Origin of the sequence: Arthrobacter silvisoli, from assembly GCF_003369445.1 — a bacterium.
GTDB classification, from domain to species: Bacteria; Actinomycetota; Actinomycetes; order Actinomycetales; family Micrococcaceae; genus Arthrobacter; species Arthrobacter silvisoli.
Genome location: NZ_QRCU01000059.1, coordinates 112,850 through 167,303 on the forward strand (window position 1 = coordinate 112,850; position 54,454 = coordinate 167,303).

The 54,454-nt window shown below is 68.4% G+C and carries 56 protein-coding genes, 1 tRNA gene and 1 riboswitch (1 of these 58 only partly in view); of the genes, 31 read left to right on the plus strand and 26 right to left on the minus strand.

Going from position 1 to position 54,454, the window contains the following annotated elements; all coding sequences use genetic code 11:
• Nucleotides 1–123 precede the first annotated feature (123 nt).
• Nucleotides 124–429, plus strand: a complete 306-nt coding sequence (locus DWV11_RS13885; protein WP_115789506.1) for a hypothetical protein — start codon at nucleotides 124–126, stop codon at nucleotides 427–429.
• 15 nt (nucleotides 430–444) lie between these two features.
• Nucleotides 445–1,557 (plus strand): alanine racemase, encoded by a 1,113-nt coding sequence (locus DWV11_RS13890; protein WP_115789507.1) that lies wholly within the window; start codon nucleotides 445–447, stop codon nucleotides 1,555–1,557.
• Nucleotides 1,558–1,636: 79 nt separating this feature from the next.
• On the opposite strand, the gene DWV11_RS13895 is transcribed toward DWV11_RS13890, so the two are convergent.
• A complete protein-coding gene (locus DWV11_RS13895) occupies nucleotides 1,637–2,293 on the minus strand; it encodes a DedA family protein (protein ID WP_115789508.1) in 657 nt (218 codons plus the stop codon).
• Between the two features lie 50 nt (nucleotides 2,294–2,343).
• On the opposite strand from DWV11_RS13895, the gene DWV11_RS13900 reads away from it, so the two are divergent.
• Nucleotides 2,344–2,868: an O-acetyl-ADP-ribose deacetylase gene (locus tag DWV11_RS13900; RefSeq protein WP_115789509.1), complete on the plus strand. Its 525-nt coding sequence runs from the start codon at nucleotides 2,344–2,346 to the stop codon at nucleotides 2,866–2,868.
• 116 nt (nucleotides 2,869–2,984) lie between these two features.
• Nucleotides 2,985–3,476 (plus strand): class I SAM-dependent methyltransferase, encoded by a 492-nt coding sequence (locus DWV11_RS13905; RefSeq protein WP_342767748.1) that lies wholly within the window; start codon nucleotides 2,985–2,987, stop codon nucleotides 3,474–3,476.
• Nucleotides 3,477–3,482: 6 nt separating this feature from the next.
• On the opposite strand, the gene DWV11_RS13910 is transcribed toward DWV11_RS13905, so the two are convergent.
• Together DWV11_RS13910 and DWV11_RS13915 are read right to left on the minus strand one after the other, a co-directional pair.
• A complete protein-coding gene (locus tag DWV11_RS13910; RefSeq protein WP_115789511.1) occupies nucleotides 3,483–4,154 on the minus strand; it encodes a hypothetical protein in 672 nt (223 codons plus the stop codon).
• Between the two features lie 106 nt (nucleotides 4,155–4,260).
• Nucleotides 4,261–5,190 (minus strand): RluA family pseudouridine synthase, encoded by a 930-nt coding sequence (locus DWV11_RS13915; RefSeq protein ID WP_115789512.1) that lies wholly within the window; start codon nucleotides 5,188–5,190, stop codon nucleotides 4,261–4,263.
• A gap of 75 nt (nucleotides 5,191–5,265) precedes the next feature.
• Between DWV11_RS13915 and DWV11_RS13920 the strand changes: the two genes are divergently transcribed.
• The 3 genes from DWV11_RS13920 (at nucleotide 5,266) to DWV11_RS13930 (ending at nucleotide 7,147) form a co-directional block, all read left to right on the plus strand.
• The gene (locus DWV11_RS13920; RefSeq protein ID WP_115789513.1) at nucleotides 5,266–5,700 is read left to right on the plus strand and encodes a VOC family protein; all 435 of its coding nucleotides are present in this window, start codon (nucleotides 5,266–5,268) and stop codon (nucleotides 5,698–5,700) included.
• A gap of 114 nt (nucleotides 5,701–5,814) precedes the next feature.
• Nucleotides 5,815–6,462: an ArsR/SmtB family transcription factor gene (locus DWV11_RS13925; protein ID WP_115789514.1), complete on the plus strand. Its 648-nt coding sequence runs from the start codon at nucleotides 5,815–5,817 to the stop codon at nucleotides 6,460–6,462.
• Nucleotides 6,455–7,147, plus strand: coding sequence for an SRPBCC family protein (locus DWV11_RS13930; protein ID WP_115789515.1), 693 nt, complete (start codon nucleotides 6,455–6,457; stop codon nucleotides 7,145–7,147). The genes DWV11_RS13925 and DWV11_RS13930 overlap by 8 nt, the downstream gene beginning before the upstream one ends.
• Nucleotides 7,148–7,225: 78 nt before the next feature.
• On the opposite strand, the gene yczR is transcribed toward DWV11_RS13930, so the two are convergent.
• A complete protein-coding gene (gene yczR, locus DWV11_RS13935) occupies nucleotides 7,226–8,743 on the minus strand; it encodes a MocR-like transcription factor YczR (protein WP_115789516.1) in 1,518 nt (505 codons plus the stop codon).
• A gap of 60 nt (nucleotides 8,744–8,803) precedes the next feature.
• Here yczR and yczE point away from each other — a divergent pair, with 60 nt between their 5' ends.
• Nucleotides 8,804–9,490, plus strand: coding sequence for a membrane protein YczE (gene yczE, locus DWV11_RS13940; protein WP_115789517.1), 687 nt, complete (start codon nucleotides 8,804–8,806; stop codon nucleotides 9,488–9,490).
• A gap of 8 nt (nucleotides 9,491–9,498) precedes the next feature.
• On the opposite strand, the gene DWV11_RS13945 is transcribed toward yczE, so the two are convergent.
• From DWV11_RS13945 to DWV11_RS13975, 7 genes are all read right to left on the minus strand, one after another.
• On the minus strand, nucleotides 9,499–10,308 hold the full coding sequence (locus DWV11_RS13945) for an Fpg/Nei family DNA glycosylase (protein WP_115789518.1): 810 nt from the start codon (nucleotides 10,306–10,308) through the stop codon (nucleotides 9,499–9,501).
• A complete protein-coding gene (locus tag DWV11_RS13950) occupies nucleotides 10,301–15,244 on the minus strand; it encodes an ATP-dependent helicase (RefSeq protein ID WP_210725754.1) in 4,944 nt (1,647 codons plus the stop codon). Before DWV11_RS13950 ends, DWV11_RS13945 begins: the two co-directional genes overlap by 8 nt.
• A 57-nt stretch (nucleotides 15,245–15,301) precedes the next feature.
• On the minus strand, nucleotides 15,302–15,931 hold the full coding sequence (locus DWV11_RS13955; protein ID WP_115789520.1) for a DUF4232 domain-containing protein: 630 nt from the start codon (nucleotides 15,929–15,931) through the stop codon (nucleotides 15,302–15,304).
• A 226-nt stretch (nucleotides 15,932–16,157) separates the two neighbouring features.
• Complete coding sequence (locus DWV11_RS13960) at nucleotides 16,158–17,306, minus strand: cation:proton antiporter (protein WP_115789521.1); 1,149 nt, start codon at nucleotides 17,304–17,306, stop codon at nucleotides 16,158–16,160.
• Nucleotides 17,307–17,343: 37 nt separating this feature from the next.
• A complete protein-coding gene (locus DWV11_RS13965; RefSeq protein WP_115789522.1) occupies nucleotides 17,344–17,757 on the minus strand; it encodes a hypothetical protein in 414 nt (137 codons plus the stop codon).
• A complete protein-coding gene (locus DWV11_RS13970) occupies nucleotides 17,750–18,328 on the minus strand; it encodes an SRPBCC family protein (RefSeq protein ID WP_245953642.1) in 579 nt (192 codons plus the stop codon). The genes DWV11_RS13965 and DWV11_RS13970 overlap by 8 nt, the downstream gene beginning before the upstream one ends.
• A 4-nt stretch (nucleotides 18,329–18,332) precedes the next feature.
• A complete protein-coding gene (locus DWV11_RS13975; protein ID WP_115789523.1) occupies nucleotides 18,333–19,472 on the minus strand; it encodes a sulfite oxidase in 1,140 nt (379 codons plus the stop codon).
• 86 nt (nucleotides 19,473–19,558) lie between these two features.
• On the opposite strand from DWV11_RS13975, the gene DWV11_RS13980 reads away from it, so the two are divergent.
• From DWV11_RS13980 to DWV11_RS14005, 7 genes are all read left to right on the plus strand, one after another.
• The gene (locus DWV11_RS13980) at nucleotides 19,559–20,167 is read left to right on the plus strand and encodes a TetR/AcrR family transcriptional regulator (protein ID WP_115789524.1); all 609 of its coding nucleotides are present in this window, start codon (nucleotides 19,559–19,561) and stop codon (nucleotides 20,165–20,167) included.
• A gap of 157 nt (nucleotides 20,168–20,324) precedes the next feature.
• Entirely contained in the window at nucleotides 20,325–21,617 is a 1,293-nt protein-coding gene (locus DWV11_RS13985; protein WP_210725755.1) for an MFS transporter, read from the plus strand.
• Between the two features lie 30 nt (nucleotides 21,618–21,647).
• Nucleotides 21,648–23,288 (plus strand): amidohydrolase, encoded by a 1,641-nt coding sequence (locus DWV11_RS13990; protein ID WP_210725756.1) that lies wholly within the window; start codon nucleotides 21,648–21,650, stop codon nucleotides 23,286–23,288.
• 185 nt (nucleotides 23,289–23,473) lie between these two features.
• Nucleotides 23,474–24,121, plus strand: a complete 648-nt coding sequence (locus tag DWV11_RS20255; protein WP_210725757.1) for a sunset domain-containing protein — start codon at nucleotides 23,474–23,476, stop codon at nucleotides 24,119–24,121.
• A 15-nt stretch (nucleotides 24,122–24,136) separates the two neighbouring features.
• Nucleotides 24,137–24,313 (plus strand): hypothetical protein, encoded by a 177-nt coding sequence (locus DWV11_RS20155; RefSeq protein ID WP_168404707.1) that lies wholly within the window; start codon nucleotides 24,137–24,139, stop codon nucleotides 24,311–24,313.
• A gap of 426 nt (nucleotides 24,314–24,739) precedes the next feature.
• On the plus strand, nucleotides 24,740–25,789 hold the full coding sequence (locus DWV11_RS14000) for a lipase family alpha/beta hydrolase (RefSeq protein ID WP_210725758.1): 1,050 nt from the start codon (nucleotides 24,740–24,742) through the stop codon (nucleotides 25,787–25,789).
• Nucleotides 25,790–25,947: 158 nt separating this feature from the next.
• Complete coding sequence (locus tag DWV11_RS14005; protein ID WP_115789525.1) at nucleotides 25,948–26,499, plus strand: hypothetical protein; 552 nt, start codon at nucleotides 25,948–25,950, stop codon at nucleotides 26,497–26,499.
• A 15-nt stretch (nucleotides 26,500–26,514) separates the two neighbouring features.
• Here DWV11_RS14005 and DWV11_RS14010 read toward each other — a convergent pair whose 3' ends face one another.
• Both DWV11_RS14010 and DWV11_RS14015 read right to left on the minus strand, forming a co-directional pair.
• Complete coding sequence (locus DWV11_RS14010; protein WP_115789526.1) at nucleotides 26,515–26,934, minus strand: hypothetical protein; 420 nt, start codon at nucleotides 26,932–26,934, stop codon at nucleotides 26,515–26,517.
• Nucleotides 26,935–27,034: 100 nt separating this feature from the next.
• On the minus strand, nucleotides 27,035–27,334 hold the full coding sequence (locus DWV11_RS14015; RefSeq protein ID WP_115789527.1) for a DUF4193 domain-containing protein: 300 nt from the start codon (nucleotides 27,332–27,334) through the stop codon (nucleotides 27,035–27,037).
• A gap of 205 nt (nucleotides 27,335–27,539) precedes the next feature.
• Here DWV11_RS14015 and DWV11_RS14020 point away from each other — a divergent pair, with 205 nt between their 5' ends.
• Together DWV11_RS14020 and DWV11_RS14025 are read left to right on the plus strand one after the other, a co-directional pair.
• Nucleotides 27,540–27,740 (plus strand): hypothetical protein, encoded by a 201-nt coding sequence (locus DWV11_RS14020; RefSeq protein ID WP_136017909.1) that lies wholly within the window; start codon nucleotides 27,540–27,542, stop codon nucleotides 27,738–27,740.
• A 103-nt stretch (nucleotides 27,741–27,843) separates the two neighbouring features.
• A complete protein-coding gene (locus tag DWV11_RS14025) occupies nucleotides 27,844–28,149 on the plus strand; it encodes a hypothetical protein (RefSeq protein WP_136017910.1) in 306 nt (101 codons plus the stop codon).
• A gap of 584 nt (nucleotides 28,150–28,733) precedes the next feature.
• On the opposite strand, the gene DWV11_RS14030 is transcribed toward DWV11_RS14025, so the two are convergent.
• Nucleotides 28,734–28,823: transfer RNA gene (locus tag DWV11_RS14030), tRNA-Ser, on the minus strand.
• Nucleotides 28,824–28,908: 85 nt separating this feature from the next.
• On the opposite strand from DWV11_RS14030, the gene DWV11_RS14035 reads away from it, so the two are divergent.
• The 3 genes from DWV11_RS14035 to DWV11_RS14045 are packed head-to-tail and all read left to right on the plus strand — an operon-like array spanning nucleotide 28,909 to nucleotide 31,352.
• A complete protein-coding gene (locus DWV11_RS14035; protein ID WP_115789601.1) occupies nucleotides 28,909–29,937 on the plus strand; it encodes a zinc-dependent alcohol dehydrogenase in 1,029 nt (342 codons plus the stop codon).
• A 3-nt stretch (nucleotides 29,938–29,940) separates the two neighbouring features.
• Nucleotides 29,941–30,345 carry a 6-pyruvoyl trahydropterin synthase family protein gene (locus tag DWV11_RS14040; protein ID WP_115789530.1) on the plus strand — a complete coding sequence of 135 codons (405 nt, stop codon included), beginning with the start codon at nucleotides 29,941–29,943 and terminating at the stop codon, nucleotides 30,343–30,345.
• Nucleotides 30,342–31,352, plus strand: a complete 1,011-nt coding sequence (locus DWV11_RS14045) for a glycosyltransferase family 4 protein (RefSeq protein ID WP_115789531.1) — start codon at nucleotides 30,342–30,344, stop codon at nucleotides 31,350–31,352. The genes DWV11_RS14040 and DWV11_RS14045 overlap by 4 nt, the downstream gene beginning before the upstream one ends.
• 11 nt (nucleotides 31,353–31,363) lie before the next feature.
• Here the strand turns inward: DWV11_RS14045 and DWV11_RS14050 are convergent, their stop codons facing one another.
• The 5 genes from DWV11_RS14050 to DWV11_RS14065 all read right to left on the minus strand — a co-directional run bounded on the left by DWV11_RS14050 (nucleotide 31,364) and on the right by DWV11_RS14065 (nucleotide 34,707).
• The gene (locus tag DWV11_RS14050) at nucleotides 31,364–31,645 is read right to left on the minus strand and encodes an acylphosphatase (RefSeq protein WP_115789532.1); all 282 of its coding nucleotides are present in this window, start codon (nucleotides 31,643–31,645) and stop codon (nucleotides 31,364–31,366) included.
• Nucleotides 31,642–32,028: a VOC family protein gene (locus tag DWV11_RS14055; RefSeq protein ID WP_115789533.1), complete on the minus strand. Its 387-nt coding sequence runs from the start codon at nucleotides 32,026–32,028 to the stop codon at nucleotides 31,642–31,644. Before DWV11_RS14055 ends, DWV11_RS14050 begins: the two co-directional genes overlap by 4 nt.
• A 52-nt stretch (nucleotides 32,029–32,080) precedes the next feature.
• A complete protein-coding gene (locus DWV11_RS20160) occupies nucleotides 32,081–32,239 on the minus strand; it encodes a hypothetical protein (protein WP_168404711.1) in 159 nt (52 codons plus the stop codon).
• 237 nt (nucleotides 32,240–32,476) lie between these two features.
• Entirely contained in the window at nucleotides 32,477–33,742 is a 1,266-nt protein-coding gene (locus DWV11_RS14060; protein WP_245953644.1) for an MFS transporter, read from the minus strand.
• Entirely contained in the window at nucleotides 33,739–34,707 is a 969-nt protein-coding gene (locus DWV11_RS14065) for a LysR family transcriptional regulator (RefSeq protein WP_115789534.1), read from the minus strand. The genes DWV11_RS14060 and DWV11_RS14065 overlap by 4 nt, the downstream gene beginning before the upstream one ends.
• Nucleotides 34,708–34,827: 120 nt before the next feature.
• Between DWV11_RS14065 and DWV11_RS14070 the strand changes: the two genes are divergently transcribed.
• The 4 genes from DWV11_RS14070 (at nucleotide 34,828) to DWV11_RS14085 (ending at nucleotide 41,065) form a co-directional block, all read left to right on the plus strand.
• Nucleotides 34,828–36,018 (plus strand): TDT family transporter, encoded by a 1,191-nt coding sequence (locus DWV11_RS14070; protein ID WP_245953646.1) that lies wholly within the window; start codon nucleotides 34,828–34,830, stop codon nucleotides 36,016–36,018.
• A gap of 262 nt (nucleotides 36,019–36,280) precedes the next feature.
• Nucleotides 36,281–37,822: an MDR family MFS transporter gene (locus DWV11_RS14075; RefSeq protein ID WP_210725759.1), complete on the plus strand. Its 1,542-nt coding sequence runs from the start codon at nucleotides 36,281–36,283 to the stop codon at nucleotides 37,820–37,822.
• A complete protein-coding gene (locus DWV11_RS14080) occupies nucleotides 37,815–40,445 on the plus strand; it encodes a PEP/pyruvate-binding domain-containing protein (RefSeq protein WP_115789535.1) in 2,631 nt (876 codons plus the stop codon). Before DWV11_RS14075 ends, DWV11_RS14080 begins: the two co-directional genes overlap by 8 nt.
• A complete protein-coding gene (locus tag DWV11_RS14085; RefSeq protein ID WP_115789536.1) occupies nucleotides 40,442–41,065 on the plus strand; it encodes a TetR/AcrR family transcriptional regulator in 624 nt (207 codons plus the stop codon). Before DWV11_RS14080 ends, DWV11_RS14085 begins: the two co-directional genes overlap by 4 nt.
• A 23-nt stretch (nucleotides 41,066–41,088) precedes the next feature.
• Here DWV11_RS14085 and DWV11_RS14090 read toward each other — a convergent pair whose 3' ends face one another.
• Complete coding sequence (locus tag DWV11_RS14090; protein ID WP_115789537.1) at nucleotides 41,089–41,598, minus strand: nucleoside deaminase; 510 nt, start codon at nucleotides 41,596–41,598, stop codon at nucleotides 41,089–41,091.
• A 24-nt stretch (nucleotides 41,599–41,622) separates the two neighbouring features.
• On the opposite strand from DWV11_RS14090, the gene upp reads away from it, so the two are divergent.
• The 3 genes from upp (at nucleotide 41,623) to DWV11_RS14105 (ending at nucleotide 43,666) form a co-directional block, all read left to right on the plus strand.
• Nucleotides 41,623–42,258, plus strand: coding sequence for a uracil phosphoribosyltransferase (upp, locus tag DWV11_RS14095; RefSeq protein WP_115789538.1), 636 nt, complete (start codon nucleotides 41,623–41,625; stop codon nucleotides 42,256–42,258).
• Between the two features lie 253 nt (nucleotides 42,259–42,511).
• Nucleotides 42,512–42,889, plus strand: coding sequence for a VOC family protein (locus DWV11_RS14100; protein ID WP_115789539.1), 378 nt, complete (start codon nucleotides 42,512–42,514; stop codon nucleotides 42,887–42,889).
• Nucleotides 42,890–42,958: 69 nt separating this feature from the next.
• Nucleotides 42,959–43,666, plus strand: a complete 708-nt coding sequence (locus DWV11_RS14105; protein ID WP_115789540.1) for an HAD-IA family hydrolase — start codon at nucleotides 42,959–42,961, stop codon at nucleotides 43,664–43,666.
• Between the two features lie 37 nt (nucleotides 43,667–43,703).
• Here DWV11_RS14105 and DWV11_RS14110 read toward each other — a convergent pair whose 3' ends face one another.
• Both DWV11_RS14110 and DWV11_RS14115 read right to left on the minus strand, forming a co-directional pair.
• On the minus strand, nucleotides 43,704–45,650 hold the full coding sequence (locus DWV11_RS14110; protein ID WP_115789541.1) for an ArnT family glycosyltransferase: 1,947 nt from the start codon (nucleotides 45,648–45,650) through the stop codon (nucleotides 43,704–43,706).
• The gene (locus tag DWV11_RS14115) at nucleotides 45,647–47,086 is read right to left on the minus strand and encodes a glycosyltransferase (RefSeq protein ID WP_115789542.1); all 1,440 of its coding nucleotides are present in this window, start codon (nucleotides 47,084–47,086) and stop codon (nucleotides 45,647–45,649) included. Before DWV11_RS14115 ends, DWV11_RS14110 begins: the two co-directional genes overlap by 4 nt.
• Before the next feature lie 172 nt (nucleotides 47,087–47,258).
• Here DWV11_RS14115 and DWV11_RS14120 point away from each other — a divergent pair, with 172 nt between their 5' ends.
• The gene (locus tag DWV11_RS14120) at nucleotides 47,259–47,600 is read left to right on the plus strand and encodes a DUF5655 domain-containing protein (RefSeq protein ID WP_136017911.1); all 342 of its coding nucleotides are present in this window, start codon (nucleotides 47,259–47,261) and stop codon (nucleotides 47,598–47,600) included.
• A gap of 16 nt (nucleotides 47,601–47,616) precedes the next feature.
• On the opposite strand, the gene DWV11_RS14125 is transcribed toward DWV11_RS14120, so the two are convergent.
• From DWV11_RS14125 to DWV11_RS14135, 3 genes are all read right to left on the minus strand, one after another.
• Nucleotides 47,617–48,324 carry an aggregation-promoting factor C-terminal-like domain-containing protein gene (locus DWV11_RS14125; RefSeq protein ID WP_115789544.1) on the minus strand — a complete coding sequence of 236 codons (708 nt, stop codon included), beginning with the start codon at nucleotides 48,322–48,324 and terminating at the stop codon, nucleotides 47,617–47,619.
• A 5-nt stretch (nucleotides 48,325–48,329) separates the two neighbouring features.
• A riboswitch (cyclic di-AMP (ydaO/yuaA leader) is annotated at nucleotides 48,330–48,502 on the minus strand.
• A 160-nt stretch (nucleotides 48,503–48,662) separates the two neighbouring features.
• On the minus strand, nucleotides 48,663–50,138 hold the full coding sequence (locus DWV11_RS14130; protein ID WP_115789545.1) for a sensor histidine kinase: 1,476 nt from the start codon (nucleotides 50,136–50,138) through the stop codon (nucleotides 48,663–48,665).
• An 8-nt stretch (nucleotides 50,139–50,146) separates the two neighbouring features.
• A complete protein-coding gene (locus DWV11_RS14135) occupies nucleotides 50,147–50,884 on the minus strand; it encodes a response regulator transcription factor (protein ID WP_115789546.1) in 738 nt (245 codons plus the stop codon).
• A gap of 281 nt (nucleotides 50,885–51,165) precedes the next feature.
• Here DWV11_RS14135 and DWV11_RS14140 point away from each other — a divergent pair, with 281 nt between their 5' ends.
• The 3 genes from DWV11_RS14140 to DWV11_RS14150 all read left to right on the plus strand — a co-directional run bounded on the left by DWV11_RS14140 (nucleotide 51,166) and on the right by DWV11_RS14150 (nucleotide 54,367).
• Nucleotides 51,166–52,065, plus strand: coding sequence for a hypothetical protein (locus DWV11_RS14140; protein ID WP_115789547.1), 900 nt, complete (start codon nucleotides 51,166–51,168; stop codon nucleotides 52,063–52,065).
• Nucleotides 52,066–52,753: 688 nt separating this feature from the next.
• Nucleotides 52,754–53,623, plus strand: coding sequence for a winged helix-turn-helix domain-containing protein (locus DWV11_RS14145; protein ID WP_115789548.1), 870 nt, complete (start codon nucleotides 52,754–52,756; stop codon nucleotides 53,621–53,623).
• Between the two features lie 216 nt (nucleotides 53,624–53,839).
• The gene (locus DWV11_RS14150) at nucleotides 53,840–54,367 is read left to right on the plus strand and encodes a SixA phosphatase family protein (protein ID WP_115789549.1); all 528 of its coding nucleotides are present in this window, start codon (nucleotides 53,840–53,842) and stop codon (nucleotides 54,365–54,367) included.
• On the opposite strand, the gene DWV11_RS14155 is transcribed toward DWV11_RS14150, so the two are convergent.
• Nucleotides 54,336–54,454: the end of a phosphatase PAP2 family protein gene (locus DWV11_RS14155; RefSeq protein WP_115789550.1), read on the minus strand. Its footprint extends 634 nt past the window's final position; 119 of the gene's 753 nt are visible here — the last part of the coding sequence; its start codon lies beyond the right edge, outside the window; the stop codon is at nucleotides 54,336–54,338. The two genes, DWV11_RS14150 and DWV11_RS14155, sit on opposite strands and share 32 nt — an antisense overlap.

Genomic DNA, 54,454 nt, shown 5'->3' on the forward strand with positions numbered 1-54,454 from the left:
TGCGCTCCCCGGGAAGAGCCGCGCCCGGCCTGTGCAGGTTGAGGCCCGCGGCCCGTCTCGTGCATCAACCCGGTTTGGGTGCGGCCCGTCTTGGGGTCGCTCGCCTTTCTGTAGGGTTGTTGGGTGCCGTCTTTCCAAGCCAAGTTGAAGATCACCGGGTTGCGGCCCGGAAATGAGCCTGAGTCCGTCATCGCCTCGGCCGTCGAGGCCCTGGAGACGCGGCACCATGTGGAATCGGACCAGCTGGGCATCGTGGGCGGGGTTCCGCAGATCGTGCTGCGCTTCCTCGTGGAGGCGCGCGACTACCAAGGCGAGAACAGCGAAGCCCGCCTCTCGGCTGAGATGATGCGCGACGCCGTCGAACGCGTTGCGCTGACCGGTTCCCTGTCCGTGCTGCGCCGCAGCCGCGGCAAGTGGATGCCCGTCTGAGAAAGAGCGAACGCCATGACTGCCCTTGACCCTGCCCTCGTGCTGGACACCCTGCCGCAGATGCTCCTGGATGTGGGTGCGATCGAGCGCAACATTGCCATCAAGGAGGCGTGGACCCGGGACCACGGCATGGTGCTGGCCCCGCACATCAAGACCACGATGACCGAGGAGATCGTCCGGCGGCAGCTGCCCGGGTGCTGGGGCGTCACCGTGGCCACCACCGCCCAGGCCGCGAAGGCCGTGGAATGGGGTGCCACCCGGATCCTGGTCGCCAACGAGGTGCTGTTCCGCGCGCATCTCGAACAGCTGCGCTCGATGCTCGCCACCTCGGAGCTGGAGATTTACGCGCTGGTGGACTCGGCGGCGGGCGTCGCCGCGGCGGCGGAGGTCTTCGAGGGGGCCGACCGCCCACTCCGGGTGCTGATCGACGTCGGGATTTCCGGCGGCCGCACCGGCATTCGCGCGCCGGGGGAGGCCGGGCCGTTGGCGGCGCTGGTTGTGGCGGCCGAGGGGCTGCTGCTGGCCGGCGTCAGCGCCTATGAGGGCGTGGCCCCGAACGTGCGCACGGAGGAGAACCTGGCCGCTGTCGACTCCCACTGCCGCCTGGCCCGCGACATCTTCGAGTCCCTTGAGTATGACGTGGCGGAACCGGTGTTTACCGTGGGCGGGTCCGCGTTCCAGGATCGCGCCGCGATGTTCCTGCCGGCCGGCGCCGTGAACGTGCTGCGTTCGGGCTGCTATGTGGTGCACGACCACGGCACCTATGCCGGCGTCTCCCCGGTGCCCGGCCTCGAAGCCGCCGCGGTGGTCCGTGCCCTGGTGGTGTCCGCGCCCGAGCCGGGCCGCGTGATCCTGAATGCCGGCAAGCGCGAACTCGCGTACGACGCCGGGCTGCCGGTGATCGTCGGACATTACCGGGGCGCTGAGGTGCTTTCCGGCGGGTCGGCTTCGGCCGCTACGCTCACCAAGCTGTTCGACCACCACGCGATCGTGGACGGCGCCGTGGGCTTCGAGGTCGGTGACACCGTGGACCTCGGCATCTCGCACCCGTGCTCGGTGTTCGACCGCTGGCGCGAGGTCATCGCGGTGGGGGCGGACGGCGTCGAGGTCTGGGAGCCGGCTTTCTAGAGCCTGCGGCAAAATACCCGACGAACCGTGGGTTACCGGACGAAATTTGAGCCTGTTTTCTTCATTTCAGCGGGCGGTTTCACGAGGTCTCCGGTTCTGGACCGTCCTGCCTGGGTTCCTGGAGCATGTCCAGCGGCTCGTCCACGGGGGAGCGGTTGCCGCGCTTGCGGGTGACGATTACGCCGACCACGACGCCGATCAGCAGGCCCACGCCGACCCCGATCAGCGAACTCGCCCAGAACGGCAGCTTCGTGGTGGAACCGGCGAAGTAGCCAAGGCCCGTCTGCCAGGCGGCCCAGAGCATGCCGCCCAGCGCGGCGCAAAGGCTGAACCCGCGGGCGGAGACGTCGGCAATCCCGGCGGCGGCCGACGTCGCGAGCCGTCCTCCCGGGATGAAGCGGGCGCCGATGATCGCCCCGTAGGTGGAAGAACGGCCGGCCTTGGCGATCGCTTCGTGGATACCGCGGTGTACCCGGCGGCCCCACTTCCAGCGGTCCAGCACGTGGCTGAGGCGGCGCTTGAACAGCTGGAACACCATGATGTCGCCCAGCCAGGACGCCGCCGCAGCCAACAGTGCGACCAGCCAGGGGTTCACGGTGCCTTCGGCGGCCAGCGCTCCGCCGGTGATGACGGCCATTTCCGACGGCACGGGCGGGAAGACGGCGTCGCCAAGGACCATCGGGATGATCCAGAGGTAGATCGCCCCTCCCCAGCCCTCCGCCGTGCTCAAGTCCATGCGCACAAATTACCGCACTCCAAGGGCGCCGGCAGTGGAAGACTGGGCATATGCGGATCGAACTGGTTCAAGGGGACATCACCACGCGTGCCGTTGACGCGATCGTCAACGCGGCCAACTCCTCCCTGCTCGGCGGCGGGGGAGTGGACGGCGCCATCCACCGGGCCGCCGGCCCCGAGCTGATGGCAGCCTGCAGGGAACTGCGGCGCACGGAACTGCCGGGCGGGCTGCCGGTAGGTGCCGCCGTCGCGACCCCCGGCTTCCGGCTCCCCGCCCGCTGGGTCATCCACACCGTGGGCCCGAACCGGCATGCCGGGCAGACCGACCCTGCGCTGCTGGCGTCGTGCTTCCGGGAAAGCCTGAAGCTTGCCGGGTCCCTTGGCGCGGGGTCTGTGGCGTTCCCCGCGGTGAGCGCCGGCATCTACGGCTGGGACGCGGACGAGGTTGCCGAAACAGCGTTCGACGCCGTCAGCGGCTTTGCTGCCTCCCAGCCGGAAAGCGGCATTGAGCTGGTGGAATTCGTGCTGTTCAGCCAGGAAATGGTGGCGGTTTTCCGGGAAGCGCGTGAAGGGTGATCGAGGCGGACGCGGGGGTGCGGAGCGCCTACACGGCGCGGGCGGATGAGTACACCGGACTCTTCGGGTCGATCGAGGCAGCGCATCCGGAGGACAGACACCTCGTCGCAGAATGGGTGCGCACGTTGACGGGGCCGGTTCTTGATGCAGGTTGCGGTCCGGGGCAGTGGACGGGCTTCATGGCGGACAACGGGGCCGACGTTGCGGGGATTGACCTCGTGCCTGACTTCATCGCGCACGCCCGCATCCGGTTTCCCTCGGTGCCGTTCAATGTCGGATCGCTGCGCAGCCTCGGGGTTCCGCAGGGCCATTTGGCCGGTGTGCTCGCCTGGTATTCCCTGATCCACCTCGCTCCGGAGAACGTGGCACCGGTGCTGCGGGAGTTTGCCCGTGCCATCGCTCCCGGGGGCGGGCTGCTCCTTGGCTTCTTCGAATCAGGGGAGTTGCGGCGCTTCCCCCACGCGGTGACGGATGCATACTCCTGGCCCGTGGATAGATTCTCAGGGCTCCTTGAAACGGCCGGGTTCTCCATTGTCGAAACGCATACGAGGTCCGATGCCGGGCACCGGCCGCACGCGGCAATCATCGCCCGGCTGACTTCGGAGTAGCGTGCTTCACCCCGCCTGCGGTGCCGCGTGTCCTGCCGCCGTCGCATGCGCGTGGCTGAGGGCGCGGCCCGCACGGAAGTACCAGTAGGGCCACAGCACCCAGCCGACGGCACCGAGCGCCGCGCCAATCCCGGTGACGGTCCAGCGGAGCGCGTCCGGGCCGGGCAACGCGTAGCCCAGGCCCGCGATGGGCAGGCCGATCAACAGTGCCGCGCCAATGAACCTGCCGAGCCGGGCAAGGTCCCGCGGAAAGTCGTCCTGCTTCAGGAGTTTCCGGTGGGCCAGGAAGAACCATGCCGCTTGGATCGTCATGGCGGTGACCGATGCAATGGTGGACGGGACGAACTCCAGCACCCGGAAGACCAACAGGAAGGAACTGGCCGAACCAGCCACGCTCGCGCCCACCACCACCCACTTCAGACTCTCGTTGGCCGTGCTGCCCGGCAGCCGCCGGTGGACCTGCAAGATGACCGGGATGACAAGGAGGTTGAAGACGCCGCCGATTGCATCGTTCGTAGTTCCGAAAATGTACGGCCCGCCTCTGGGCACTTCGAACGCGTACATGGCCGCCAGTGTGGCCACCCCGGCCACGCCCGCGGCAGATGCGGTGTAGGCGAACGCGGATGCGGTCCGGTCGCCCGGAAGTTCAGGGAGCCGGGTGCTGCTGTGGTGCTTCACGGATCCTCCTGGAAGCCAATGCGGCGCTGGCCGCAAAGCGAAGAGTTGACCCAGCAGTCCCATGGTATTCCTGCCGCTCAGCCAGGGGCAGGGGGCGGGGCAGGGGCTACCGCGCCTCGCTCAACTCCAGCTCGCTGCGGTACTCCACCGGCTGCTTGCTGATCGGATCCACGAAACGGATCCCGCGGGCCAGGAGCTGCAGCGGCTTCGCGTAGTTGTCGGGCGCCTTATCCAGCAGCTCCGGGTAGAAGGCATCGTTGACGATCCCCAGTCCCAGCGACGCCATGTGCACGCGTAACTGGTGGGTCTTGCCGGTGTGCGGCTCCAAACGGTACAGGGCGCGGCGTCCGTGCGCTCCGGCGTCGAACGTCCTCAGCTGCTCGATGCGCGTCTCGGTGTTCGGTTCACCCTCGACCACCTCGGCAAGCAGGTAGTCGCGCGACTTCACCATCCGGTTGCGTACCAGCGCGGGGAAGTCGACGGCGGGATGGCCCTGTGCAGGCTCAGCGGCGGAGACGCACTCGTATTCTTTCTGCACCTGGCGCTTCTCGAACAGCACCTGGTACTTGCCGCGGGTTTCCGGGTTGGTGGAGAGCAGCAGCACTCCGGCGGTCATGCGGTCCAGACGGTGCATGGGGATGAGGTCCGGCAGGCCGAGCTGGTTCCGCAGCCGCACCAGCGCGGTTTCCTGGATGTAGGTGCCGCCCGGGGTGGTGGGCAGGAAGTGTGGCTTGTCCACCACCAGCAGGTGCTCGTCCTGGTGCAGGATGTTGATCTCCACCGGCAGCCGGGTCTCCTGCGGAAGCGTGCGGTAGTACCAAATGAAGGTGTGGTGGTCCAGGGGAGTGTGCCGGCTGAGCGGTACGCCGCCCTCGCCCACGATCTCACCGGCGTCGAAGCGGTCCTCGATGCCCTGCGGATCGATGTGGCCCCAGCGGTGCATCATGTAATCCATTGCGGTGTCCCACGGCCCCTCGTCCGGGAGGCGCAAGCGGGTGGCGTTCACGCCGTCGCGCACGGGAAGGGGGGATTGCATCACCGGACAATTCTACGTTGGCCGTTGCGGGAGCCGTGCTGCATCCCGCGGACTGCCCGGGCGTAGTCTGGCCGCATGACTGATTTCCGAATGGATCACGTGGGTGCCACCGTGCAGGATCTCGGCAAGGCCCTGGACTTCTTCCGGGCCCTGGGCTTCGAAGTGGAGGGGCGGTCGGAGGTCGGCGGGCCCTGGGCGGACCGGGTCAACGGCCTCGACGGGACCCGCGTCGACATGGCGATGGTGAGTTCGCCGGGCGGCGGCGGCACAAAGCTGGAGCTCACACGGTTCATCTCGCCGGAGCCCGTGGGGGAGAAGGACCGGCCGGTGAATTCCTTCGGCTTCACCCACGTCTGCTACCAGGTGCAGGACGTCGACGCCGTTGTCGCCCGGGCGCGCGACGCCGGCTACGGACTGGTCCGGGAGCTCGTGAACTATGAGGACGTCTACCGGCTGGCGTACATCCGTGGGCCGGAGGGCTTGATCGTCGAGGTGGCGCAGGCGCTCTGACCGGGTGGGGCCGTTTGGTCCCTTACATGCGCCCACCTCTACTCCGGAGCCCACCCAGCGCCGACGGAAAAAAAGTTCTTGACAAAAAAAGTTGTCGGCAGGCATGATGGACGCATGTTGGACATCGAAGTGATCGAGGACCCTGCCGCCGCGGAAGCGTCGCTGGATCCGATTCGCACCCGCATCCTCCAGGAGCTGGCCGAGCCGGCCTCGGCCACGCAGCTCGCCGCCAAGGTGGGCCTGCCCAGGCAGAAGGTCAACTACCACCTCAAGGCGCTCGAAGGCCACGGGTTGGTGGAACTTGTGGAGGAGCGGAAGAAGGGCAACGTCACCGAACGCATCCTGCGGGCGACGGCGGCCTCCTACCTGATCTCGCCGGTCGCCCTGGCCTCGGTGGCGCCGGATCCCCGGCGCTTCGCCGACCGCTTCTCCGCGTTCTGGCTCCTGGCGCTGGCCGGCCGCACCGTCCAGGAGATGGGCAAGCTCATCGCCGGCGCCGCAGCGGCGAAGAAGAAGCTTGCGAGCTTCGCTATCGACGGCGAAATCACCTTCCACACGGCCGCGGATCGCGCGGCTTTTGCCGAGGAGCTCGGCGTCGCGGTCACCCGGCTCGTGGACAAATACCACGACGACGGCACAGGTAACCCAAGCGGCACGGCAGCCGGCGGGCGCAAGCACCGGCTCGTCGTCGTACTCCATCCCGCACTCAAGGCACCCAAAGAAAGCACAGAACTCAAGGAAAAGGACCAAAGCAATGACTGACAAGCGCGAATTCGAAATCGTCTTCGACGGCGAAATCCCCGGCACTCCTGAGCGGGTCTGGGAAGCCGTCACGAACGGCACGGCGGCCTGGATGTTCCCCACGGACGGGTGGCCCTCGGTCAACACTGTGGAGGAATACCCGAACCACCTCGTCAACCGCATGGACGGACCCGATGGCTGGTTCAACCAGCTCGAGCACGTCATCGAACCGCTCGACGGCGGCCGCGCGAAGCTCCACTACGTGCACAGCGGCATCTTCCAGGACAACTGGGACGAGCAGTACGACGGCGCCAGCAAGCACACCGCCTTCTACCTGCACACCCTGGGCCAGTACCTGCAGCACTTCGACGGCAAACCCGTGGTCTTCACGGACATCCAGGCTCCGGCGGCGTCGCAGACCCCGGACGGCTTTGTCCGGCTCAAGAAGGCCCTCGGCGTCGACGGCGTGGCGCAGGGTTCGCCGGTCGCGGTGGAGGTTGACGGCGTCGGGCGGCTGAGCGGGGAGCTCGACTTCTCCAACGAGCACTTCCTGGGCCTGCGCACCGGCGACGCCCTGTACCGCTTCTTCGGCCGCAACTCCTTCGGCGCCACCGTGGGCATGACCGTGCACGACTTCAGCGGCAGCGGCGATTCCGAAGCCACCGCCAAGGCCTGGGGCGCGTTCCTGGCGAAGGTGTACGCCTAGAAAACAAGAATGCGGGGTCCGCTCCACGTCCTTTCGAAGAGCCAAGGGACATAGAGCGGGCCTCACAACGCGCGGACCTTAGGCGATCGCCGCGGCCTGCGGTTCCTTCAGGGTCCGGCGCAGCTGGGGCGCGGCGTCCAAACGGTCCTGCGCGGCGCGCAGGGCGAGGACCGCCGTCGTTAGCTGCTCGGGCGGGAGGGTGAATGGCACCCGCAGGAAATGTTCGAAGGAACCGCCGACGCCGAAACGCGGCCCAGCGGCCAGCCGCAGCCCGAACTCGGGAGCCAGGACCGCCAGCGCCGTGCTCGACGCGGCCGGCAGCCTGCACCAGACGGTCAGGCCGCCACGCGGGCGTTCGAAGCTCCATTCCGGAAGGTGTTCGCCCAGCAGGCGAAGCAGGGTTTCGCGGTTGCCCCGCAGGGCCTCGAGCCGCTCGCCGAGCGGTTCGGCGAAGTCGCGCACCAGCCGGGCGGCGGCGAGTTGCTCCACGACGGGACCGCCGAGGTCCATGGTGGTCCGGGCCGCCACGAAACGTGCCAAGAGCCCTTCCTCCGCGCGGATCCACCCCGTCCGCAGCCCTGCCCAATGCGATTTGCTGAGCGAGCCGATGGAGACCACCGCGGGACTGAAGGCGGCGAGCGGGGTGGTGCGGACGCCGTCGAGGTCCAGGGCGCGCAGGGTCTCGTCCACCACCAGGACCGTACCCGTCCCGGCCGCCTCCCGGACCAGGCGGCGGCGCTGCAGGTCCGACATCACGCGCCCGGTGGGGTTGTGGAAGTCGGGCAGGAGGTAGGCCATGGCGGGGCGCTGCTGCCGCATGGCGGTGACCATGGCGTCGATGTCCCAGCCCGCCCCGCCGCTTCCCGGGGTGCCGTTTCCCGGGGTGCCGTTTCCCGGGATGCCGGGAACAGCAGCGGGCAGCGGCACCGGAACCGTCCGCGATCCCGAGGCCCGGATCGCGTCCAGGGCGTTCGGGTACGTCGGGTGGTCCACCAGGACCTTCTGCTGCCGGCCGGCGAGCGTGCGCAGGATGATGTTCAGCGCGTGCTGCGCGCCGGAAGTCACCAGGATCTGGGATGCCGACGTCGGGACGCCCGTCTGCGTGTAATGCGCGGCGATCGCTTCGCGCAGCACCGGGATGCCGAGGGGGTCGTAACCGAAGCCCGGCAGAAGCGCCGGCAATTCAGTCAGGGCGTCCGCGAAGGCCCGGTGCACCATCTCGCCGGTGGCCGGCAGCGATGCGTAGGCAAGGTCAAGGACGCCGTCCGGAGCGACGAGGCCCGGAGCGTGGACCGGGGTCACGCGGTGCGGGAGCCGGGTGCGCGCCCGGCTTCCCTGGCCGCTGCTCAGGAAGCCCTGCTCGCGCAACCCTGCGTAGGCGGCGGTGACGGTGGTGCGGCTGACGCCGAGCGTTTCGGCGAGGGCGCGCTCGCTGGGCAGTGCTACATCCAGGGCGATCCGGCCGTCCAGTACCAGCAGGCGCACGACGTCGGCCAGCTCGCGGTAGGCCGCCGAGCCGCCGGTGTTCCAAGCGCCAAGGAGGCGGGCCAGCGCTGCGGGGCTCAGGGAGCCTGAGGGGTTCGTTGGGGAAGGCACCAGACCAGTATTTCAAACTGGCTATGGAAAGCAATGCCAGTTTTCTTGAATCATGGAGCCATGATGACCCGCAGAATCACCCAGCTCCTGATCGGCCTCGCGATGTACGGAATCTCCCTGGCCATGTTCATCAGGGCAAGCCTCGGCCTGGATCCTTGGGACGTGTTCCACCAGGGGCTCGCCGGGAAGCTTGGCTGGAGCATCGGCACCGTGGTGGTGGTGGTCAGCTTCCTCGTGCTGCTGCTGTGGATCCCGCTGCGGCAGATGCCCGGCTTCGGCACCCTCGCCAACGCCGTGCTTGTGGGTATCTTCGCCGACCTGGGCCTGGCGCTGCTCCCGGCTTTCTCGCACCTGGGCGGTCAGATCGCCATGCTCGCCGGGGCGGTGCTGCTCAATGCCATCGCCTCTGCCTGCTACATCGGGGCACGGCTCGGCCCCGGCGCCCGTGACGGCCTCATGACCGGCCTGGCGCGCCGCACTGGCTGGTCCGTGCGCCTGTCCCGCACCCTGATCGAAGTGGTGGTGCTGGGATCCGGCTGGCTGCTGGGCGGCTCGGTGGGCGTGGGCACCGTGGTCTACGCCCTGGCGATCGGGCCACTGGTCCAGCTGCTGCTTCCGCTGTTCGCGGTTCCGGAGAAGGGCGTTCCGGAGGTGCGCGTGCCGGAGAACAGCGGGGCGGAGAACAGCGCGACGGAAGAGTCCGTGACGGAAAAGTCTGTGCCGCAAGCCCAGGTAGCTGGCAGTTAATGTCGTTCTCAGGGCACCGGCTGGCAGTTCGGACAGAAGTAGATGGTCCGTTCTTCCAAGCCGGGTGATTTCCCGAGGGTTCCGCGCCGGATGGGCGTGCGGCAGCGCAGGCACGGCTGGTGTTCGCGCCCGTACACCCAGTAGCCCGGGCGGAGGGCCCGCGGACCCAGCGTGGAGCGGGGCCCGGCCCCGAGGTTGGCCTCCAGGAGCCGTTTGGCGTCGGCCAGGATCGCGGCCGGGTCGGGTACCGAAGCCACGGGAAGGGCCGGATGCACCCGCGAGAGGAAGCACGACTCGCAGCGGTAGATGTTCCCGATCCCTGCCACATTGGACTGGTCCAGCAGGGCCAGCCCGATGGGCGTCTCCGGTGACGCCACCAGCCGCCGCAGCGCCTCGTCCGCGTCCCAACCGGGACCCAGCAGGTCCGGACCCAGATGCCCCAGGACCCGGTCTTCTTCCCCGGTCGGGATGACTTCCAGGATGCCCAGAGAGAAGCCGACGACGTCGGCCGAGGCCGTGCGCAGCACGCATCTGGCGGTGTGGCCGGGTTTCCGCCACCGGCCTCCCGGGGCATAGACCTGCCAGCTGCCCTCCATCTTCAGGTGCGAATGGATGGTCAGGGTGCGCCCGGAGCCGGCGGACTCCCGAACCCGCATCAGCAGGTGCTTGCCCCGTGGCACCACCTCCTCCACCGTCCAGCCCGACAAGTCCAGGGTGGCAAAGCGCGGCACCCTGAAATCCGAGGACACCAGGACTTTCCCGGCCAGGGCCTGGTGCAGCTCCTTGGCTGCGCGCCAGACCGAATCTCCCTCAGGCACGGATCCTCAGGCCCTTCGGAGTGGAGTAGGCTCCGGCCGCGGCAAGGGCCTCGGCGATCGGCGTGCCCAGCAGGTCCTGGCCATTGGCCTTTTCCATGAAGAGCCTGTCCACGGCTCCGCGGCGCACCACGTCCACCAGCGCGGCAGCGGCAGCGGCCAGCAAGCCGTCGTCCTGGCTGAAAGTGAGCAGGGTCTTGCCGCCGCGCTCCACGTACAGGGCCAGGGCGCCGTCGACCATCACCACCAGCGCGCCCGCCTTCCGGCCTGGACGGTGCCCGGACGCGGCATCGGCGGACAGAGCGGGCCAGGGCAGCGCTGCGCCGTAGGGGTTGGCGGGGTCGGTGGCGGCGAGGGCCAAAGCGGAAGGTTCCGTTTTCTCCGCGCGGGCGTCCTCGGCGAAGGAACGCAGCCGGTCCACAGTGGCGGGAACAGCGAACTGTGCGGCCCCGAGGTGTTCAATGAAATACCCGCGGCGGCAGCGGCCCGCTTCCTCCAACCGGGCCAGCACTTTGTACATCAGCCCGAAGCCGCCCAGGATGTTCTCGGCGATCACCGAGCCGCGGGTGACCACGCCGTAGCGGTCCAGCAGGAGCTCAGCGGTGCCGCGGGCGTGCAGGGTGGGGTCGAGCTCCGGCACGGGGAGGGCGGACCAGCGACCAACCGCCATGGGCGGCGTCGCCGCGCCGCCGCCGGAAAGGGACCCGTAGCGGCCACCGGTCAGACCCGGCGAACCGAAGCCCCCGCCCGTGCCGATCCCGCCCGTACCGATCCCGTGCGCGCGGCCGATCCGGCCCAGCCGCAGCGAACGGGCCCGCGGCGGCCGGGCAATCTGCCGGTGGGCTGTCTTGCCGCCGGCAATCAGCGCCCGCACCGGTGCGAAAGTGTCGCCGGTGACCCGCCCGGCCCACACGAGATCCCAGAGCGCGGCCACCACGGCGTCGTCGCTGAGAACGGCGTCCATGCCGCCCGCGACGTCAGTGAGCTGGCGGAAGAAGTAGGCCCCGCCGCCGTCGCGCAGGTGCCCGAGCAGGCGAAGCTGCGCGTCTGCCGGCTCAAACCCGGGGTCCGGGTTCAGGGTCAGCTCGGCGGAGTCTGCCACGTGCAGGCTGACCCAGCCGTCATTGCCCGGCAGCGAACCGGCCCCGGCCCAGAGCAGTTCGCCGGCGGCCATGAGCTCGTCCAGCATGGCCGGTTGATAGTCGGCCACCCGGCTTGCCAGCACCAGCGGTTCCCACGCCGACGCCGGAACCGGCACCCCGGAAAGCTGGTCCACCGCAGTCATGATGCCGTCCAGGCCGCGCAACGCCGAGCCGGCGCGGGACCTTCCGGGCTGGCGGACGTTCTGCCAGTCGGGCAGGAACCGCCCGTAGGCGGCGGCCTCGACGGGTTCGACCTCGGCCCGCAGGGCCGCCAGCGAACGGCGCCGGAGCTTGCGCAGCACGTCGGCATCGCACCATTCGCTGGCCGGAGGCGGGAGCACTGATTCGGCGTTTTCCGGCGCCGCATTGCCGCCCGCAGTTTCTTCGGCGACCGGGTGCGGCCGGAACTCGCCTTCCACCACGCGGCCGTCGGCGGCGAGCCGCTTCAGGGCGGTGCGCACGACGGCGGCCCCGAGCCCCAGGCGGGCGGCGGCCTCTTCCGCGGTGAACGGGCCGTGGGTCCTGGCGTAGCGGGACACGAGGTCGCCCAGGGGATCGGCCACGGGCTCGATGAAAGCCAGCGGGACGCCCATGGGAAGGGGGACCCCGACGGCGTCGCGGAGCCTGGCCGCGTCCTCGATGGCCGCAAACCGTTCCACCCCGCCCAGCGTCACGGTGAGGGCACGGTTGGCTTTGCGGAGCGCTGCGAGGTGTCCGGCCGCCTCGGTGGTGGTGCCATCCTCGAGGCGTGCGGCCACTTCATCCGCATCCAAGGGCCCGAGCAGTCGCAGCAGGTCGGCGACCCCTTCGAGGCCCCGGACCCGGCGGTCCGGAACAAGCCGCTGCAGCTCCAGCTCCGTGCTTTCGATGACCTTGGCGTCGAGCAGTTCGCGCAGCTCCACCCGGCCCAGGAGTTCGTTCAGCAGGGCTGAGTCGAGGGCGAGGGCCGCAGCGCGCCGTTCGGCCAGGGGGGAATCGCCCTCGTAGAGGTATTGGGCCACGTAGCCGAAGAGCAGCGATTTCGCGAAGGGGGAGGGCTGCTGAGTGGTGGTCTGCACGAGGCGCAGTTCCCGGCGTTCGATGGCGCCCGCAATGTCTTTCAACGCCGGGAGATCGTAGACGTCCTGCAGGCACTCCCGCACGGTTTCAAGCACCACGGGGAACTGCGGGTACTTCTTCGCCACGTCCAGCAGCTGGGCGGACCGTTGGCGTTGCTGCCAGAGCGGCTGCCGCTTGGCCGGGTTCTGGCGGGGGAGCAGCAGGGCCCGGGCGGCGCACTCGCGGAAACGCGAGGCGAACAGGGCGCTGCCGCCTACCTCCGCCGTCACGATCTGCTCGAGTTCGTCCGGCTCGAAGAGGAACAGTTCCGCGCCGGGCGGCTCGTCCTCCATCATGGGGACCCGCAGCACGATGCCGTCGTCGGCGGCCATGGCGGAACCGTCCAGTCCGTAGCGCTGCTGCAGGCGCTGCCCGACGGCGAGGGCCCAGGGCGCGTGGACGGGCATGCCGAAGGGGCTGTGGAGGACAACCCGCCAATCGCCCAGTTCGTCGTGGAAGCGTTCGACGACGAGCGTACGGTCGTTCGGGACCACCTCCGTGGCCTGCTGCTGCTCCCGCAGGTACTGGAGCAGGTTGCCGGCGGCGAAGTCGTCCAGGCCGCTGGCCTTGCAGCGTTCCAGCGCCGGCGCGGGATCGGAGGCGGACAGTTCGCGGACGAAGGCGCCGAGCGCCCGGCCGAGGTCCACGGGCCGGCCCAGGGAATCGCCTTTCCAGAACGGCAGCTTCCCGGGCTGCCCGAAAGCGGGGGAGACCAGGACGCGGTCGTGCGTGATGTCCTCGATCTTCCAGCTGGTGGCGCCGAGGGCGAAGATGTCCCCCACCCGGGATTCGTAGACCATTTCCTCGTCGAGCTCGCCTACGCGGCGCCCGCCCTTGGGAGCCCGCGACGGCGTTCCCGCCTCCTGCCCGGAGGCTGTCCCGGAGCCGGAGCCTTCGTTTTCCGTGCCGATGATGTACACGCCGAAGAGCCCGCGGTCCGGGATGGTGCCGCCGGAGGTCACGGCGAGGCGCTGGGCGCCGGGCCGGCCTTCGATAGTGCCGGCGTTGCGGTCCCAGATGATGCGCGGGCGCAGTTCGGCGAATTCATCGGACGGGTACCGGCCCGAAAGCAGGTCCAGGGTGGCTTCGAAGGCCGAACGCGGCAGGGTGGCGAACGGCGCCGAACGCCGCACCGTGGCAAACCAGTCCTCGACGTCGATGCTCCCCAGCGCCGCCGCGGCGACGGTCTGCTGGGCCAGGATGTCCAAGGGGTTCGCGGGGATGTGCAGCCGTTCGATCTTGCCGCTGAGCATGCGTTCCACCGTGACGGTGGTATGGACGAGGTCGGCCCGGTGCTTGGGGAAGAGGACGCCCTCGGAGATTTCGCCCACCTGGTGCCCGGCACGCCCGACGCGCTGGAGCCCGCTGGCCACCGACGGCGGCGATTCCACCTGGATCACGAGGTCCACGGCGCCCATGTCGATGCCAAGCTCCAGCGACGAGGTGGCCACGACGCAGCGCAGCCGGCCGGACTTCAGATCGTCTTCGATCATGGCCCGCTGGTCCTTGGATACGGAGCCGTGGTGCGCCCGGGCCAGCACGGGATCGGCCCCCTTGGTGCTGCCGGCCTGGGCCATCATGTGCGCGGGCGTGGCGGTGGACGTGCCGGGAAGCGATGGCGCCCCTTGCGGCTCCCCGAAGTCCTGGGCGGAACCGGCCGCGGCATCGGAAAACACGTCCACGGGCGTGAGTTGGCGTTCGGCGTGGATTTCGTTCAGCCGGGCCGTGAGGCGTTCGGCCAGGCGCCGGGAGTTGGCAAAGACGATGGTGGACTGCCGGGAGAGGACCAGGTCAACGATCTTCTCCTCCACATGCGGCCAGATGGATGCTTGCGGCTGCAGCCCGGACGCCGGACCCGAGTCGAAGGCCCCGGCCGCGCCCGCGAGGTCCGACATGTCCTCCACAGGGACGGTGACGGCGAGTTTCCAGTTCTTGGTGAACGCCGGGGCCACGATTTCCACCGGCGCCGAGGATGACAGGAACTGGGCCACGAGTTCCCGCGGCTCCACGGTGGCGGACAGCCCGATCCGCTGGGCCGGCTTCGGAAGCAAGGCGTCGAGGCGCTCCAAGGACACGGCAAGGTGGGCACCGCGCTTGGTGCCGGCCACGGCGTGGACTTCGTCCACGATCACGGTATCCACGTCCATGAGCGTTTCCCGGGCACGGGAGGTGAGCATCAGGAAGAGGGATTCGGGAGTGGTGATGAGGATGTCCGGCGGGTGGCTGAGCAGCGCGCGGCGCTCCGCCGTCGTCGTATCCCCGGAACGGACGCCGACACTCACGATCGGTGCCGGCAGCCCTAACCGCTTGGCCGTCTGGGTGATGCCGATCAGGGGCGAGCGGAGGTTGCGTTCGACGTCCACGCCCAAGGCCTTGAGCGGGGAAATGTACAGGACGCGGGTGCCGCGCTTGGCCGCCTTCGCATCCCGGACCGGGTTGCCTGCCGGCGGCGCCTCCAGCGGTTGGGCGACGCGGGGAGCCAGCAGCTTGTCCAGTGCCCATAGGAATGCGGCGAGCGTCTTGCCCGAGCCGGTGGGCGCAACCACCAAGGCATGGGCACCGGAGGAAATGGCCCGCCATGCGCCGTCCTGAGCGGGGGTGGGGGAGGCGAAGGCGCCCAGGAACCACTCCCGGGTGGCGCGGCTGAACGACTCCATCACTGCGCTGGGCTTAGTCCCGCCAGGCGGCTCCTCCTGCATTCCTCCATCATGCCGCACGGCACTGACAGTAAGGACCCGGGCAGGATGAGGCGGCGGTCAGCTCGCCTGGAATGCCTCGATGGTCAGCAGCTTGATGCTGGTGTTGCTGCAGGCTTCACGCTTCTGGGCGAGGAACACGGAGCCGGTGTCCTCCGGCGGGTAGATCCGGAATCCCGTGGCCGCAGCTTTCGTGCAGTCCGGGTAGAGTCCGGCCTGGGTGTAACGGAGCACGGCGGTGCCCGAGTCGCCCGGCTTGAGGAGAAGCTCCACGGGGGCCTTGGAGGTATCGCGGTCGGCGGGCGCTCCGATCGGGCCGCCGGTGGGTGCGTTCACGAGGGAGACGCCGGGATAGCCCTTGAGGATGCACGGGGTGGTGCCGGAGTTGGTGAGGATGAGCTTCTGGTAGACGCTGCCCGCTGCGCCGCCGCCCGTGGAGTCGACGCTCGGGGTGAGCGAGGGGGACTTGCACAGGCCCGGTCCGGCGGACGGCGTTCCCGAGGCGCTGCCGGTGGCGCTGGCCGGTCCGGACGCGCTGCTGCTGTCCGAGGGGCCCTGCGAGGCACTCGGAGTAGTGGCTGACGAGGAGGCCGAGCTCGGGTTCTGGCCTTGCCCGCAACCCGCCACCAGCAGGAGCGAGGCTGCCGCGGTCGTGAACAGGAAGGCCTTCTTGGCGCGCGCAGTAGTCATGCGCCCAGCCTTGCGGCGGCGATTGCCTGAGTCAACCACGCCACGGCGGCGGGCACGGAAATGGCGCCCGGATCGTGATGTTCCGGGCGCCATCCTTTTAACCGTGACCGAAATGGCCCCTCTATTGCCTTTTCAGCCGCAAGCCAGTCCCCAGTTTTTCGGTTTTGGGAGGCGAAAGACGGGCTACTTCAGTCAGGCAGACTTCTTGCCGAAGGTGCCCCGGCCCCTAGCCGGCCACCTTCTCCGGCCGGGCGAAGGTGCGCGCCGCCCGCGATCCCGCCACGGCGCTCGCCACAATGCTGATGAGGGCACCGAGGATCAACGCCGCGGCTTCCCCCGGTTCCAGCAGGTGCAGCTGGGTGCCGATCGTCGCCGCGGCAACGGGCACGCCGAGCTGCGAGGCCGCCAGGACCGCGAGCGGCAGGGGCTGGCCGAGCAGGCGCAGGCTGCCGTGGACCAGCAGGGTCCCGAAGCCCAGGCAGAGCCCCAGCAGGATCATCCGCGGGCTGCCCGCGACGGTGTGCAGGTCCAGGGAAGCGCCGAGCCAGACGAAGAACACCGGGCCCAGGAAACCGTCGCTGACGGCGAAGAGTTGGTGGGCCAGGCGTCGCGGTTCGCCCACGGCCGCCACCACAAGGCCGAAGGAGAACCCGGCCAGCATGATGGACACACGCCCGGCCACCGCCAGCCCGGACAACGCGAACAGCAACGCCAGCTGGATCCGCAACTCCAAAGCGAACTTCCGGTCCTCGGACACATCGTGCAGCCGTCCCCGCGTGCCGCTGCGTTCCAGCCAGCGCAGTATGAAGAACAGCACCACCGAAGATCCGGCGACGACGGCGGCCCCGGCGGCGGCGCGTCCGGCGTTCGGCGGGTCGACGGCCAGGGGGAGCGCGACGATGCAGGCGATGTCCGCGATCGCCACCTGCGCCGTCGTCGTCAGGACCTTCGGCCCGGCCAGCTGCAGCGAATCGACGATCGGCAGCACCAGGGCCGCGGAGGAGGAGGCCAGCAGCACGACGTACAGCGGCGCGTGTCCGGTGCCGAAGGCGAAGGCAATGCCGATCCCGACGGCGGCCGCGAGCCCGGCCGCGATCAGTGCCCGCAGGGCTCCGGCGCCGAGCGCTGGCCGGATGGCCTTATCCCGGACCGGCACGTGCGTACCGGCGACGAACATGATGAGGGCGAAACCGACATCGGCCACGAAGGTGAAGGTGGGATCCGAGGAGTCCACCAGGGCCAGTCCGGTCCGGCCGATGGCGATGCCCGCCAGCAGTTGCCCCAGGACCACCGGGAGGTGCCATGTCCGAGGCAGGGCCAGCAGGGGCCCGAGGAGGGCGACGGCGGCTATCAGCGACAGCTGAAAGAACGACACAGATTCCTCCTTCCGCGCGTCCGGCGTCGGCGGCAGTTTACCGCGGAGCGTCGGCCAGCTTGAGGGGGATGTCCGTGTTTTCGTCCGTGTAGTAGCTGGCGCAGACGCGGTGGTAGCCGTCGGCGATCAGGGCCGGGATGCCCCGGGCGAGGTCGCCCCGGACCATCAGGATGGGCGAGAGCTTCTTGCCGTCCCGGATTTTCCGCAGGTCCGAGGCCACATGCGCGTTGTCCTCGGGCAGCAGCGCCAGCCGTGCGGCCCGGAGGATGTCCTTGGCCTTGCGGTGCTTGATGGGAGCGGACCTGAGCGCCGCCACCACGGAGGCCACCACGTCGTCCGATTCCAGCAGGGACAGGTAGTCGCCGGCGGCGGGGTAGTCCTGTGCCTCGGGCTCGGGCAGCCAGTGGACCTGTTCCTTCTTGCTGTCGGGTTCCTTCCTGCCTTCAGGCATGCGTGGTGCTCCTTGGCCAGCGGTACCGCCCCGCGAAGGTGGGCTGGGGCGGGGGCGGGACCGTGGCCTTGTTCCCCGGCCGGCGGCGCCTCAGTTCCAGGGCCAGGCTTTCCTGCCCTCGCGCCATGGCCCAGCGGTGGTTCGCCGCGAACGCCGGTTTGAAGATGAAGCCCAAACGCCGGATCAGGGGCTTCGAGGCGGTCACCCGCCAGTCGTAGCTGATGACGGTTTCGGGTCCGTCGGCCTCGAAGGTCCACCGGCCTGTGCCGTTCAGGTCGCCGGTGGCGGTAAGGGCAAAGCCGTGTTCGGTGATGGGTTCGGTGACGGTGAGTTTCCAGCGCAGGGTGTAGGGCAGCCAGCCCTTGGTGTGCAGCATGAAACTCTTGTCCGTGCCGTCCGGATTGCCGGGGTCCAAGGGTGTCACGCGGAGGTACACCGAAGGCCACCACAGGGCCAGGGTTCCGGCGTCGCCCAGGACGTCCATCACTTCCCTGGGTGTCCCGGCAACGCGCCACACGGTCAGGAATTCGTAGTCGCTGCTGCTTTTGGAGCCACCCTTGGCCGCTTTCACGCAGCTACTCCCGGACCGTCACCGTGAGGTGCTGGGCGGCGTTGTTGGCCATGCCCTGGTAGTTCCAGCCGGGCTGCTCCGCCTGCGTCAGGCCGGAGCTGTCACTCGCGCGGCAGGCCAGGTCATGGGTTCCGGGGGACGCGATCCAGGTGAAGCTCCAGCCGCGCCAGGCGTGCGGCCCGATGGCCGGCTCCAGTTCGGCCTCGGCCCAGACGCCGTCCACGCAGACCTCCACGCGGTCCACGCTTCCGTGCCCGGACCATGCCCTGCCGCTGAGGTGCACCGGCCCGGCGTCGACGAAGCGCTCCCTGGTGAAGAAATCCGGAATTCCCGGCGGGACCATCAACGCCCGGGGCATGATCCGCTGCACCGGTGCTCCCTGTTCCTCCGCGGACTGCGTGAAGCGGTAGGCGACGGCTTGCTGGTAGCCCTCGAAGGCGTGGTCGATCGCCTCGATCGAGCTCAGCCACTTGACGCTGGTCATGCCATACCAGCCGGGCACCAGGAGCCGGAGCGGGTAGCCGTGCTGGGGCGGCAGGGGCTGGCCATTGACCTCGTAGGCGAGCAGCACGTCGCCGGACATCGCGTCGGAGACGCTGAGGCTGCGGGCGTACTGGTGCTCGATTCCGCCTTGGATCCCGCGGTCCGCCCCCGTGAAGACGAGTTCGACGGCGTCAGCCGGGATCCCGGCGTCGTGCAGTAACGGGGCCAGCGGCGTCCCGGTCCATTCCGCCGTGCCGAAGCCGCCGCGGTCCCAGGGTTGGCTGACCGGGCGCGGCTCCATCAGCGAGCGGCCATTGCCGGCGCACTCCATGGTCACCGGAACGGTGCGCCGCTCGCGGTGCTTGAGCTCGGTGAGCGTGTACTCGCGCGGATGGTCCACCAGTCCGCCGATGCGCAGGCGCCAGGCGGTGGGGTCGATCCGGGGGATGTCGAAATGGATCAGCAGGTAATGCATGCCGATCGGGGTGATGGGCCACTGGAGCATTTCCAGGGGCTGCGCATGGTTGCGGGAGGCGAGGTGGAGCTCTTCGCGGGTGAGGGGGCCGTCCGTGGGCGCACCCGGTGCGGGAGGGGCAGCTGCTGGCCGGGCAGGCAAGGTTTCGGCGGTGTCCGCCGACGGGGGCCGGGACTCGACGCTCATGCACCTAAGTATGGGCGCCGGTGCATGGCCTTCCAAGAGCCCGCCGCTGATACCTTGGGGACCAGTCGAACCCCAGGAGTCCTTGCATGGCGCGCCCGTCCCAACCGCTGATTTCCGTCGACGCCGTGGTCACGGCGGCCCTTGAGCTGATCGACGAAAGCGGCGACTTCAGCCTGCCCAAGGTGGCGCGGAAGATCGGCGTCAGCCAGTCCTCCATTTACAATCACGTCTCGGGGCGCGAGGAGATCCTGGAGCTCGTCCGCGGCCGGATCACGGAGGACAGCCCGGTTCCGCCGGCGGGGACGCCATGGGATGAGGTGTTGCGGCTGGAAATCCGGGAGTACCGCGAGGGCTTCGCCCGGCACCCGCGCACAGCCCCCTTGCTGGTGATGCAGACCGTCCGGAACCCCCAGGTGATCGCCTTCTACGAGCGGCTGTCCTCGGCCCTGGAGGAGGCCGGCTTCAGGGGAGGTGATGTGGCCTCGGCCCTGGCCGTGATCGACAGCTTCGCCATTGGCGCGGCCCTGGATCTCTCCGCGCCGGGCAACGTGTGGGAGGTGGCGCCGGGCGGCGGGACCGCCCTGGGCCGTGCCGTGGAGCATGCCTCCGGGCTGGCCGACCGGGCGGGAACTGCCTTTGAATTCGGCCTCGAAATCCTGATCGAAGGACTGCGACGCCGGGCTGCCGGACTGTGATTTCCTGAGCCGTTCCGGCTGTGGTTTCCGGACCTCCACTTGTGTGATGACGGACTCAGCCCGCATACTAAACGAAAGCCTTTCGTTTAGTGATCCGGCTCTCAGCCAGGATCCCGCCCGGCCGCAATGGCGCGGCCTCACAGACCCGGAGAATTCCTTGAGCACTTCCCCCACCTTGGATGCCAGCGGCCGCGTCCCCCTGACTTGGCGCCGCGGTATCTCGACCTTCGGCATCGGCGTCATCGGCTTCATGGCCGCCAACCTGGTGCCGTTCATGATCATCGCCCTCGTGGACGGGCACGGCCTCACACCCACCGCCGCCGGAACCGTGATGACCGCTTGCCTGCTGAGTACGGCCGTGGGCTGCCTCCTGACCTCACGCTGGTCGGCCCGCTCCGGCCGGTACGTGGTGGCCCGCGGCGGCCTCTTCCTCGCCGCGGCCGGCTTCGGTGCGGCAGCCCTCGTTCCGCTGACCCCCGTGGCCATCGCCGGCATCATCCTCGGTGGCCTGGGCGGCGGCGGTGCCATCTCCTCCAGCGGCGCCGCGCTCGCTGCGTTGCGGAACCCGAACCGGATGTCCGGCATCAGCGGCCTCGCCAACCGCGCGATTGTCACGGTGGTCCTCGCGCTCATTCCGATGTTCGGCACCGGGATGCTGAGCGCATTCGGGATCCTGGCGCTCCTGGCGCTCGCCTTCGCCCTGACCTCCGGCTGGATGCCGGCCGCTGCGGCGTCCGACGGAACCGCGGCACCCGGTACCGCAGCGTCGGACGCTGCGGGAGCGTCCGACGTCGGGGGATCACCTGCGGTTCCCCGTAAGGCGCCGCTACTGGTGACGATTGCCGGTTTCAGCCTGCTGTCCTGCTTCGGCCTTTGGGCGCTGGGCGAGGATTCGCTCTGGGCGGTGGCCGGGTCCATGGGTGCCGGGCAGGCAGGGATAGGCGACGCCGACATGGGACTCATGCTCAGCATCTCCACCGCTGGGGGCCTCGTCTTCGGCGCCATCGCCAGCTACCTCGGCGACCGCCTCGGCCGGACCATCCCGCTGCTGGTCCTCCTGCTGCTGGGCGGCGGACTGAAGCTCGCCGCAGGCCTGGTCCACGACCCCGGCACCTACATGCTGGTGATCATCGCCTGGAACACCGTCTACGCGCTGGCGTTCATGTACGTGGTGTCCGTTGCCGTGGCGCTGGATGTGCGCGGCTTCTGGTCGGCGGCGCTGAGCGGCACCTACCTGATCGGCTCAGCCTTCTCGCCCCTGTTCGGCACCTTCATTGCCGAAACCCTCGGTTACGTGCCGCTGACGGCGATTCTCTCCGGATTCAGCTTCCTGCTGCTGGTGCCGTTCCTGGTGATTTCCCGCGTGGCGGCGCGCGTCGAAAAGCAGGGCGCCGCCCTCGACGCCCCCGACGCTTCCGGCACGCAGTTCAACCAGGCAGCAATCGTCTAGCCCGTGTCCCCTCAGAACAAAGGAACAGTTGTGACCACCCGTACCCTCTACCGCAACGCCCGGATCTTCACTGCCGACGGTCCTGTGCTTGCCGAAGTCCCGCTTGCCGAAGCCCTGATCGTCGACGGCGAACGGCTGGCCCAGGTGGGCAGCGAGGCGGCCGCGCGCGAGGTGCTTGGCGGGGCTGCTTTTTCCGACATTGATCTCGGCGGCGCATTCGTGATGCCTGGCTTCGTGGACGCCCACACGCACCTGGTGATGATGGGCGAGACCATGCAGAAGGTGGCCCTGCGCGACGCCGGCAACCTGGAAGAGATCCAGCTCCGGCTCAAGAACGCGGTGGCCGCGGACCCGGAGGCGCCGCGCATCCTCGGCAGCGGCTGGCTGTTCTCTGCCGTCCCCGGCGGTACGCCGACCGCGGACATGATTGACGCCGTCGTGCCTGACCGCCCGGTGTACCTGGACGCGAACGACCTCCATTCGGTGTGGGTGAACAAGGCCGCGCTCGCCGAAATGGGCATCGACAAGGACACCCCCAACCCGCTGGGCGGCATCATCGAACGCGACCCGGTGACCGGTGAAGCCACGGGGCTGCTGCACGAAACCGCGATGCACCAGTACGCCTGGCCCACCCTTGCATCCCTGACCTCGGATGCGGAACGGGACGCCCAGCTGGCCACAGCCTTCGAGCACTACCTGTCCACCGGGGTCACCAGCGGCATCGACATGGCCCTCGGCGAGGCCGAACTGGCGGCGATGCGCCGGGCCCTGGAAGCCGGCGGCGGCACCCTGCCGCTGCGCATCAACGCGCACTGGCTCGTGGCGCCGTCGGAGAACCACGAGGAAAACCTGGCCCAAGTGGCCAGGGCCGCCGAACTCAGCCGCGAAGTGAACACGCCGTGGCTGCGCGTGATGGGCATCAAGATCATTGCCGACGGCGTGATCGACGGCTGCACGGCGGCCATGAAGGAACCGTATTCGGACGGCAGCAACGCCGACCTTATCTGGGCGCCCGAGTACCTGAACCCGGTGGTGGCCGCGGCCGACGCCGAGGGGCTGCAGATCGCCATCCACGCGATCGGCGACCTCGCCTCCGAGGTGGCACTGGACGCGTTCGAGCACGCCAACGCGGTGAACGGGCCGCGCGACCGCCGGCACCGGATCGAGCATATGGAGACCGTCACGCCGGAGAGCATCGCGCGGCTGGCCCGGCTGGGCATCGTGGCATCCATGCAGCCGGTCCACGCCGATCCTGCCGTGCAGGAAAACTGGCGGGCCATGCTGGGCGACGACCGGATCGAGCGTGCCTACCCGTGGACAGAGTTCACTGACGCCGGTGCGGTGCTGGCCCTCGGTTCGGACGCGCCCACGGCCCCGCACCCGCCGCTGCCGAACATGTACATCGCCACCACCCGGAAGTCCGCGCTGGAGCCGTCGCTGCCCGCGAACCTGCCCACGTACGCGTTGGAGCTGGCCGCCGCGCTGGGCCACGCCACCCGCGACGCGGCGTTCTCCTGCCGCCGTGAGCACGACCTCGGCCGCCTGGCTCCGGGGATGCTGGCGGACTTCGTGGTGCTGGACACCGACCCGTTTGTGGCCGGGGTGGATTCCCTGCTGGCTTCTTCCGTGGTGCTCACGGTGGTGGGTGGGGAAGTGAAGTTCCGGGCGTAGTTCTTGGTTCTTGGGCGACGTTCCTTCCCGTTTGCATTCCGAAGCAGCCCGGATTTCCCGGGCTGCTTCGGCGTGTCGGGCTGGTTTGTCCGTGTCCGCAAAAAGAAAGCGGGAAGGAACGTCGTGGAGCGCGGCTAGGATTCAGTTCGTACACATAGTTCTGCCTGAATTAAGGCAGCGATTCCATGGGGGAATTCATTTTGTTCAGTACTTCATTGCGCCCTGCTGCATTCCGCCGGAAAGCGCTTGGCACGTTGCTGGCGTTGTCCGCATTCGTCGCTCCCGCCGTCGTCGTTGCAGCTCCGGCGCAGGCGGCTCCGACGGTGACCACCCGGGTGGCCGCGTTCTCCGCCGGCCCGGCCACGGTTGTCCGCGGCAACGCGATCACAGTCCAGGGCCAGATGCAGGGCTTCAACGGCCGCACGTGGGTCAAGACCGGTACGGTCACGGCTGTGGTCTACTTCGATCCGGATGGCGCGAAGCCCAACGCTGTAGTGCGCACCTTGAAGACCAACACCACCGGCTATCTCCGCACCACCTTCACCGCTTCCGTCACGGGCAAGTGGTCCGTGCGCATGCCGGCCACGGGCGCCTTGAAGGCCAGTTCCACTGGCCAGGCGACCGTGCGCGTGGTTGCTCCCGCGCCGAAGCCGACGTCGGCCAGGCCTGTGAGCACGTGGAACTGCCCGGCGTGGGCCCCGATCAAGGGCAACGCGCCGAGTAGGATCTACCACCTGCCGGGCCAGCGCTACTACAGCCGGACGACGCCGGAGGTCTGCTTCGCCACTGAACGTGCGGCGCAGCAGGCGGGGTACCGGAAGTCGAAGGTGTAGGGGCGGGCGTTGGTCATGGTTGTCGCGGACCCCGTCTTTCGGACGACTGTTTTGAGCGGGATCGCGGTCGGCGCAGCGGCGTTTGGTGCAGCGGACAAGTTCCCCGTCCTCAGCGGGATGATTCTCGCCGCTTGGATTGGTGTGTCCGGCTTTTCCCTCGCCGCCATCGTGAAGCGGCGCCGTGATGGTTGATTTTCAGCACCGCTGAATTCCTGTTCCCGCATGTGCTTCGGCCTTCCGTGCTCATTGATTCAGCACGAATGTAAGGCCCGGTTCCTTTTCCGGAAGGAACCGGGCCTTCTGTGCGTGGGCTGGGGATGCACCTGATGGTAGCCAGGTTCGACGGGAGGCCCATGACCTGCTCGGTCCGTACCTCGACACACGGACTAGCAAGCGGCTCGCCGCAATAGTCGACGAGCGAATGCAACGTCTCATGCAAAGCGCGAAGAAGAATATCCAGTCCCAGTAATGCAGCGCGCCACCTATCAAAACCTCTTGGTCCGTCGCACCTAGTAAGGAATTGTGCGTGACAAGCGGTGGGCCTCGCGCCTCTGTCATGATCCGTCTGCCCGTTTGATACCCGCCTCTCCGGCCGGGACAACAGAAATGGATCATTCAGTGAGAGAGCCCCGTTCAATAGCAGTCCGAAAACTGACCCGCAATGCAGTCCTCGCCGCAGCCACTGCCGCGACTTTGGCCTTCGCCCCGGTTGCGGCCGCCTTCGCCGAGCCGGGCGAACCCGTGTACGCTCCGGTCGACCAGCCAGGCCCGGCGCTTTCCGTGCCGCAGAATCTGCTGGACGCCAGCCTCGAGTGCACGGCGAATGCCGGCGATGCAACACGGGACGTGGTGCTGCTGATTCCCGGAACCACGCTGACCCCGGAGGCGAATTACGACGGGAACTGGTTCCAGGCTCTGGACAAGCTGGACTGGCCCTACTGCTCGGTCACCCTGCCCGAAGACGCGATGAACGACATCCAGGTCTCGGCCGAGTACATCGTCAACGCGATCCGGGAAGTCCGCGCGACCAGCGGCCGCAAGGTGGATCTTGTCGGGTTCAGCCAGGGCGGTCTCGCTCCCCGGTTCGCGCTGCGGTTCTGGCCCGACACGAGGGCCATGGTCGATGACTACGTGGCCCTTGGTGCGACCAACCACGGCAGCCTGACCGTGGACGGCATGTGCGCCGCCGGGTGCGCTCCGGCACTGCAGCAGCAGCGGTACAACTCCGCCTTCACCCAGGCGACCAACTCCTATGAGGAAACCTTCGCCGGCATTTCCTACACGGACGTCTACTCCCGCACCGACCAGTTCGTCACCCCCAACCTGGACGACTCCGGGACCACGTCATTGCACGGCGGCGCAGGCACCATTACCAACGTCGCGCTCCAGGATGTCTGCCCGCTCAACGCGGCCGACCACCTGGCCACCGGCACCTACGACCCGGTCGCCTACGCCTTGGCCGTGGACGCCCTCAGCCACGACGGACCGGCAAACCCCGCGAGGGTCCCGGCCTCCACCTGCACCAAACTGCTCATGCCCGGCGTCAACCCGCTGACCTTCCCCGGAAAATACGTGGACCTCTGGAACACCGTCCTCGCCCAACTCGCCGCGTACCCGCACGTCGGAACCGAACCGGCACTCAAGCCCTACGTCTACACCCAACCCTGAACCAGACAGGACACGGATGGCCCCGCATCCGGCGCGGGGCCGTCCTTGTATTGCGCCTTGCCGGAACCTTGCCGCAGGGCGGGAACAGCCATTGGCTGGGAACCATTCTGAGGTTGCGCTCCCCATGAAATTGTCGGTGCCAGGTGAGACCCTGCAGTATGGCCAAGCGTCGTAGATCTAGCAGCGCTGCCGCGTTGGGCTCCGGTGCTTCCGGCTGTGGCCCCGCCGGCTTTGTCATCTTCTTGCTTGTGATCTGGTTCATCAGCACCTACTGGGTAGCCATCTTGACAGCCCTTAGCGTCATCACGGTGATCGTCGGGCTGATAGTTGCGTTTGTGATCGTCGGGAGAACCCCGCCACCTGAAGTCAGTCAGGAGTTGGGGGAACCGCCGCGGCTGCCGGCCCAGGCTCCCGAACCCAAGCCCAAGTCGGTCCGGAGGGCCAAACCGGTTCGGACGCCCAAGCCCAAGCCTCTTTCCGCTGATGAACTTGCGGCACAAATGCGCGCTCTCAAGCAAACAAGTCACGTGCGGGCAATGCAGGAGTGGGACTACGAGTGGATTCTTCTGGCCTACCCCAATAAGAGCAGCCGGGAAATCAGCGAAATTGCCAACGCCCACTTCGCTCACGGACGATCGATCGGCGTCAACTACGGCGACCCCACGCTCCCAGGCTTCAACCTCCGCAAGCCCGGCAGCGATGTCCCGTAAGGCGGGCTGCCGCCCCTACGCCGATTGTCTGCTGAGGAGTTCCCGGAGGCAGCTCTCGTAGCCGGCCATGATGTCGTTGAAGTGCTGTAGCTGCAGGCCGCCGTCTGCTGCCGCCGCCTCCCAAGCATCGGGCAGTTCATTGTCCAGGGAGCACAGCAACGGTTCCTGCACGACGCCGTCGCGCTCCAGTGTGGCGATAGCCCACGGATGGGCTGGGCGGGCGACCCTGATGCCGGCCGCCGCGAGCGGTTCCGCGAGCAGGTTGCGGGTGACTACCCGCCAGGAGGCAAGGTACGGTTCGCAAAGCTGCTCGACGAGGTCGCCGTCCTTGCTGTCGTACGCCCGCCAGAGGTCATCGGTGAGCGCATCCCATTCTTCCTCCGGCCGGACCAATAGATGGGCGGCCCGGACTTGTGCAGTAAGGACATTGAGCATTCTGCTTCTCCTTTGATTGAGAGGCTGCCGAGTCGATTTTCAGAACAGGGTAATGCGCTTCCGCGACCATTGCTTGTCACAAAGACCGAAGGGTCGGAGGTCAGCCTTCGCACTCCACGCAGTAGCGGAGCCCGTCCTTCTCCTTGGCGATCTGGGAACGGTGACGCACCAGGAAACACGAACTGCACACGAACTCGTCCTCGCCCTGCGGGATGACCTGAACGATAAGTTCTTCCGCGACAATCTCTCCACCGGGTCCGCCGGCGTCGAGTCCGTCAGTTTCATCCAGCTCCAGCACGACGCTCTTTGCCGTCGGTGCACCGGCTGACTGCAGCGCCTGCAGGGACTGTTCCTGCGACTCCTTTACGTCCGAGCGAAGTTCGTCGTAATCAGCTGCCACTTGTAGATGCCTCTTTTCTCAGGGGGTGGTCCGCGAAGGAACAACGTACAGGGTGCCTTCGGAATTCCCTAATGCGCCGAACGGAACCGCCAGTGCTCCGCGGGCCGGACGATCACCGGGTAGGCATTCAGCATTGAATTAAGGATGCAAGCGGTATCTGTCGGAGAGTTGTGGCTAGGATCAGGTCATGGGCGCCAGGAAAAGGATGCAGCCAACCAAAGTCCAAGCCGTGGTCATGGGCATTTTCGCGCTGGCGCTTCTGGCGAACAACACGGTCGCCGTGATGTTCGAGGGAAGACGCGCAACCTTGGCCTACTGGATCCTCCAAATCCTGGACCTGGCTCTCCTGCTGATGAGCATCTGGTGGTACCGCCGAGCCGCAAAGACTCCGCCGACGAGAAGCTAGCTGGTGCAGGCCTTCACGCGGGCGGATGCTCAAGAGTTGAACCGTTGTTGAAGGTGGGCCAGCATGGACCACCCGTGACGATAGGACAGAAGGTGGTTCCAAAATGAAAAGCAGCAAAGCCACTTGGCGCGCCGTCTTCTCAATGTTCGGGCCTTACGCCGTTGCGAACATGGTGATGATCGCTGCGATCGTGGTGTTCGCTGTCTTTCAACCTGACTTGCACGGCCCTCCCGAAACATGGACCGCTACGACCATCTGGTCGGCAGCCACGATAGTCGTGTTGGTACTGACGTCATTCGGGTTCGTTGTGAAGGGTGCACTTCGACTGCGGCTGGTTTACAAGGAGGCAAGGGAGGACCGCCGGCGGATCGCCGCGGGCCTCCCCTTGAACCCAGAGGAACCCGAATGACCTATACATTCATAGGCGGTTTGGAAAGGCCCGGAAACCTTACCCGAATCCTTGGCCCTTGGGTCCGGCTATCCCGTTCGTCGTGACGACTAACGATCCCGAGCGAAAAGGGTCAGAACACCTGTGTGCTCAGGAAGCCCCAGACGCCAATTAGAACTATCGGCGTCGTCGGGACCAAAGTGATTGCCCCTGCTACTCGCCCATCTTTCCGGATCACCGCGACCAGGCTTGTGATGCCGGTGATGATGGCCATCGGGAAGCAGAAGCCAATTAATACTGAAGCGACTCCCCGCCCCGAGTCGACACCGGTCCGGCAGGCAAGTGTGTCCAAACGAAGACAGCGGTATTGACGATCGTGAAGACGAGCGATAGCGATCCGGTCGTCAACCGCTCCATGTCCCGTGCTGCGGACGGATGGCTAGCCGGGCTGTTGCTGTCCATACCCGAATAATGGGTGAGACCCCAGTGTGGGTACACCGTTTCCTCCTCGGAGGGCCCCGGGCACGGATCGTGCAGCTCCCTGTTCCACCAAAGCAAAAGGCCCCGGTTCCCTTGTAAACAAAGGGAACCGTGGCCTCGCTATGTGGCGGTGACGGTGGGATTTGAACCCACGTTGGCTGTTACACCAAACAACATTTCGAGTGTTGCACCTTCGGCCGCTCGGACACGTCACCAACTGGAATAGGTTACCGGAGGTGGCGGCGGTTCCCCAAAACGGCCTTCCATAGCACCCCGGCCCCGGCTAGATTCGTGAGCAAGATGACCAACCCTGAAGAACGCAACGAAGCGGCCGAACACAGTCAGGCGAAGGGCAGCCACGCCACCGCCTACTGGACCGTAGGCCGGGGCAAGGGTGAACTCCGCTCCGAAGAACTGCCTGAACCCAAAGCCAACGAGGCACTCGTCAGAACCCTGTATTCGGGCATCAGCAAGGGCACCGAGCTCCTCGTCCACGAAGGCCACGTCCCGAAGAGCGTCGCGGAGACCATGCGCGCCCCGCACCAGGAAGGCGATTTCCCGTCACCCGTGAAATACGGCTACCTCTCCGTGGGCATCGTGGAGGAAGGACCCGACGAATGGAAAGACAAAGCGGTGTTCTGCCTCCACCCGCACCAGGACCGCTACGTCGTGCCGCTTGAAGACCTCACAAGAATTCCCGACGGCGTCCCACCCCGCCGCGCGGTCCTCACCGGAATGGTGGAGACCGCCCTCAACGCCCTCTGGGAAGCCGGGCCGCGGCTGGGTGACCGGGTGGCCGTCGTCGGGGCCGGTCTGCTGGGCGGCACCCTGGCGGCCCTGCTGCGGAAGTTCCCGCTCCAGCGGCTCGAGCTGGTCGACGTCGACCCCGCCAAAGAACAAACCGCCAAGGCGCTCACCATCGGCTTCGCCGCGCCGGAGTCGGCACAAAGCGACTGCGACATCGTCTTCCATTGCTCCGCAACAAGCGAAGGCCTGCGCCGCAGCCTGCAGCTGGCGGGCGACGAAGCCCGGGTCATCGAACTCTCCTGGTTCGGGGATGCACCGGTAAGCATCCCGCTCGGCGAAGATTTCCACGCCCGCCGGCTCTCGATCACCGCCAGCCAGGTGGGCGTAGTGGCGCGGGCCCGCCGCCACCGGCGCAGCACCGCCGAACGCCTGGAACTGGCCGTCGGCCTGCTGAAGGACCCCGTGTTCGACCTCTTCCTCAGCCCGGACTCGAGCTTCACCGAACTCCCGCACACCATGGAACAGCTGGCGGCCCACCACGACGGAAGCTCCTGCCACGTGATCAGCTACCCGGAAGGATAAGCAATGTTCAGCCTCACCGTCCGACGCCATTTCATGATCGCCCACAGCCTCCCTCGCGAATCCTTCGGCCCGGCCCAGGGCCTGCACGGGGCCACCTTCGTAGCCGAGGTCAGCTTCCGCCGCGCGGAACTGAACCAGGACGCCGTCGTCATTGACATCGGAGCGGCAGGGGAACTGCTCCAGCAGGTCCTTGACCAACTTAACTACAAGAACCTTGACGAGCTCCCCGAGTTCGCCGGCCAGTTGACCACCACCGAGGTCCTCGCCCGCCACATCGCCGAACGGCTCGCGGAAAAACTGCCTGACGGCGCCGCAATAGCCGCGATCGACGTCGTCCTCCGCGAAACCCCCGACGCCTGGGCCGGTTACTCGCTCGAGCTCCCGCCGCCCGACCAGCCTCAGCAATGAACGCTATCCGTTTCATCGTCCCGGGCAACATCGGGCACCGTTCCGGCGGGAACCTCTACAACGCCCGGCTGGTGGAACAGCTGGAAGCGTTGGGTGCCCGGACCGAGGTGGTGATGCTCGACGGCGAGTGGCCGCCCGGGCGGTCCGAGGACCGGGAGTCGCTCGCCTGGGCTCTGCGCGACGCGCGCTTGGCAATCGTCGACGGGCTCATTGCAGCCGGAGCGCCGGGTGAGCTTGCCGCGGCCGTGCAGGCCGGGACGCGGGTGTGGGTCCTCTCGCACATGGCCTTCACGGATCACGCGCACCGTGAATCGCGGGCGTTGGCGGCCGCGAGCGGGGTGATCTGCCCCAGTTCCTTTGCCGCGGCGAAACTCAAGGAACTGTACGGCCTGGAACGTGTCCACGTCGCGCTGCCCGGCACTCTGCCCGCCGAAACCGCGGCCGGATCGCAGCCACCCCGCATCGTCTGCGTGGCAGCCCTGCTGCCGAACAAGAGCCAGCTGCTCCTGGTCGAAGCCCTGGCCCGCCTCCGCGGAAGTCCGTGGACGGCGGCCCTCATCGGTTCCCCGGACGCAGACCCGCACTACGCCGCCCAGGTGCGGGCCGCCGTCGCGAAGTACGGGCTGGAAGACCGCATCCGGCTGAGCGGCGAACTTCACGGACCGGAACTCGAGGCGCAATGGCACGCCGCGGACCTCAGCGTGCTGGTCTCAGCCCGCGAGAGTTTTGGCATGGCTGTGCCGGAATCCCTGGCCCACGGGGTTCCGGCGATCGTGCGGCGGGGGACCGGGGCCGAGGAAGCGCTCGGGCAGTCCGGCGCCGGCGCTGCGGTGGAGCTCGACGGCGGCCCGGCCGCCTTGGCGGATGCGCTCGCCGCCTGGCTGGAAGATCCGGAGCTGGCCGCCCGCTGGCGTGCCGCGGCGTTGGCGTGCCGCGCGATCCTGCCCACCTGGACAGCCACGGCGCAGAGCGTCCTCGCGGCGATCGGGGCGTGGGAAGGGGAGTGAGCAGGGGGCTGTCACTCCACGCCGAAGCCGGAGAACTCCCCGCTCGCCCGGCTCAGCGAGGCCTCCACATGCTGCACGCGGCCCGGAGCCCTGGTGGAGCGCAACCAGGACAGCAGTGCCTCGACCCCTTCGGGGGTACCCTCGGCCACCACGTAGACCGAGCCGTCCCAGCGGTTGACCGCCTCCCCGCTCAGCCCCAAGCGCCGGGCCTCCATCATGGTCCGGTACCGGAAGCCGACGCCCTGCACCTGGCCGGTGACGGTGGCGGTGAGGCGCACCGAGTCTTCGCTCATGCCGCCCCCGAGCCGTACGGGCGGGTGATGGCCTCGAGCAGGTGCCCGTCCGGGTCCTTGAAGTAGACGCCCCGGCCGCCGTCGTTGTGGTTGACCTGCTGCGGGCGGGTCCGCCCGGGGTCGGCCCAGTACGGGATTTCCTCGGCTGAGATCCTGGCGAGGATGCCGTTGAACTCGTCCTCGGAGACAAGGAAGGCGTAGTGCTGCGGTTTGATGTCGCCCTCGGCAGTGGCGAAGTCGAGGGCCACGCCGTGCTCCAGCGGAACCGTCATGAAGGACCATATGGGCGTCGGCGCGGGCAGGCCGAGGATCCGGGTAAGGAATTCCGCGGAAAGGCGCTTGTCCCGGGCGTAGACGATGGTGTGGTTGAACTCGACGGCCATGTGGCTCCTCCTCGGCAGGCACCCCTCGACTGAACCTTAGGCCGCGGGTTCTTCAGGGGCCAGAGGAAAGCCTGCGGCTGCGCTCCGCCGGTCCGCCCTGGCCGATCTGAGCAACCGCGGCAGTCGGACCCATGCCCTTACTAAGAATGCCAATGAAGCCAGGATCAAAGCTGCCATCGCTGCGATCGACCAGATAGTGGTTGGCGTCCATGCCTCGATAGGAGGCGAAGCGTCAGGCCGGAACACAAGGAACACCACCCCCGCGAGGAGTGCCAGTCCCTTTGCAACATTGAGCGGGCCGAACAGGGAGTAGTACGCGTCCTCCGTGGCTTTGCCGTATTTCCCCCTGGATTTCACGCTGGTTTCCCACCTCGAGTCGCGCCGCCAGCACACCGGCTGTAGTGTTCCCCCAATGTTCCTCCTCCGGCTGCGCCATGACCAGACGGCCTCAGGCCTCTGTTCCTCTGCGCCAGTACTCCGTTCTTCCCCGCCGGAACAGGGGCAGGAAGACAAGCAGCGCCGCGAGCTGCGTGCCCACGGTAAAGAGAGCCAAGCTCGGCAGGGACGCTGAGTACAGGGCGCCGATGATCGTGGATCCGGCCAGCCACGAGATCCCGTAGATGGCGGTGAAGATGCCGTAGCCGGCGCCGCGCCGTGCCACGGGAACGAGATCCGCGACAGCGGCGCGGAGGGTTGATTCGTGGATGCCCAGGGCGGCGCCCCAGACCACGGCTCCTGCCCAGACCAGGGCGGTGTCGGTGGTGAAAGACAGGAACGGTACCGCCGCGGTCAGGGGGAGGGTGAGGAGCAGCCCGCGCAGCCCGGTCCGGTCATACAAGGCACCGGATCCGAGCGCGGCGAGGGCAGCGACGCCCATGGACACGGCGTAGCTCACCGGGATCAGCGCCGGGGGCAGGACTTTCTGGATCTCGAGGTGGTAGGACACGACGCCGAAGGTCGGGAAGCCGAACATCGAGACCGCCGTAAAGGCGCTGTACCACCAGAACCGCGCCGGAAGCGGGGTGCGCTTCCCCGCGGACCCGCGGCCCTTAGTCGGGGCTGGGACTCCCGGGACTGGGACTCCCGGAGCCGGGGCTCGGCCGTCGACGGCTGTGTCGTAGCGTTCCGGTGCCGGCACCGCCCGCCGCAGGAGGAACACGGCCAGTAGAGCGAGGACTCCGGGAACAGCCAGGACGCCGAAGCCCAGCTGGTAGCCCGCAACAGCCACCATCAGCGAGACCAGCAGCGGCCCCATGAGCGCTCCCGACTGGTCCAGCGCCTCGTGGATCGCGAACGCCTTCCCCCGTCCTAGGCGCGAACCGGCGTGCGACAGCATGGTGTCCCGCGCAGGCGAGCGGACGGCCTTCCCGAAACGCTCCGCAACCACCAGGGCAGAGGCCTGCCACAAGGAACCGGCCAACGCCAGCAGGGGAACGGCGACCACCGTCAACGCGTAGCCGGCGATGGTCAGCGGCCAGTACCTGCGCGTCCTGTCAGCCAGGGGTCCGGTCCCGAGCCGCATCACCAGGGCCACCGCTTCACCGAAGCCGGTGATGAAACCGGTCATGGCGGCCGTGGCGCCCAAGGTGGCCAGGAACGGCCCCGTGATGGACCGCGCGCCCTCGTAGACGACGTCCGCCAGCATGCTCACCACCCCGAAGGCGAGCACAAAGCCCATCGGGCCCAGGCTGTTGCCGCGGCTCTGCGGGGTCATACCGGACGGGAAGCGTTGGAACTGGCCCCCGCTGAGCCCGGCATCGGGCGGGCGGCAACCGCGGCGAGGTCCCGCGCGGCGCCGGGCGGCGGAGTGTTCCCGGAGAGCCACACGGCGCTGAGGCTGCGCCGCAGGACCAAGCCGCGCACCGGCACCACCACCAGCCGGCGCAGGGTGACGTCGTCGCGCACGGCGAGCGCGCTCAGCACGGCAGGAGCGGTTCCGGCGGCGACGGCGGAACGGACGGCCGCCGTCGTCGGCAGTTCCACGAGGGGAGCGGCCTGCTCCGGGATGCCGGCCGCCGCAAGCAGGTGTTCCAGCGCGTCCCGGGTGCCGCTGCCGTGCTCGCGCGTGACCAGCCCGACGCCGGCGAGCTCGGCCGCGGTGACCGGCGCCTTCCGGCGGGCCCAGCGGTGTCCAGGGGCGACCACCAGGACCAGTTCGTCTTCCTGCACGACGGCGGTGCTCAGGCCGGCGGGCAGCTGCGGGCTTTCGATGAAGGCGATGTCGGCGTCGCCGGAGCGGACGCGGGCTGCCGCCGTCTCGCTGTTGGATACGGCAAGTTCCACGACCGTGGGCGTGAGGCCGAGGGATTCCTGCTGCCGGCGCAGGGCCACCAGCCAGTGCGGGAGGAGGTGCTCGGCGATGGTCTGGCTCGCGGCGACGTGCAGCTGGCGGACGGCGTCGGAACGGAGCGAAGCGATGCCGGCATCGAGCCGTTCGGCGGCAGCGAGGACGTCGGCGGCCCAGCCGGCCACGAGTTCGCCGGATTCCGTGAGGGAGGAACCGCGGGGTGTGCGGGTCAGCAGGGCGGCGCCGATCCGGGACTCCAGCGAGCGCATCCGGGAGGACACCGCCTGCTGGGATAGCCCGAGCTTCTTTCCGGCGGCGGACAGGCTGCCGAGTTCGTGCACGGCGGCGAGCATCTCCAGCGCGGACAGATCGGGGATGCGGGAGCTGAGCACGGGTTCTCCTGGTGTCGCACTGCGGCGGGCGGGTCCGGGTGGTGGGTACAAGGCCGGCTTGTACCCTGACAAGTGTATGCCCCCTACTTCGGCGTGTGCTGGCACGGAAGCATGGATGGCATGGGAATTCTGATGCTCGGCGGTGCGCGTCAAAGCAGGCTGCGGGAGCGGCGGTTGCTGCGCAGCCTGGAACGGCCGTCTGAACTGTTCGCGAACCTTGGCCCGAACTGGTTCGCCACGATCATGGGCACCGGGGTGATTGCGACGGCGGGCGCCACCTTGCCGCTGCAGTTTCCGGCCCTGCACGCCGTGGCCACGCTGTTTTGGGCGGCGGCTTCCCTGCTGTTGCTCCTGCTCGCGGGGTCCACCGTGGTGCATTGGGTCCGGCACCGCGACGCTGCCCGAGGCCACCACCGGCACCCGGTGATGGCGCATTTCTACGGCGCCCCGCCGATGGCGCTCCTCACGGTGGGCGCCGGCACCCTGCTGCTGGGCAAGGATGTGCTGGGGGAGCGCCTCGCCCTGGGTGTCGACGCCGTGCTGTGGGTTCTCGGGACCCTGCTCGGCCTGGCGAGCGCCTTCGCCGTGCCGTACCTGCAGTTCACCCGGCACAAGGTTTCAGCCTGCGATGCCTTCGGCGGCTGGCTGATGCCCGTTGTGCCGCCGATGGTCTCGGCCTCCACCGGTGCCCTGCTGCTCCCGTACCTTCCTGCGGGCGAGGCGAGGACGGCCATGCTCATGGCCTGCTACGCCATGTTCGGGCTCAGCCTGCTCGCCTCGCTGCTCATCATTCCCCTGGTGTGGCAGCGGTTGGCGGTACACAAGAACCTCGCCGCTTCCGCGGTGCCGACCCTCTGGATCGTGCTCGGACCGCTGGGCCAGTCCATCACCGCGGCCAATCTGCTGGGCGCCAACGCGCATTTCGCGGTGTCCGGAACACTGCTGCACGCCCTTGAAACGTTCGGCGTGCTGTACGGGGTTCCGGTGCTGGGCTTCGCGCTCCTCTGGGCTGCCCTGGCCGCCGCGGTCACGCTGCGCACCGCCCGTAGCGGGCTGCCTTTCAGCCTTGCCTGGTGGTCCTTCACCTTCCCCGTGGGCACCTGCGTCACCGGCCTCAGCGGGCTCGCCGCGCACACCGGGCTCGGCGTGTTCAAGGCGATGGCCGCCGTCGGGTACGTCCTGCTGGTGGGCGCCTGGGTGCTGGTTGCGGTGCGGACGTTCCGGGGAAGCGTGCTCGAGGGGACGCTGTTCCAAGCGCCGGCGCAAGGCATGCCGGCACGGGCTGCCTCGCGGACCGCCCTCGCCTCATAAAAGCCGCCCTCGCCTCATAGAAAACGTTGAGTTCTCTAATGCGCCGGCGTAGCATTTTTAGGGAACGCACCGGACTCTAATCCCGGCCGAGCCCTGATCCGAACCGGGCCCTGATCCGAACCGGGGCCTGATCCGAACCGGGGCCTGATCCGAACCGGGGCCCTGATCCGAACCGGGGCCTGATCCGAACCGGGGCCTGATCCGAACCGGGGCCCTGATCCGAACCGGGGCCCGGTCGCTGCATCGAGGCCAAGGACACGGCATGGACAGCACGCAGCACACCAGACCTCCGATGCCGCCCGCGCTCCGTACCGCCCTGCCCGGGCTGCTGCTGGTGATGTTCCTCGGCGCCCTGGACCAGACGATCATGGCCTCGGCGCTTCCCACGGTGGCCGGGGACCTCCATGGCCTGGACCAAATGTCCACCATCATCACCGGCTACCTCGTGGCTGCCACGGCTGCCATGCCCCTGACCGGGAAGCTGGGCGACGCCTACGGCAGGAAACGGGTCCTGCAGGCTTCCCTCATCTTGTTCACCCTCGGCGCCGGACTCTGCTCGCTGGCCCAGTCGGTGCCCGAACTGATCGCCTACCGGGCCGTCCAAGGCGCCGGCGGCGGTGGGCTGATGATCGCGGCACAGGCAGTGATCGGCGAACTCGTCAGCCCACGCGAACGCGGCAGGTTCCTTGGCATCATCGGCGCTGCCTTCATCCTGGCTGCCGTGGCGGGCCCGCTTGCCGGCGGTGCGGTGGTGGACCTGCTCTCCTGGCGCTGGATCTTCTACGCGTACCTTCCCGTGGGGTGTGCTGCCCTCGCGGTGGTCTCCCTGACCCTGCATCTGCCACCGGTGTCCAGGGAGCGGCGGGTGGACTACGGGGGAGCGGCCCTTCTCAGCCTGGCGATTGTGGCCGTCATCCTGCTGTGCAGCGGGGGCGCCCACAACGGACCGCAGTGGCTCGTGCCGGTGCTGGCCGCCGTCGCCTCCGCCGCCGTCGTGGGCTGGCTGGCCACGGCCCGGCGGGTCAAGGACCCGGTCATCCCGTTGGCGCTGTTCCGGGACCGGGCGTTTTCCATCCCCACTGCGGTCAGTTTCCTGATCGGCTTCGCCATGTTCGCCTCGGTGAGCTACCTGCCCGCCTTCCTGCAGGTGGGCATGGGCATGTCCGCCACGGCCTCGGGCGCCATGCTCGTCGCCCTCATGGCCGGCCTCCTGGTGACGACGACGGTGTCCGGCGCTTTGATCACCCGGACCGGCCGCTACAAGGCATACCCGGTGGCGGGGACCTTGCTGGCGGCCCTGGGGACCCTGCTCTTCAGCACCCTGGACGCCCGGAGCGGCCCGGCTCTGGTCACGGTGGCGATGGTGGTCCTGGGCCTCGGGATCGGACTGGTCATGCAGGTCATGGTGCTGGCGGTGCAGAATTCCGTGCAGCGGCGTGATCTCGGAACAGCGACCTCCACCGTCGCTTTCATGCGGCAGGTGGGTGCCTCCGTCGGTGTCGCGGTGATCGGCTCCCTCATCGCGGCCCGCTTTGCGCTCGCCGTACCCGGAGACGTGGCGGCAGCCCTGGGGAGCCGCATCAATTCCCTCACACCCAAAGCGCTGGAGGCATTGCCCGCCCAGGACCGTGCCGCCGTCGCCGAGGCCTTTGGCCGGGCGCTGCCGCCCGTCTTCGGCTATGCCGCACTGGTGCTGCTCGCGGCGTTCGTGGCCACCCTGTTCCTGCCCGAGCGCGAACTGCGCACCACCTCGTTTTCCGATGCCCCATCCGAACCGACTCTCCGGGAGCCCCGCAATGACTGAAAAACTGGTCGGCACCCTCGCCGAATTCGGTGCACGGGATCTCCCCGTGGCCGGCGGGAAGGGAGCGAACCTGGGCGAGCTGGTGCGGCACGGCTTCCCGGTTCCCGAAGGTTTCGTCGTCACGACGGCGGCGTACACCACGACCCTGCGCGATAGCGGGCTGGACGGGCGGCTGCAGGCACTCCTGCAGGATCCCGACGGCCAGGATCCCGACGGCCGAAATCCCGACGCCGGCGCCCTCCGGGAGCTGGTCAGCGCCGCCACGGTGCCGCCCGAAGTGAGGTCGTCGATTGCCGCAGCGTACGCCGCGCTGGGCGCGGGGCCCGTCGCCGTCCGGTCCAGCGCCACGGCGGAGGACCTGCCGGGCGCCGCGTTCGCGGGGCAGCAGGACACCTTCCTCAACGTCATCGGCGAGCGGGAGGTGCTGGACGCCGTCGTCCGCTGCTGGGCTTCCCTGTGGACCGACCGGGCCGTGGCCTACCGGCAGCGTCAGGGGATCGACCCGCGCACGGTGGCGATCGCCGTCGTGGTGCAAGAAATGGTGGAACCCCGCGCCGCGGGAGTCATGTTCACAGCCAACCCGGTCACGGGCGAGCGCGGCGAAATCGTGGTGGATGCGGGCGCGGGCCTGGGCGAGGCCGTGGTGTCGGGGCTGGTGACACCCGGGCACTACGTCCTGGACAGCAGGGGGCACACGCTGTCCTTCACGCCCGGCGGGAATGAAGTGATCGTCCGGGCCGTGGCGGGCGGCGGCACCGAGGAGGTGGTGCCAGCCGGACCATCGCGGGCGGACTCTCAGCCGGCGGACTCTCAGCTGACCGACCCTCAACTGACCGACCCTCAACTGACCGACGCCGAACTGGCGGAACTGGCGCGGCTGGCGCGGCGGGCCGAAGAACTCTTCGGCCGTCCGCAGGACATGGAATGGGCTGTTGCGGACGGCCGGATCCAGGTGCTGCAGTCGCGCCCCATGACGGGGCTGCCACCGCAGCCGCCGGCACTCAGCCGCTTCCAGCGCATGGTGGGGCCGTTCTTCGTGGAGATGTTCCAGCAGCGGCCCTACCCGTTGGACGTGTCGGGGTGGATGCAGCGCGGCATCTTCGCGATGCTCGGCCGGATGGCAGGCAGCGTAGGCGTCGTGTTCCCGTCGCTGCACCAGATCCTTCCGGAGGAGGACGGCGTGGTGCTCCAGCTCGTGCCCCCGGTGCCCAGGCCCACGCTGCGCACCCTCGCCGCGCCGGTCTCCGTTGCCCGGAGGGTGCGCCGCTTCAAGCCGGCCGAGTGGACCCGGGACCGCCGCTTCCCGGATTTCCTTGCCGAGGTGGAGCGGCTGCGTGGGAAGGATCCTTCCCGGCTCAGCTGGACAGGTGTACTCGGCCTGGCCAGGGACACCTTCACCGCGATGGAGAAGATCACGGACCTGCGGGTTTCCTACCTGCCGGGTTCGTTCGTCCCGCAGGCCAAGCTGCGGCTCATGCTCCTGCTGCTGGGGAAATCCCGGCTGGCCCCGGCCCTCGTCGCGGGGGCCGAAACCCGGACCAGCAAGGCCAACCGCGCCCTCGAAGACCTCGCCGCCCTCGTCAGGAGCGACGCCGTCCTTTCCACGGCTTTTGCCGGTTTCCACAATGGCGGCTCCCGGGACGGCGGCGCGGTGGCCCTCTTGGAGAGGGTGGAGCACGATCCGGCGTTCGGGCCCTTCCGCGCCGGGTTCCATGCGTTCCTGGCCGAGTTCGGCCATCGCGAGACCGTCAGTGTGGTGCTGAGCAGTGCGCCCACCTGGTCCGATGCGCCGGACGTTGTCCTTGGCCTGGTCAAGGCGTTGACCGGCGAACGGCCTCCCGCCGAGGACCAGACCGGTGCCGCGCTTGCGGAACTCAAACGGCATCCTGCCCTGCGGGCCGGCGCCGTGCGCCGCCTGGTCCTGGCCGCCGTCGACGAAGCCAAAACCGGCATGGCGTTCCGGGAAGACAGCCACTTCTACGCCACCATGGTGCTGCCGCTGCTCCGACGGGCACAACTGGAACTGGGCCGCAGGCTGTCGGACGCCGGCGTGCTGGACGCGCCCGGGGACGTGTATCACCTGCGCCTCGAAGAGCTGGAAGCGGTCACTGAAGTGCCCGACGGCGGTGCGCTGCCGGCGTGGGTGCGCGAACGGTACCGCCCGCTGGTGCTCGCCCGGGCCGCCAAGCGGCGCGAACTGGAGGGGATCCCGCTCCTCGACCCGGCCGTGCTGTTCGTCGATGGCCGGAAGGCGCAAGGAGCCCTGCCTGGAGCGCTGCTCAGGGGTACCGGCGCCAGCCGCGGCCAGGCCGCGGGAGCGGTGCGCGTGATCCACGGTCCGGAAGATTTCGGCAGCCTGCGCAGCGGGGAGATCCTGGTCTGCCCTTACACCAACCCCTCATGGACGCCGCTGTTCCAGCGCGCAGCGGCCGTGGTGGTGGACGCCGGTGGCCTCGGCTCGCACGCTGCGATAGTCGCCCGCGAATATGGGATACCGGCCGTCATGGGAACAGCCAAGGGCACCAAAGTCCTGCACGACGGCCAGAGGGTGCTGGTCGATGGGAGCCGGGGTGAGGTCAGGGCGGCCGCCGGCGCTCCGTCCGCGGCGGGGACGGCGTCATGACCCGGGCGCCGGGGACCGATCACCGCACGCTGCCCCGCCGCCGCGGCGCCGCCCTGAACAGTGCCATCTTTGCGGCCGTGCGCGCCGAAATCGCCGAATCCGGTTACGCCGGCCTGACCATGGAGCGGGTCGCCGAGCGCGCCCGCGCCAGCAAGGCCTCCCTCTACCGGCGCTGGCCCGGCCGGGCGGCACTGGTGCTGGACGCCGCCTATGACGCGATGCCGGATTACAGCTCAACCCCGGACACGGGAAGCCTGCGTGGTGACGTCCTGGCCCTCATGAGGCAGATCGTCCTCCTGCTGGACGGAGTGGTGGGCGAAGCCATGATCGGACTGTTGGGCGAATCCCTGCAGAACCCGGACGCGGCGGCGCAGATCAGGGAGTTCGGCCGGGGCAACATGGTACGGACGATGCGCGAGATCGTCGGCCGGGCCGTGGCGCGCGGCGAATGCGACGCAGGCCTCGTCACCGAACGGCGGCTGGAAGCCGGACCGGCGCTCCTGCGCCAGCGCGTCATCTTCTCGGGCCTGCCCGTCAGTGACGACTACCTCCAGGAGGTGGTGGACGACGTCGTCCTGCCGCTGTTCGGAGTCCGTCCCGAAGTTCAGCCGGAAGGGTGAGTCGCGCCCGCCTTGCGGTGCCGTTACCCCCGGTGCGCTGCGAAGAAGTCCCGCAGCAGCGCAGCGCACTCGGGCTCCCGGACCCCCGGATAGACCTCCACCCAGTGGTTGAGCCGGCGCTCGCGGAGGATGTCGAACACGGAGCCTGCGGCCCCGGCCTTCTCGTCCCAGGCTCCGAACACCACCCGCGGAATCCTGGCCAGCACGATCGCCCCGGCGCACATGGCGCACGGCTCCAGGGTGACCACCAGGGTGCAGTCTTCGAGGCGCCAGCCGTCCCCGCCTTCGCCGAGTTCCCGGGCATGGCGCTGCAGGGCTGCGGCCGCCTCGCGGATCGCCACGATCTCGGCATGCGCGGTGGGGTCCCCGTGCGCTTCGCGTTCGTTCCGTCCGGCACCCAGCACCCCGCCGTCGGGCCCTAGAACAACGGCGCCGATCGGCACATCGTCGGTGTCCAGCGCGCGGCGGGCTTCGTCCAGGGCAAGGCCCATCCATGCCGCGTGTTCGGCGTGATACGGCTCGGAGCTGCTCATGGCTTCAATGATAGTTTTGGACCCATGCGCACACTCGTCGTGGACCACCCGCTCGTTGCCCACAAGCTCACCGTACTGCGGGACAAGAACACCCCTTCACCGGTCTTCCGCCAGCTCACCGAAGAACTCGTCACCCTCCTGGCCTACGAGGCCACCCGCGAGGTCCGCACGGAGACCGTGGACATCGAAACGCCGGTCACCAAGACCACCGGCACGGCCTTCACCAAGCCCACGCCCCTGGTGGTACCGATCCTGCGCGCGGGCCTGGGCATGCTCGAGGGCATGACCAAGCTGGTCCCCACCGCCGAGGTCGGCTTCCTGGGAATGGCCCGCGACGAGGAAACCCTGGACATCATCACCTACGCCGAGCGCCTGCCCGAGGACCTCACCGGCCGGCAGATTTTCGTGCTCGACCCTATGCTCGCCACCGGGGGCACCCTGCGCGAGGCCATCAAGTTCCTTTTCAAGCGCGGCGCCTCGGATGTCACCTGCATCTGCCTGCTCGCCGCCCCGGAGGGCCTGGCCAAGCTGGAGGAAGAACTCTCCGAGGCCAACGTCAAGATCGTGCTGGCCTCGATCGACGAGAGGCTCAACGACAAGGCCTACATCGTTCCGGGCCTCGGCGACGCCGGCGACCGCCTCTACGGCGTGGCGGGCTAGGCAATACAACGACGACGGCGGCGGTCCACTCCGGTGGCCGCCGCTTCCTTTGTGCCGCAGCGGTCCCGGGTTCCCGGACGTTCCCTCCCGGTTGCTTTGCTGCCCGCTCGCGGCGCCCGCGAAGATCCGCGGATTTCGGGGGGCCGTGGGCCGGCAGGCCCGATGCAAGTGGGGAGGAGCGTCGCCCCCGTTGTAGCTCCCGCCCGCCGAAGCCCCCTATCGTTTCCACCCGGGCCCCACTAGCCTGTGGCGCATGGACTGGAAACTGGAACTCGTATTTGTCCCTGTGTCCGATGTGGACCGCGCCAAGGATTTCTACGTCAACAAGGTGGGCTTCAACGCCGACTTCGACGAACGACCCATGGACGGTCTCCGGTTCGTCCAGCTGACCCCGCCGGGTTCGGCCTGCTCCATCGCGATCGGCGAAGGCCTCAGCGACGCCCCTGCCGGTTCGGCCCCGAGCCTGCAGATCGTGGTCAGCGACATCCAGGCCGCCCACGACCAGCTCAAGGAAAACGGCGTGGACGTCAGCGACATCGACATCCAGCCTTGGGGTCACTTCGTGTACTTCGCCGACCCGGACGGCAACAAGTGGGCCGTGCAGTACATCCCGCACCGGCCAAACGGCTGACGCCCGGGCAGCCTCGACACATACGGCCTCCCGCTTGGGCGCGCGTGCCCGGGCAGGCAGGATGGATGCATGAGCCTGCCCGCCTCCACCGGAACCAACACCGCCGGCACCATCGCTGACGCGACAACGTTCACCGTCCGTGCCGTCCTCTTCGACATGGATGGCACCATCGTGGATTCGACGGCGGTCGTGGAACAGGTGTGGGGCGAGTTCGCCGCCCGCTACGGACTGGACTACGCGGACATCCTGCGCACCTCACATGGCGTGCAGGCCCGCGACACCGTGACCCGCTACGCGCCGGCCGGGGCGGACATCGACGCGCTCACCGACGAACTCGGCGAGATGGAACGCACCCGGACCGACGGCGTCGTGGCCCTGCCCGGTGCCGAGGCCTTCCTGCGTGCCCTGCCGGCGGACGCCGTCGCCCTCGTCACGTCCGCGGACCGGGGGCTCGCAGAGATCCGCATGCGGGCGGCCGGCCTGGACATGCCCGCGACGGCGGTCACCGCCGAGTCCGTGACGCGCGGCAAGCCGGACCCGGAAGGCTACCTCGCGGCGGCCGCCCTGCTCGGCGCGGACCCCTCCGACGTGGTGGTCTTCGAAGACGCCCCGGCCGGGATCGCCGCGGCCCGGGCCGCCGGCATGCGCACTGTGGTGGTGGGCGACGGCGGGGGCCGGGCCACGGAAGGACTCGTACGCATCCCGGACTACGCCGCGGCGTCGGCCGCCGTCACCCTGGACGACAACGGCCGCCTCCTGATCGAAATCAGCCTCTAGGACCCTCTGCCGGCTCGCGTCCGGTCCGGCGGCCGGCCTACTTCCTCAGCTTGTATACGGTGGAGTTGCCCACGGTCTCGGCCGGGAAGTTCGCGGCCACCCAGGTGGCCACGTCGGAGCTTCCGCCGCCGAAACCGCCCATGCCGCCGGTAATGAAGTAACTGACTTCGCCGTTGGCCACCATCTGCTGGAATTGCGCCAGGGTGGGGTAGGGATCGTTGCCGTTCCAGCCGCCGAGCGCGATCACGCTCGTGCCGGAGGCGAGCTCAAGGTTCGCGGCCTGCGTGGCGCCCGATACTGCCGCGGACCACTTCGTGGTGGTGGCGGAAAGCAGGGCGGACAGCTCGCTGCTGCTTCCGGCATCAGGGGAGCCGCCGGGAGCACCTCCCAAGGCGCCCGCGCCGCCGTCGCGGTTTCCGAAGCCGCCCAGCGCGGCGGAGGCGGGGCCCGACGTCGGGATGGAACCAGAGTGCGGCACCGCGGCGGTGGCGATCGTCCAAGCAGCCGTGCCCAGCCCGCCTGCCAGCAAGGAGGCCACCACGGCGGCGGCGGCCGCCGCTTTCCGGAAGCGGCCGGCAATCAGGTCCACCCGCAGGAGCAGTGCCGCTGTGGCGAGCACGCCGAGGAACACCACAAGGACGCGCAGCCATGGCAGCCACGAGGGATCGCGGGCAAGCAGCAGGGCGGCCCAGATCGAGGAGGCGAGGACGGCGGCGGCGAGTACCGCCCGGGCCGGCCAGTGCGCCCGGCCGCGCCACAGTTCCACACCGCCGATGCCCACCAGGGCTGCAATCGCCGGAGCCAGCGCCACCGCGTAGTACGGGTGCACGATCCCGCTCATGAAGCTGAAGATGCCCGCGGTGACCAGCAGCCAGCCGCCCCACAACAGGAGCGCGGCGCGGGTGCGGGAGGTGCGGGCCTCGCGGCGGGTGAACCACAGGCCGGCGGCCAGCAGGAGCAGGGCGGCCGGAAGGAGCCAGGACACCTCGGCGCCGAAGCTGGTGCCGAACATGCGCAGCAGGCCGGCCGCGCCGCCGAAGCCGGCGTTGCCGCCGCCCGGACCCCCGCCTGCGCCGCCTATGCCACCCCCGCCGGGCATGCCTTCGCCCGAACCGGTGATGCGGCCCAGGCCGTTGTAGCCGAAAGTCAGCTCCAGGAAACTGTTGGTCTCCGAGCCCGCCATGTACGGCCGTGCCGAGGCAGGCGTCAGCTGGAAGAGCGCGATGTAGCTGCCGGCCACCACCAGGATGCCGCCCAGCGCGCCGAGCAGGTGCAGCAGCCGGCGGCGCAGCGTGGTGGGCGCTGCCCACAGGTAGGCCAGACCCAGGCCGGGCACCACCAGGAAACCCTGCAACATCTTCGTCAGGAACGCCAGGCCGATCACCGCGCCCGCGGCCGCGAGCCACCTCCAACCGGCGCGTTCGATGGCGCGGGTGGTGAAGTACGCTGCCAGGACCAGGCATAGGGTGAGCATGGCGTCCGGGTTGTTGAAGCGGAACATCAGCGCCGCCACCGGGGTGAGGGCCAGCGCGCCGCCGGCCAGCAGGCCTGCCGCCGGACCGGACACGCGCTTCACCGCCAGGTACAGGACCCCGACGGCGGCCACGCCCATGAGCGCCTGCGGCACCAGCATGCTCAGCGGCGAGAAGCCGAACACCCGGCCCACGAGGGCTGGGATCCAGAGGGAGGCCGGCGGCTTGTCCACCGTGATGGCGTTGCCGGCGTCGAGCGAACCGAAGAGCATCGCAGTCCAGTCCTTGGTGCCCGCCTGCACGGCTGCGGCATAGAAGGAGTTCGCGTAGCCGGTGGCCGCCAGGTTCCACAGGTACAGCACCGCTGTGGCCAGCAGCAGCCCGACGGCGGAGGGCCGCACCCACCGGGGCTGGCCGCCGAAAGCGATGCGGGACCAGTGGGTCTTCGTCCGGTGCGCCCCCCGGTGGGTGATGGTGTCCGCCGGGCTGGCGGGGGTCACGGTGGAGGTCATCGTGCTGCCGTTTCTGTTTCGACGGGACGGGAGCCTGCGGACCCGGATGCGGCACGGCCTGGCGTGGGAGGCGTCGGGGCCGGGATGGCCGGGGCCGGGAGGTTTCGTGGCTGCCGGAACACCCACAGCCGGAACAACAGGAAGCGCAGGACCGTGGCGGCGAGGTTCGCCGCCACCACGGTGAGGACTTCCACCCAGCGTTCGGGCGCCGTCGGGCCGTGATGCACCAGGGTGAGTGCACCTGAAGTCAGCCCGAGCCCGATGCCGAACACCAGGAGCCCCTCGAAATGGTGCCGCACGGCGCCGCCGCCCTGGATGCCGAAGGTGAAGCGCCGGTTGGCGCCGGTGTTGGCGATCGCGGTCACCAGCAAGGCCAGGAAGTTGGCCAGCTGCGGATCCATGAAGCCGCGGCAGAACAGGAAGAGGGCCAGGTAGGCCAAGGTGGACGCCGCGCCGATCGCACCGAACCGCACCAACTGCCCGAAGAGCTTGTTGCGCGGGTTCTTCTCGGCCGCGCGGTCGGAGGCAGGCAGCGGACCGCGGGCGAGGGCGGCGCGGAGTTCCGGCACCGGGATGCGGCCGCTGAGCAGGTCGCGGCTCAGGCGGGCCATGCCGCGGAGGTCGGCCAGGGCGGTGCGGACCACGTCCACGCTGGAATCGGGATCGTCGATCCAGTCCACGGGCACCTCGTGGACGCGCAGCCCGCAGCGTTCGGCCAGAACCAGCAGTTCGGTGTCGAAGAACCACTCCTTGTCCAAGGTGTGGGGGAGGACCCGCTGCGCCACGTCGGCCCGGATGGCCTTGAAACCGCACTGGGCGTCGCTGAAACGGGCACCCATGAGCGACTGCAGCATCAGGTTGTAGCTGCGCGAGATGAACTCCCGCTTGGGTCCGCGGACCACCCGGGAGTTGCGGGTCAGCCGGGTGCCGATGGCCAGATCGGAGTGTCCCGAGATCAGCGGCGCCAGGAGCGGCGCCAAGGCGGCGAGGTCCGTGGAGAGGTCCACGTCCATGTAGGCCAGGACAGGTGCCGGGGAGGCCAGCCAGACTTTCCGCAGCGCGTTGCCGCGGCCCTTTTCATCGAGGTGTACGGCGACCACTTCGGGGAGTTCCCGGCCCAGGCGCTCGGCGATCTTCAGGGTGGCGTCCGTGCTGGCGTTGTCCGCAATGGTGATCCGGAAAGGATGCGGGAACCCGGCCCGCAGGTGGCTGTGGAGCCGGCGCACGCACTCTTCGAGGTCGCACTCCTCGTTGAAGACGGGGATGGTGACGTCGAGGACGGCGGTGCCGGAGCGGGTGTCCACGGGAGCGTGCCGGAGCAGGTTCCCTGCGCCGGGCCGGGCATCTGTGTGGACGGACTGGAAGGAGCTGCCGCGGGCCCCCGATGGTGGGGCCGCGCGTTCTGCGCTTGCTGTTGAAGAGTCTGTGAGTGCCATGGATCCACACTGACCGCGCGGGATTTGCGTGCTTTAGGCGCAAGCTGTGCTGGGGCTGTGGATGCAGATCCACTAGCTGTGGATGCGAAAACGGCCCGTCCCCCGGAAGGGACGGGCCGTTGCTGTGGAGCCCGTAGTGGCGTCCAGTGAAGCCCACACTTATGCTGGCGAAATGGCCCGTAGCGCAAGAGAACGAATCGAAGGTGACCCGGTCTCATCGAGCATTTACGGCGCGCTCATGGATCAAGTCCTTGCCCTGGAAGGCTGCGAACTTCAGGAGAAGGCGTCATCCTTCCACGTGGCGCACGGGCGCGCATTCCTCGGGATCCATCCCCGCCGGGGCGGGATCCTGGTCAACATAGTTCTCGGGAGGGAGCTCACGTCCAACCGTGTGCACCGGGCGGAGCGTGTATCTGCCAACCGGTGGCACAACGAAGTTATCGTCACGGAGCCTTCTGGGATCGATGCCGAGCTACTGGGTTGGATCCGCGAGGGGTACGCGCTCACGGCCTGACGCCGCGAGATCCGGCTCAGTACCAGTTGTTGGCGTAGTGGAAGGACAGCGCTGCCGACGGCGAGCCGTAGCGTTCCTTGATGTACTTCAGGCCCCAGCGGATCTGGGTTTTGTAGTTGGTTTGCCAGTCCGCGCCCTCGGTGGCCATCTTGTCGCCGGGCAGGGACTGCACGATGCCGTAGGCGCCGCTGGAGGCGTTGACGGCGGTGGTGGTCCAGTCCGATTCCTTGGTCCACAGGATCCGCAGCGAGTCCATCTCGCCCGGACCCCAGCCGAAGGAGGAGAGCAGGCTGGCAGCGTAGGCCTGGGCACCGGCGGGGTCGTTCACCGCAACAGGCTTCGCCGGAACGGCAGGCTTGGCCGGGGCCACCTTGGCCGACTGTGCGGTCACAGGGGCCGGCTTCACGGCCGGTTTGGCCGGCGTGGACGGCTTAGCGGCAGGCTTGGAAGCGGCGGCCGACGGCGTCATGCTCGGAGTAGCGGTTGCGCTGGCTTCCGGGGCGGACACGGAGGTCCGGGCAGCGTCGATTGCCTGGTTGCTTCCTTGGCCGGCGACCTGTCCGGCAGCGCCGGCACCCACGGCCAGGGCGAGAACGCCGGCCGTGACGGCGAGGCGCTGGCTGGTGCTGCGCAGGCCCGCAGCTTTCTTCAAAACGGTGCGCGGGGCAGAAACTTCCCCGCGGCGGCGCCCATGCAGGCGCGACTGATCCTTGGCAGGAGACATGGTGGTTTACCTCTCAACGCCTGCGGAGTTAGCTGTCGGGTTCGGATGAGGTCATCCGGCCGCACCAGCGGAGATTCTGGTTCTGCGGCTTCACCCCAAGGACCGGTTCGTGAACGCGAAGCGGCCCGGAGACTCTGGGTCCCCCGTCTCTGCCTGCGTGTTGGGGCGCCGGGGAGTGGCAGAGCTCGGCGTCTGCCCGGCGGTGGTCCGGAATATCCGGAGCACCCTTTCGACGGTACAGGAGCCCGCCGTGAAAGTCACATTTAGGTAACGGACATCACGACGGCGGTGAGTCGCCTTGCGCGGGCGCGCTCCGACGTCGCGCGTTGGGCCTCTTCTCAGGGAAGGGGCAGCCGCACGACGAATTCAGTGCGTCCCGGGCGCGAGCTGACCTCCACCGAACCACCGTGCGCCTGCACGATCGACTCGACGATCGACAGGCCAAGTCCCGAGCTGCCCTCGGTGCCGGTGCGCGCCGCGTCGGCCCGGGCGAAGCGGGAGAAAATCCGGTCTTGGAACTCCGGCGGGATGCCGGCGCCGTCGTCGGTCACGGTGATCACGGCGTTTCCGTCGGCCGAGCGCATCACCCCGGTGGTGACGGTTGTGCCGTCCTCGGTGTGCTTGCGGGCGTTGGAAAGCAGGTTGGCCAGGACCTGGTGGAGCTGGGTGGGGTCGCCGCGGACCGTGAGGGGCTCGCCAGGGAGTTCCAGCTGCCAAATGTGCCCGGGGGCCATGACTTTCTCGTCGCTGACGGTTTCGACCACCAGCTGGGTGAGGTCCACATGGCCGAATTCCGTCGGCTTGCCTTCGTCCAGGCGGGCCAGCAGCAGGAGGTCCTCCACGAGCGCCGTCATGCGTTCGGACTGGCTCTGCACCCGGCCCAGGGACTTGCGGCCGTCCTCGCTGAAGTTCTCGGTCATGCGCAGCAATTCGGTGTAGCCGCGGATCGCCGTCAGCGGGGTGCGCAGCTCATGCGAGGCGTCGGCGACGAACTGGCGCACCTTCGTTTCGCTCCGCTGGCGAGCCTCCAAGGCGTTGGAGACGTTGTCCAACATGAGGTTCAGGGCGTGGCCTACGCTGCCCACCTCGGTGCCGGGGTGCGCGGCGGTCTTCGGGACGCGCACCGCCAGGGCCACCTCGCCGGCGTCGAGCGGAAGCCGCGAAACCTTGGTGGCCACCTCGGACAGCTGCTCCAACGGGCGCATCGTGCGACGGATCATCACGGTGCCCGCAAGCCCGATCAGCCCGAGTCCGCCCAGGGACACCAACACCATGGTCCACACCAGCGACGCCTCCGTGCCCTGCTTTGCGGCGAGCGGAAGCCCGGTGACGATGATGTCGCCGTACGGCGTTTCGCTTGCCACGAGGCGGTAGTCGCCGTTGGACAGGCTCCGGTCCACGTGCGCGCCGTTCCCGGGCAGATCCAGCAGTACTTGTTCGTCGGCCTCCGAGAGATCGGCGCGGACACCGTCGGCGTTGATGAATCCCGCGCTGCTGACCGTGGAACCGAAGATCCGGGCGTTGATGGTTCCGGCCCCCTGGCCCCGCGCCTCAAGCGGGTCCGGGCGTCCGATGGGTGCTCCCGACGGCGGCCTGCCGAACTCGGTTGCCCGGTGCGCCGCCTGCGTGAGCTGTTCGTCCAGCTGGCGGGTCAGGAAGAGGTCCATGGAGGCGTAGCTGACAAGGCCGATGGCGCCGCAGATCGCCACGAGCAGGCCCATGGAGACGAGGATCAACCGGGTGCGAAGATGCCAGGTGGCAGGGTTCAGCCAGTACCGGCCTGCCCGCCGGGGTGCTCCCGAAAGTTTGGACATGCCTGCCCCTACCCGGCGGGCTTGATGACGTATCCGGCGCCGCGCACGGTATGGATCATCGGCGGGTGCTCGGCGTCGATCTTCTTGCGCAGGTAGGAAATGTACAGTTCCACGATGTTGGCCTGCCCGCCGAAGTCGTAGTCCCAGACGCGGTCCAGGATCTGTGCCTTGCTGATGACCCGGCGCGGGTTCTCCATGAGGTAGCGCAGGAGTTCGAACTGGGTGGTGGTGAGGGCGATGTCCTGGCCGGCGCGGGTCACCTCGCGGGTGTCGACGTTCAGGGTGAGGTCGCCCACCACAAGTTCCGCGGTGTCCATGGCGGCCACGCCGGAACGCTGCACCAGGCGGTGCAGGCGCAGGAGGACTTCCTCCATGCTGAACGGCTTGGTGACGTAGTCGTCCCCGCCCGCGGCCAGCCCGGTGATGCGGTCCTTGACGTCGTCCTTGGCGGTGAGGAAAAGCGCAGGGACTTCCGGCGCGAACGCGCGGATCCTGCCCAGCAGCTCCACGCCGTCGAACCCTGGCAGCATGACATCGAGCACCAGCACGTCCGGGCGGAAGTCCTTGGCCAGCTTGACCGCGGCCGGGCCGTCACCGGCGATCTCGACCGACCAGCCGGCCATACGCAGGCCCATGCTCATCAGCTCGGCGAGACTCGGTTCGTCGTCAACCACGAGGGCACGGATGGGGGAGCCGTCCGGGTGGCTGAGCTGCGGAAGGTTGTTGGTGGAGTGCGAGGATGCCATGGAACAAGCCTCCGATCCGGCCGTTTGACGCGCCTTTGCGCTTCCTGTGAGCGCCCTGTGAGTGCTAAGCCTAGTTCGCGAGGGCCCCGAACTGGGCGAAGCGAAGTTTGGGGCCGAACTAGGCGCTAGTCCCCACCGCCTCCCTAACCTCCGCTGCGCTCCGGCCAGGGAACCCGTGCTCACAGGAGGGGCTTCCGTGCGACACAGCCCCTGCACAGCAACGCGGCCGAGTCTGGGTGGGACAAAACGATCCCATCCCACGATTCGGAGAAGACCAGACCATGGAACGACAGGAACCTCCCGCAGCCCACGGCCCCGTGGGACCGGCCATCGGCGCCCAGGACCCGGAAAACCGGCAGACGTCCCAGCCGGTCCAGCCAGGACAGTACCCGACGGCGGCCCAGCCCTCTGCCGGCTGGGGTGCACCCCCGCAACAGACCCAGCCGTCTTTCGGTTGGGGTGCCCCGCCGTCGGGCCAGCCGACCGCCGACTGGGGTGCCGCTCCCGCCCGGAACGCAGGGCCAAACGCACCGGGCAGCGGCATCGCTGGCAAGTGGACCCTGAAGAAGGGGCTCATTGCAGGAGGCGTGGCTGTCTTCGTTGCTGGAGCAACCGCCGCCGGGATCTATGCCGCCGGCAACGCGACGGCGGCTGACACCGGAACTCAGGGCCCCGGCGGCATGGCCGGGCAGAACGATATGTCGGCCCAGGGCGGGCCGGGCGGCTTCGGCATGAACGGCGGCGGTTTTGCACCGGACGGCCTGGGCCTGGGTGCCGGCGGACTCGGCGCCGCCGTCCATTCCGAATACGTGATCCTGAGGAACGGGAAGTACGTGAACATGGGTTCGCAGACCGGCACGGTCTCCCAGGTTTCGGCGGACTCCGTCACGGTAAGGAGCGAGGACGGGTTCACCCGCAGCTACAGCCTCGGCAGCGACCTCGTGGTGTCGCAGGGGATAGGTCGCGGGATGAACCAGGGGAGGAGCACCCTAAGCATTTCGGACGTGCAAAGCGGCGCCGTCGTACGCATCACCGCGCTGCAGGAATCCGGAAGCTACACGGCCGAAACCATCCAGCTGCTCACGGCAATATCCAGCGGCCAGGATTCGGGCACCGGTGTTCCCGGCTCGGGATCCGGGCCGGGTGCTTCGGATCCGGGCACAGGCTCCGCCAGTAACTGATGCCGTCGTAGGAGGACTGCGGGCTGCCCGGATGCTGCCCGCAGGATCCTCACGGTGCACCTGCACGGGGTTCCAGGGAGGCCTTCCTGAGGTGTTCCGGAGGGTCCGCCCGGACCCCAGGGAACCCTCCAGTCACACCTGCCGAGGCGCTTCCGAGCCTTTTAGCAGACGATTCAGGGAAAATTTTCCGTCGGCGGTTGTATCCCGATTGGACAAGAGTTGTTTCATATCTTGAGATTCAGGTATTCCGGGAGATTTCGCGCCAAGATTCCAAAACAGCCACTCGTGGCGAAGGATGTTCGATTATTTCGCCTCAGACTTGGATTGTGACGAAGCCAGGTCGGTCACATTTGGACATTCTGGAATTGTGATCTGGCGCACAATAGTCCTTTGCGTCTCAGGATGTGGACGGATCTGCGCTTTGTTACTTGCAAGTTCCCTTTATTACGTTGCACACTTCAAATGTGAACAAGAACTCAACAGCACCTGCAGCCGCAGCAATCGGGACCAGCGCACCCGCTGGCATCGCGATGAGCTGTTGTCGAATGTACGCCTAACTTCCGACCCCCAAGAAGTTTCAGGCATTCGTCCCTTGCCCAGCGTCGGGCGCCTTCCCCAACTCATTGCGGGGACCGTATAAGCATTCGAAGCCGCGATGACGGCCATTCACATTGAGGTAAGTACTCCTATGTCAGTTGCATCCGGATACGTCCACATCTCCGTCCGAAACGCCAACAAGGCGGCGTCCAACGCCGGCCTGCGTCCTGGCTTGGGCGGCCGCCCCGGGTACGCCCAGCCCGGCCCCGCAGGTGCGGGCCAGGCCCCGGGCTACGTTCCCCAGGGCTACAACCCCAACTCCTATGGGCAACTCCGGGCAGTTCCCGCCAACGAGGCCGCTCCCATGACCGCACCTACCCCGGTCCTGGCACCGACCGAGCGTGCCATCCGCCCCGTCCCCGGCGATAACGTTGCCCGTGGCTTCGTGCTCTACATGGGCATTGACGAGGACACCGCCGCAGCCGCGGGTACTTCCATCGCCAAGCTGGCCCAGGAAATCCGCGCCTACGCCCAATCCCTCGTGACCGGCGCCGAGAGCTACGCCGCCGTTGCGGTTGCCCCGGCGAGCGCCCCTGGCTCCGCCCTCGACGTCGTCCGCTCCACCTTCGGCGATCCCACCGTCGGCAACCGCCAGCGTTCCGAAGCCGTCCGCCCGCAGCCGCAGCAGGAAGCCCGCCCCTCCGGCGTGCTGATCGACCTCGCCCGCCGCGAAGTGCACCTCGACGGCGAATCCCTGAACCTGACGTTCAAGGAGTTCGAGCTCCTGAACTACCTGGTGGAAAACGGCACCCGCACCGTGGGCCGGGACGAACTCCTCGAAGGTCTGTGGCGCAACGCCGAGGAAGTGCCGAACGAGCGCACCATCGACGTCCACATCCGCCGCCTCCGCTCCAAGCTGGGCCGCCTCGCCAACACTGTCCGCACGGTCCGTGGCCAGGGCTACCGCTTCTACGAGCACCCCGAAGTCATCGTCTGGGCCGCTCCGGAATACTCGATCTAGTCTTTGCAACCCTCGACGGCGCCCGTTCCCTTGCTGGGGCGGGCGCTTTCGCTTTCGCGGCATTTCGCCGTGCCTTAGACACCTCCTTCGTTCCTCAGTCGGCGATGCGGCACTACGCGAAACACCGCTTTCGCTGCAGCGCCCTCTCTTGGGGGCGGGAGCCGTCGCGCGTTCTGGGCAAGAGAGCATGTGTCTCCGCGGCTATAAAGTTGGGGCATGAGCGAGCACCACATCAAGCGGCTGGTCATCATGCGCCATGCCAAGTCCGACTGGCCCATGGGTGTCGACGACCATGACCGGCCTCTGGCGGAACGCGGGCACCGGGAGGCTCCCTTGGCCGGTAAATGGCTCCTGAAGCACGGGGTGGTTCCGGACTTCATCCTGTGTTCCTCTGCCCTGCGGACCCGCCAGACCTGTACCTGGGTGTGCAACGAGCTCGGCGAGAAGGCCCCGACGCCGAAGCTTGAGGGCGGTCTCTATGCCGCCCCAGCGCTGCGGATGCTCAGCATCATCAACCACGTGCCGGATACGGTCGGCACGCTGATGGTCTTCGCGCACATGCCGGGCGTCCAGGACCTTGCCATGCACTTGGCCTCCCGCGACTCGGACCATGAGGCCTACATGGACGCCGCCAGCCATTACCCCACCAGCGCCTTGACGGTCCTGGAATTGGAGAAGCCTTGGGCCGAGCTGGACGGGCAGGACGCCCGCCTCACGCATTTCGCCGTGCCCCGTCCGAAATAGCCCGTTCCGAAATAGCCCGTGCAGGTCCGCGCCGCACCGCGTCAGCGAATACCACGACGGCGGTCACGGCCAGTCCCAGCCCGATCG

Excerpts from the sequence above, each read along its gene's own strand:
- DWV11_RS14080 (WP_115789535.1), top strand. The coding sequence starts at position 37,815 with ATGACTGAAAAACTGGTCGGCACCCTCGCCGAATTCGGTGCACGGGAT.
- DWV11_RS14105 (WP_115789540.1), top strand. The coding sequence starts at position 42,959 with ATGAGCCTGCCCGCCTCCACCGGAACCAACACCGCCGGCACCATCGCT.
- DWV11_RS14085 (WP_115789536.1), top strand. The coding sequence starts at position 40,442 with ATGACCCGGGCGCCGGGGACCGATCACCGCACGCTGCCCCGCCGCCGC.
- DWV11_RS20255 (WP_210725757.1), top strand. The coding sequence starts at position 23,474 with ATGGGGGAATTCATTTTGTTCAGTACTTCATTGCGCCCTGCTGCATTC.
- DWV11_RS13965 (WP_115789522.1), bottom strand. The coding sequence starts at position 17,757 with ATGCCTGAAGGCAGGAAGGAACCCGACAGCAAGAAGGAACAGGTCCAC.
- DWV11_RS14150 (WP_115789549.1), top strand. The coding sequence starts at position 53,840 with ATGAGCGAGCACCACATCAAGCGGCTGGTCATCATGCGCCATGCCAAG.
- DWV11_RS14130 (WP_115789545.1), bottom strand. The coding sequence starts at position 50,138 with ATGTCCAAACTTTCGGGAGCACCCCGGCGGGCAGGCCGGTACTGGCTG.
- DWV11_RS14075 (WP_210725759.1), top strand. The coding sequence starts at position 36,281 with ATGGACAGCACGCAGCACACCAGACCTCCGATGCCGCCCGCGCTCCGT.
- DWV11_RS13925 (WP_115789514.1), top strand. The coding sequence starts at position 5,815 with ATGTTGGACATCGAAGTGATCGAGGACCCTGCCGCCGCGGAAGCGTCG.
- DWV11_RS14070 (WP_245953646.1), top strand. The coding sequence starts at position 34,828 with ATGGGAATTCTGATGCTCGGCGGTGCGCGTCAAAGCAGGCTGCGGGAG.
- DWV11_RS14140 (WP_115789547.1), top strand. The coding sequence starts at position 51,166 with ATGGAACGACAGGAACCTCCCGCAGCCCACGGCCCCGTGGGACCGGCC.
- DWV11_RS13950 (WP_210725754.1), bottom strand. The coding sequence starts at position 15,244 with ATGCAGGAGGAGCCGCCTGGCGGGACTAAGCCCAGCGCAGTGATGGAG.
- yczE (WP_115789517.1), top strand. The coding sequence starts at position 8,804 with ATGATGACCCGCAGAATCACCCAGCTCCTGATCGGCCTCGCGATGTAC.
- DWV11_RS13975 (WP_115789523.1), bottom strand. The coding sequence starts at position 19,472 with ATGAGCGTCGAGTCCCGGCCCCCGTCGGCGGACACCGCCGAAACCTTG.
- DWV11_RS14145 (WP_115789548.1), top strand. The coding sequence starts at position 52,754 with ATGTCAGTTGCATCCGGATACGTCCACATCTCCGTCCGAAACGCCAAC.
- DWV11_RS14090 (WP_115789537.1), bottom strand. The coding sequence starts at position 41,598 with ATGAGCAGCTCCGAGCCGTATCACGCCGAACACGCGGCATGGATGGGC.
- DWV11_RS13895 (WP_115789508.1), bottom strand. The coding sequence starts at position 2,293 with ATGGACTTGAGCACGGCGGAGGGCTGGGGAGGGGCGATCTACCTCTGG.
- DWV11_RS14055 (WP_115789533.1), bottom strand. The coding sequence starts at position 32,028 with ATGGCCGTCGAGTTCAACCACACCATCGTCTACGCCCGGGACAAGCGC.
- DWV11_RS14045 (WP_115789531.1), top strand. The coding sequence starts at position 30,342 with ATGAACGCTATCCGTTTCATCGTCCCGGGCAACATCGGGCACCGTTCC.
- DWV11_RS14010 (WP_115789526.1), bottom strand. The coding sequence starts at position 26,934 with ATGCTCAATGTCCTTACTGCACAAGTCCGGGCCGCCCATCTATTGGTC.
- DWV11_RS14110 (WP_115789541.1), bottom strand. The coding sequence starts at position 45,650 with ATGACCTCCACCGTGACCCCCGCCAGCCCGGCGGACACCATCACCCAC.
- DWV11_RS14125 (WP_115789544.1), bottom strand. The coding sequence starts at position 48,324 with ATGTCTCCTGCCAAGGATCAGTCGCGCCTGCATGGGCGCCGCCGCGGG.
- DWV11_RS13890 (WP_115789507.1), top strand. The coding sequence starts at position 445 with ATGACTGCCCTTGACCCTGCCCTCGTGCTGGACACCCTGCCGCAGATG.
- DWV11_RS14035 (WP_115789601.1), top strand. The coding sequence starts at position 28,909 with ATGACCAACCCTGAAGAACGCAACGAAGCGGCCGAACACAGTCAGGCG.
- DWV11_RS13955 (WP_115789520.1), bottom strand. The coding sequence starts at position 15,931 with ATGACTACTGCGCGCGCCAAGAAGGCCTTCCTGTTCACGACCGCGGCA.
- DWV11_RS14050 (WP_115789532.1), bottom strand. The coding sequence starts at position 31,645 with ATGAGCGAAGACTCGGTGCGCCTCACCGCCACCGTCACCGGCCAGGTG.
- DWV11_RS14135 (WP_115789546.1), bottom strand. The coding sequence starts at position 50,884 with ATGGCATCCTCGCACTCCACCAACAACCTTCCGCAGCTCAGCCACCCG.
- DWV11_RS14020 (WP_136017909.1), top strand. The coding sequence starts at position 27,540 with ATGCAGCCAACCAAAGTCCAAGCCGTGGTCATGGGCATTTTCGCGCTG.
- DWV11_RS14100 (WP_115789539.1), top strand. The coding sequence starts at position 42,512 with ATGGACTGGAAACTGGAACTCGTATTTGTCCCTGTGTCCGATGTGGAC.
- DWV11_RS13930 (WP_115789515.1), top strand. The coding sequence starts at position 6,455 with ATGACTGACAAGCGCGAATTCGAAATCGTCTTCGACGGCGAAATCCCC.
- DWV11_RS14005 (WP_115789525.1), top strand. The coding sequence starts at position 25,948 with ATGGCCAAGCGTCGTAGATCTAGCAGCGCTGCCGCGTTGGGCTCCGGT.
- upp (WP_115789538.1), top strand. The coding sequence starts at position 41,623 with ATGCGCACACTCGTCGTGGACCACCCGCTCGTTGCCCACAAGCTCACC.
- DWV11_RS13915 (WP_115789512.1), bottom strand. The coding sequence starts at position 5,190 with ATGCAATCCCCCCTTCCCGTGCGCGACGGCGTGAACGCCACCCGCTTG.
- DWV11_RS14060 (WP_245953644.1), bottom strand. The coding sequence starts at position 33,742 with ATGACCCCGCAGAGCCGCGGCAACAGCCTGGGCCCGATGGGCTTTGTG.
- DWV11_RS14025 (WP_136017910.1), top strand. The coding sequence starts at position 27,844 with ATGAAAAGCAGCAAAGCCACTTGGCGCGCCGTCTTCTCAATGTTCGGG.
- DWV11_RS13900 (WP_115789509.1), top strand. The coding sequence starts at position 2,344 with ATGCGGATCGAACTGGTTCAAGGGGACATCACCACGCGTGCCGTTGAC.
- DWV11_RS20155 (WP_168404707.1), top strand. The coding sequence starts at position 24,137 with ATGGTTGTCGCGGACCCCGTCTTTCGGACGACTGTTTTGAGCGGGATC.
- DWV11_RS14115 (WP_115789542.1), bottom strand. The coding sequence starts at position 47,086 with ATGGCACTCACAGACTCTTCAACAGCAAGCGCAGAACGCGCGGCCCCA.
- DWV11_RS14040 (WP_115789530.1), top strand. The coding sequence starts at position 29,941 with ATGTTCAGCCTCACCGTCCGACGCCATTTCATGATCGCCCACAGCCTC.
- DWV11_RS20160 (WP_168404711.1), bottom strand. The coding sequence starts at position 32,239 with ATGGACGCCAACCACTATCTGGTCGATCGCAGCGATGGCAGCTTTGAT.
- DWV11_RS13980 (WP_115789524.1), top strand. The coding sequence starts at position 19,559 with ATGGCGCGCCCGTCCCAACCGCTGATTTCCGTCGACGCCGTGGTCACG.
- DWV11_RS13920 (WP_115789513.1), top strand. The coding sequence starts at position 5,266 with ATGACTGATTTCCGAATGGATCACGTGGGTGCCACCGTGCAGGATCTC.
- DWV11_RS14120 (WP_136017911.1), top strand. The coding sequence starts at position 47,259 with ATGGCCCGTAGCGCAAGAGAACGAATCGAAGGTGACCCGGTCTCATCG.